Origin of the sequence: Microbacterium sp. 77mftsu3.1 (assembly GCF_900100525.1) — a bacterium.
Lineage (GTDB): Bacteria > Actinomycetota > Actinomycetes > Actinomycetales > Microbacteriaceae > Microbacterium > Microbacterium aquilitoris.
Genome location: NZ_FNCR01000005.1, coordinates 337870 through 391767, shown reverse-complemented (window position 1 = coordinate 391767; position 53898 = coordinate 337870). Strand labels below are relative to the sequence as shown.

Here is a 53898-nt window from a genome sequence, read left to right as displayed (position 1 = left end):
CACGGCGCGGCGGAACGGCCCGGTCGGCATCTCCTCCGCGAGTGCGAGCACTTCGGACACCAGCTCGTCGCGCACGACGTCGACTTCATCGAGCCCGTCGACGATGATCGTCGCGTGGGTGTCGGTGATATCCGCGTGGCTCATCGACTCCCACACCGCCGGGTACCGCTTCACCAACGCCCGCCCGACCCCCATGAGACGTCCCGCGGCGTGCTCACTGATCCGCAACGCCGACGCGACTTCGAGGCGCACCGACCGTTCCACCAGCACCGACGCACCCTCATCCCGGGTCGCCGCGCGGATCGCGTCATCCCACAACTCGACGATGCACGCATACCGCTGCGCCGCATGGATGGTCGCCATGTCCGCGCTCAACACAACCCAGTCCAGGGTCGTCGGAATCCCCTCGGGGACCTCATCGACATACGGGGAAGGACTGGACATAGTCCCAGACTAGAAGGGGGTTCCGACATAGGTTCTGGCGCGTGGCGCCCCCGGCATCCGTTACCGTGACGTCGTGCGCCGCAGGTTACAGCTGGACAAGAGGGGATTCTGACATGACGAAACTCGTATCCGTCCGGCCGTATCGCGAGTCGGATGCCGAAGGCTGGGTCGTCTGCCGAGCTGTGAGCTTCCTGCGCACCGCGTACTACGACGACGTGAAGCAGACGCGACCAGAACTCTCCAACGGTGCGATCGGGCTCGTCGCCGCGGCAGGTGACGGCGAGATCGTCGGCATCCTCGACATCGTGGTCGACGACGTCGAGGCCACGATCGACACCGTCGCAGTGCTCCCCGGCTGGCAGCATGACGGCGTCGCCACGCAGCTCCTTGACCAGGGGATTCGCGGGCTTGAAGCCAGAGGGGTCCGAACCCTGGATGCCTGGACTCGAGAGGACGTCGCGGCGAACGCCTGGTACCGCCGGAATGGATTCTCCGAGACCACCCGATACCTCCACGTCTACCTCGGCGACGGCGACGATCCGTCAGGGTTCCGAACGCCCGACGGCCTGAGCAGCCCGGTGACGGCCTTCGTGCACGGTCGCATCGAGGATGAAGCCGACCTCCGTGCCCGCTACTCGCGCGTCCACGTCTGCCGTCGGTACGTCCGCGAGCTCACGCCCCGCTGATCGCCGCTGCGCCTCGCCCCGGATCCGGGCCCCGCCCGCGTCTCGTCCCTTGGCGGCGAGACTGCACGTATGCGACGAGACTGCGCCCACGCGCCGCATCCTCGTCGCTCGGGTGCAGTCTCGCGAAACGTTCGCCCCTCCTCCCCATCCTCGCAAGAGCGCCGGGGCTCTCCACATCCGCAGACCGTGTCGGATGCCGCGGCTAGGGTTGACCGGGTGAATGACGGCGGATGGCAGAACGACCCCTACGCCGATCTCGTGTGGGATCCCGACGACGTTCCGCCGCCGGACGACTTCGACTCGCCGCCGCCGCCCGACCCGCGGTACGACGACTACGCCGCGTCCGTCGCCCGCGCCACGCGCGCCGAACCCACCCGCACCCAGCCCACCCGCCCCGCGGCCCCGCCGCAGCGCACCTCCGCACCGCCGGCATCCGTCCTCCGTCTCGAACGGCGCGACCACGTCGGCGACGACCCGGTCAAGGTGCTCACCGAGGTCTTCGGCTACACGGCGTTCCGCGGCGATCAGGGTGACATCGTCTCGCACGTCATCGCGGGCGGCGACGCGGTCGTCCTCATGCCCACCGGTGGCGGCAAGTCGATCACGTACCAGGTGCCTGCGCTCGTCCGTCCCGGCACGGGCCTCGTCGTCAGCCCTCTCATCGCGCTCATGCACGACCAGGTCGACGCGCTCATCGCCAACGGCGTCCGCGCCGCCTTCCTGAACTCCACGCAGACCCCGGCCGAGCGCGCCGGTGTCGAGCAGGCGCTCCTCGACGGTGAACTCGACCTCATCTACGTCGCCCCCGAGCGGCTGTCCGTCCCCGCGACGACCGCGCTCCTGCAGCGCGCCCAGCTCAGCGTCATCGCGATCGACGAGGCGCACTGCGTGTCGCAGTGGGGTCACGACTTCCGCCCCGACTACCTCGCGCTCGGCGACCTCGCCGAACGGTTCCCCGGCGTTCCGCGCATGGCGCTCACCGCGACCGCGACGCGCGCCACGCACACCGAGCTCACCGAGCGTCTGCACCTGCCCGATGCGCGCCACTTCGTCGCGAGCTTCGACCGGCCGAACATCCAGTACCGCATCGAGCCCAAGGTCGACATGCGTCGCCAGCTCGTGCAGTTCGTCCGCTCGCAGCCCGAAGGCTCCGCCGGCATCGTGTACGCGCTGAGCCGCAAGTCCGTCGAGCAGACGGCGGAGTATCTGCGGACGCAGGGTCTCGACGCCCTGGCCTATCACGCCGGGTTGGATGCCTCGATCCGCGCCCGGCATCAGTCGCGCTTCCTCCGCGAAGACGGCGTCGTCATGGTCGCCACGATCGCGTTCGGCATGGGTATCGACAAGCCCGACGTCCGGTTCGTCGCCCACATCGACCTGCCCAAGTCCGTCGAGGGCTACTACCAGGAGACCGGTCGCGCCGGCCGCGACGGCGAGCCCGCGGTCGCCTGGATGGCCTACGGCCTCGGCGACGTCGTGCAGCAGCGCCGCCTCATCGACCAGTCGCCCGGTGACCGCACCTACAAGATGCGCATGGGGCAGCACCTCGACGCGATGCTCGGCCTCTGCGAGACGGTCTTGTGCCGACGCCAGAACCTCCTGAACTACTTCGGACAGCCGTCGGATGCCTGTGGCAACTGCGACACCTGCCTCACCAAACCCGACACCTGGGACGGCCTCATCGCCGCTCAGAAGCTCCTCTCGACGATCGTGCGACTTCAGCGGGAGCGGAATCAGGCGTTCGGCGCCGGGCACCTCATCGACATCGTCCGCGGCGCCTCGACCGAGCGCATCCGCCAGCAGGGGCACGACAAGCTCTCGACCTATGGGATCGGGAACGACCTGTCCGAACAGGACTGGCGCTCGGTCGTGAGGCAGCTCCTGGCCCGCGGCATCCTGGTCGCACAGGGTGAGTACGGTGTCCTGACGGTCGGCGAGGCCGGCGCGGCGGTGCTCCGCGGCGCGGAGCCGGTGCCGCTGCGCCGCGACGTCCTCGGCCGCACCGGCGGCGGATCGACTCGCGCGAAGAAGCAGTCGGCCGCCGACGCGCTGCCCGAGGGTGACCGCGACCTCTTCGAGGCGCTCCGCGCGTGGCGTGCCGAGCAGGCGAAAGAGCAGGGCGTTCCCGCGTACATCGTCTTCGGCGATGCGACCCTGCGCGCCCTCGCCGAGCACCGTCCGACGTCGGTCGCCGACCTCGACGGCATCACCGGCATCGGTGCGAAAAAGCGCGAGGCGTACGGCGAGGCCGTCGTCGCCGTCATCGCCAAAGCCTGAGCGAGTCTGAGCCGAGCCGGATCAGCCCTCCCGAAGCGCCCGCGTCATGCGGGTGAGCACGTCGAACGCCTGAGCCCGTTCCGGCGCCGACAACTCCGCCAGCATCCGATCCTCCACGCCCTTGACCACGGCGCTCGCCTGCTCCCGACGCCGCAGCCCGGCGTCGGTCAGAGTGACCGGCAGCACACGACCCTCCACGGCCGTCGCCGGCCTCGTCACGAGACCCTCCCGCTCCAGCGTCTGCAGGAGGACGTTCATACTCTGCCGTGTCACGAAAGCACCCCGAGCGAGATCCGAGTTCGACGACCCGGGACGCTGCGCGAGGATCTCGAGGCACGAGTACGCGGTCACGGTCAGCTCGAGCGGGCGGAGGGCGTCCTCCATAGCGACCCGCAGGGCGGTGGCCGCTTCCTTCAGGAGATAGCCGAGCGACGTCGGCAGATCGATCTCGTCGGACTGGACCATGTCAGTATTCTGACATATACTCATCCATGTCAGATAACTGACACACGAAAGGATGCCTCATGCCCGCCATCGGACCCGACTTCATCTCCCTGCAGGTCAGCGACCTCGACGCCTCGCAGCGGTTCTACGAGCACTATCTCGGCCTCGTCCGCTCGCCCGCCGGACCTCCTCACGCCGTCGTGTTCGACACCGCGCCGATCGCCTTCGCGCTCCGCGACATCGTGCCCGGCACCGACCTCGCCTCGGCGGCCCACCCCGGAATGGGAGCCGCGATCTGGCTGCGCGCGACCGACGTTCAGGACGTCCACGACGCGCTCGCCGCAGACGGCCACGAGATCGTCGCAGCGCCCATCGATGGTCCGTTCGGCCGGACGTTCACGTTCGCCGACCCGGACGGCTACCGGATCACCCTGCACGACAAGGCCTGAACCCCATCAGCTCCACACGTCAGGGGCGACCCGCACATCGGCGCCCGTCCGCGCCGACTCGCCGATCGCGAGCCCCAGCAGGTGATCCTGGCAGGCGTCGGCCAGCGGATAGGGCTCCGCGCCGTCGCCGCAGGCCCATTGCCCGGTGAGCTCGAGCAACGACGCGACCGCGATGTCGTCCTCCGACAGGCGTGTTCCGACCCACGGGTTGCGGTAGACGATCCGCCCCTCGAAGGCGGCGGACACGACGTCGTTGCCTTCGAGGTTCAGGTCGACACCCGTCCGGCGGTAGGTGATCGGCGAGGTGATCACCTCGGTGCCCTCGAACCGGCGCACGGTGTCGTCGGTGAGTTCGCCGTGCGAGCCGCGGAGGACGATGCGCCGCGACAGGATCGGGTTCCACCACTGGTTGTCGACGAAGTCGTACAGGCCCATCCGACCATCGCCGAAGTCGAGTGTCGCAATCGTCGTCGTCCGATCCTTCGGCGAGACGTCGTCCGACCATCCGGCCGGCGTCAGTGGATCGACGAGTGGTGCGGTGAACGTCCGGGCCGACACCGTCGCCTCGGCCATGCCGGCATCCAGGAACGTCCGGATCATCGAGGTCGCGTGGTACAGGTGCGTCGAAGAGACCTGCACCCCGCCGACGGTGCCGAGTGCGCCCGACCGCACCACCTCGAGGCGGGCGGCGTGCCCCGGCATGAGCATGTACTGCTCGGCGACCTGCACGAGCCGGCTCGCGCCGACGTCGTGCCACAGCTTCCGCAGGCCGTCGGCATCGGGCGCCGGCGGCGTCTCGGCGAGCACGCGCACTCCACGCTCCACGAGTTCGGTGACGACCCCCGGCATCGCCGGCCAGCTCACGGACGCGATCACGAAGTCCGGTCGGGCGGCGAGCAGGTCGTCGAGCGAGCGGTGGATCGGCACGTTCCAGCCGGCTACCCGTGCCGCCGACGCGTCGGAGCGGGCGAGCACGCCCACCGCCTGCAGCCGTTCGGGCGCCGCCGCGGCGATGCGCAGGAAGAACTCCGAGCGCCACCCCGTGCCGATGATCGCGAATCGTGTCGGCGCTGCCATGGGATCCCTTCGTCGTGACGCTCCGAAGCGGGGCGCCCCCGGCATCCTTCAGGTATGCCGCACAGGGGTCAACCCCGGTGCCTCACTCGCCGGCGCCGAGCTTGCGGGTCAGCCGGCCGTGGAAGGCGGATGCCGTGTCGTTCAACCCGACGATCGTCACCGTCATCCCCATCCGCTCGTACTTGTTCACGATCGCGTCGAGTGCGGCGACGGTCGAGGCGTCCCACACGTGCGAGCGCGACATGTCGATCACGACGTTCGCCGGGTCGTCCGGGTACGAGAACTGCGTCGTCAGGTCGTTGCTCGAGGCGAAGAACAGCTCCCCGTCGACCGCGTAGTGGGCGGTGGATGCCTCGGCATCCACCGTTCGCGTGACGGTCACGAAGTGCGCGACCCGACGGGCGAACATGATCATCGCTGCGATCACGCCGAGGACGACGCCGATCGCGAGGTTGTGGGTCCAGACGGTCGCGACGACCGTGATGAGCATGACGGCGGTCTCGCTCTTGGGCATCCGGCGGAGCGTCGCGGGGCGGATGCTGTGCCAGTCGAACGTGCCGATGCAGACCATGATCATGACCGCGACGAGGGCGGCCATCGGGATGATCGCCACGACGTCGCCGAGCGTGAGCACGAGGATGAGCAGGAACAGGCCGGCGAGGAACGTCGAGATGCGCGTGCGAGCCCCTGAGGCCTTCACGTTGATCATCGTCTGACCGATCATCGCGCAGCCGCCCATGCCGCCGAAGGCGCCCGACAGGATGTTCGCGGCGCCCTGACCCAGCGATTCGCGGGTCTTCGAGGAGTGCGTGTCGGTGATGTCGTCGACGAGCTTGGCGGTCATGAGCGACTCGAGCAGTCCGACGACGGCCATCGCGAGCGCGAACGGGCCGATGATCTGCAGCGTCCCGAGCGTGAGCGGCACGTTCGGGATGAACAGGGACGGCAGGCTCTCGGGGAGCTCGCCCTGGTCGCCGACGGTCGGGACGTTCCACGCGAAGACGACGACGGCCGCGGTCAGCAGCACGATCGCGACCAGGGGAGCGGGCACGGCTTTGGTGAGCCGCGGCATCGCGTAGAGGATGGCCAGGCCGACGGCGAGCAGCGGCCAGACGAGCCAGGGGATGCCGTCGCCGAACAGCTGCGGCAGCTGGGCGAGGAAGATCAGGATCGCGAGCGCGTTGACGAAGCCGACCATGACGCTGCGGGGGATGAAGCGCATGAGCTTCGCGACGCCCACGAGCCCGAGGACGATCTGGATGACGCCGCCGAGGAGGACGGTCGCGATGAAGTAGTCCATCCCGTACTCGCGGACGACGGGCGCGATGACGAGCGCGACGGCGCCGGTCGCCGCGGTGATCATCGCGGGGCGACCGCCGAGGAACGCGATCGCGACGGCCATGATGAACGACGAGAAGAGCCCGACCCGGGGATCGACGCCCGCGATGATCGAGAACGCGATCGCCTCGGGGATGAGCGCGAGCGCGACGACGAGTCCGGCGAGGACTTCGCGGGTCAGCAGGCGCGGACTGCGGAGGGCCTGCAGCACCGTCGGTTCGATGCGGGGGCGCGCGGGAGCGGTGGTGGTCATGATGACTCCGTCGGGGAGGGGTGTGCGCAGGCCCGAGGGCGGCGCGGAAGAATGGGGGGCGCGAAGATCGCGCACGACCAAACCTAACGTAACGTGAGGTTTGCTGTCCACTCGGAGGGAACCGGATGACCGACGACACGATGCGCATCGGCGAGGTCGCCGAGCGGACCGAGCTCTCGTTCCGCACCCTCCGCCACTACGACGAGATCGGCCTGGTCACTCCGTCCGCGCGGACGGACGGCGGCTTCCGTCTCTACACGGAGGGCGACGTCGCCCGCATCCTGCTCATCCGTCGCATGAAGCCGCTCGGCTTCACCCTCGACGAGATGCGGGAACTCCTCGAGGTCGTCGACGCGATGGCGGGCGATGCCGACGACCCGCAGATCCGTGCCCGTCTCGACGGCGTCCGCGCCGAGGCCGCATCCCGGCGCGAGAAACTGCGCCGTCAGGTCGAGATGGCCGACGAGTTCCTCGACCAGCTCGAACGGATCTGACGGGTCTCAGACCGCGGTGACCTCGACGACGACCGACTGCTGAGGATTCTGCACGGGCGGACGCAGGCCGACGACGGCGAGCTGACGGCCGGTCAGCACGGTGTCGCCGTGCGCCCACTCGAGCGGCGACTGCGCGGGGGTCTCGACGATCCCGCCGGGGGTGACGAGCTGCACCCGGTAGACGCGATCCGCGTCGAGTCCCGGCAGTCGCACGCGGCCCGCCGGCGACGAGATGAGCGTCTGCGTCTGCGTAATCGTGAAGAAGGCGGATGCCGCGTCCTCCGCGACGACCCCGCGGACGTCGAGTCCGGGGTCGGCGACGTCCGCGTTCACCAGGCGGCCCGTGGCGACGAGGGGGCGCACCCGCTTGGCCAGGGCGACCCACGCGCCGACGGTCGCGGCATCCGTCTCGGACAGGGTCGTGACGTCCCATTCGATGCCGAAGTGGCCGAGCAGAGCCACAGCGCCGCTGAGGCTGAGCGATACGGTGCGGCCGGTGGAGTGCACGTGCGGGGTGGTGAGGTGCATGCCCATCATCTCGGGCGGGACGACGAGCGCGGTGTAGCGCTGGTTCTCGAGGCGCTCGACGGGGTCGAGGCAGTCGCTCGTCCAGATGCGGTCGGTGCGGTCGAGGATGCCGAGGTCGACGCGTGCGCCGCCCGAGGCGCAGCTCTCGATCTCGAGGCCGGGGTGGGCGGCCTTGAGTTCGTCGATCAGGCGGTAGACGGCGAGGGTCTGCGCATGGACGCGGGCCGCACCGCCGGGGCCGGCGGCGGCGTCGACGAGGTCGCGGTTGTGGTCCCACTTGACGTACGAGATCGGGTACGCGGCGAGGATGTCGGAGATGACCTGGCGGATGTACGCGTACGCCTCGGGGTGCGCGAGATTCAGCACCTGCTGCTGGCGCGCGGACGGCGGTAGGTCGGTGCGCCCGCGAAGGATCCAGTCGGGGTGCGAACGGGCGAGGTCGCTGTCGGGGTTGACCATCTCGGGCTCGAACCAGAGGCCGAACTCCATCCCCTTCGCGACGACGTGGTCGGCGATGGGATGCAGGCCGTCGGGCCAGACGGTGTCGTCGACGTACCAGTCGCCGAGGCCCGCGGTGTCGTCGCGGCGGTGACGGAACCAGCCGTCGTCGAGGACGTAGCGCTCCACGCCGATCTCGGCCGCCGCATCGGCGAGGGCGATGAGCTTGGGCAGGCGGTGGTCGAAGTAGACCGCCTCCCACGTGTTGAGGGTGATCGGCCGGGGGCGGCTCGGGTGCTGAGGGCGTGCTCGCCACTCCTCGTGGAATCGCACCGCGAGCTCATCCAGCCCGTCTCCCCAGGAGCCGAGCAGTTCGGGCGAGGAGATCTCCTCGCCCTGCGCGAGACGGATCTCGCCGGGCAGGTAGAGCTCGCCCGCCCCGAGGAAGGACTCGCCCGTCGGCATCCGCTCCGCGAAGATCCGGGAGTTGCCGCTCCAGGCGAGGTGCGCGCCGTGCACGGTGCCGCGCTCGAACCCGAACCCGGGCGTCCCGGCGGCCAACAGCAGGGTGAAGTCCGCCCCCGGACGGCCGCGACGCGACTCCCGGACGTGCGTGCCGAACGTGAGCTCATGGCGTTGCGCCGAGCGCTCCCGCAGGTGGCGCCCCGTCGTGTCGAGGATCTCGGTCGCGTCCCACGGCAGCGGCAGCGTCGTGTGCAGGGCCTGCACCGTGTAGACACCCGCACCGTCGTTGCGGACCGTCGTCCGGGCCCGCACGAGACCGGATGCCGTGACCCGCAGCTCGTACCGGGCCGACAGCTGCATCTCGCTGTCCGTGAAGTGCAGCTCGAGGGTGTCCTCGGTCGCCCGCAGGTCGGTCAGCGCGAAGAGGGCGCCGACGTCCTCGCCGTCGCGGTGACCCTCCAGGGTCGGCGTTCCCGCCCAGCCGGATGCCGCGGTTCCGACCACGCCGAGGCGCACCGTGCGGTCGAGCCCGCCCGAGACCCGCTGCAGACGCGAGGCGGTCGCGAGCGAGACGAGCGTCTCGTGCGGAGCATCGCCGAGATCCGCGCCCCAGTGGGCGATGGCCGGGGCGGCGTCGGGCTGCAGGTCGACGACGACGCTGGTGCCGCCGGAGCGGAGGTGGATGACGGTCTCGTCAGAGGGGAGAACGGGCATTCCTCAAGTCTGGCAGTCGCCGTCCGTGAACGTGCACACACTGCGCGTCTTCCGCCCGTCTGAACGCCCCGGAACACCCCGGGTGTAGGCGCCGCACAAGTCGCACGGACCACGTCGGAGGCCACGCTTGTCTCCCCTCCACAATGCAGTTGGTGAGCAGTTGGAGGACTCCTACCGTGAATGTCGAACTTCCCTGTCCCGTCGCCCCGACCGGGCGTCCTCAGAAAGGCCAGTGATGACCGACACCGTCGTCCGCTCCTCCACTCCCGCCGCCGACAAGCGCACCCCCGCCGGAGGCGCTCCGACCGCGCCGCACAGCGCCGACGAGGCGCACGAGCCCCGCATCGACATCGACGCCGTGGGCGCGATGCTCCGTGGCACCTGGGGCGAGACCCGCCTAACCGTCCGCGAGCTCCTCAAGGACCCCGCCTACTGGCGTGCCGACGGCCAGAGCGTCGCCGAGCATCGCGAGCGCGTCATGGGTCAGGTCAGGTTGCTGGCGAAGAACAGCGGCTCCACGCGCGCACTCCCGAAGGAGTACGGCGGCGACGAGGACAACGGTGCCAACCTCGCCGGCTTCGAGGAGCTCGTCGTCGCCGACCCGAGCATGCAGATCAAGGCGGGCGTGCAGTGGGGCCTATTCGGCTCGGCCGTCCTGCAGCTGGGCACCAAGGAGCACCACGACAGGTGGATCCCCGACATCCGCGACGCCAAGCTCCCCGGCGCCTTCGCCATGACCGAGATCGGCCACGGGTCGGATGTCGCGGCGATCGGCACGACGGCCACGTACGACCCCGAGACCGAAGAGTTCGTCATCCACACGCCGTTCCGCGCGGCGTGGAAGGACTACCTCGGCAACGCCGCCGTCTACGGCCAGGCCGCGACCGTGTTCGCGCAGCTCATCACGAAGGGCGTGAACCACGGCGTGCACTGCTTCTTCGTCCCCATCCGCACGACCGACGGCGAGCTGCTCCCCGGCGTGCAGAGCGAGGACGACGGCGTCAAGGGCGGGCTGAACGGCATCGACAACGGCCGCCTCGCCTTCGATCACGTGCGTGTTCCCCGGACGAACCTGCTCAACCGCTACGGCGACGTCGCTCCCGATGGCACCTACTCGAGCCCGATCGAGAGCACCGGACGCCGCTTCTTCACGATGCTCGGCGCCCTCGTGCAGGGCCGTGTCTCGCTCGACGGCTCGGCCACGATCGCGTCCTCGCTCGCCCTGCACATCGCGCTGACGTACGCCAACCAGCGCCGCCAGTTCGACTCGGGCGCGGGCACCGACGAGGTCGTGCTGCTCGACTACGGCAAGCACCAGCGGCGCCTCCTGCCCCTGCTCGCCCAGAACTACGCGCAGTACTTCGCGCACGACGAGCTGCTCCGCACCTTCGACGGCGTCTTCAGCGGCAGAGTCGACACCCCGGCCGAACGGGAGAACCTCGAGACGCTCGCCGCAGCTCTCAAGCCCCTCAGCACCTGGAACGCGCTGAACACGATCCAGGAGGCCCGCGAGGCCTGCGGCGGATCGGGGTTCATGGCCGAGAACCGCCTCGTCGGACTCCGCTCGGACCTCGACGTCTACGTGACCTTCGAGGGCGACAACAACGTCCTCCTGCAGCTCGTCGGCAAGCGTCTGCTCGCCGACTTCGCGAAGCAGTTCAAGGGGGCGGATGCCGCCACCCTCGCCAAATTCGCGGTCGGCCAGACGGCGGGCAACATCTTCCACGGTGCGGGCCTGCGGAGGCTCGGTCAGACTGTCGCCGACTTCGGGTCGACCGCCCGCTCGGTCGAGCTCGGTCTGCGCGCGGAACAGCAGCACGAGCTGCTCGCCGGACGCGTCGAGCAGATGGTCGCCGACATCGCGGGTGCGCTGCGCCCGGCATCCAAACTGCCCTCCGACAAAGCTGCCGCGCTGTTCAACCAGCACCAGGCCGAGCTCATCGAAGCGGCGCGGGCGCACGGCGAGCTGCTGCAGTGGGAGGCCTTCTCGGATGCCGTGAAGGGCACCGAGAACGAGAGCACGCGTCAGGTCCTCACCTGGCTGCGCGACCTCTTCGGTCTGCACCTCATCGAGAAGCACCTCGCGTGGCACCTCATCAACGGGCGCCTGTCGACCCAGCGCGGTGCGGCGGTGTCGAAGTACATCGACCGGCTGTGCGCGCGGCTCCGGCCCCACGCGCAGGACCTCGTCGATGCGTTCGGCTTCGCCCCCGAGCACGTGCGGGCGCCCATCGCGTCGGGCGTCGAGCGTCAGCGTCAGGACGAGGCCCGCGCGCACTACGCGGACCTCGCGGCGCGCGGCGAGGCGCCGATCGCGGAGAAGTCGCTCAAGAAGAAGAAGTGAGCGTCGGAGGCCGTCGGTAGCCTGAGCGCGTGGACATGCGACTCGGGCCCGACGGCCTCCTTCGTTGCGGCTGGGTCGGGGACGACGCCGAGTATCGGCGGTATCACGACGAGGAGTGGGGCCGCCCGCTGCACGGCGATCGGGCCCTCTTCGAGAAGATGAGCCTCGAAGGGTTCCAGGCGGGGCTCTCGTGGATCACGATCCTCCGCAAGCGTCCGCGCTTCCGCGAGGTGTTCGCCGGCTTCGAGCCCGCGACCGTGGCCGCCTTCGACGAGTCCGACGTCGAGCGGCTCATGGGCGACGCGGGCATCATCCGCAATCGGGCGAAGATCCTCGCCACCATCGGCAACGCACGGCTCGTCACCGAGATGGCCCCCGGCGAGCTCGACGCGTTCATGTGGTCGTTCGCCCCGGCATCCCATCGCCGGCCGTCCTCGTTCGCCGAGGTCCCCGCAACGACGACCGAGTCCGACGCGATGTCCCAGGCCCTCCGCAAGAGGGGGTTCCGATTCGTCGGCTCCACGACGATGTACGCGCTCATGCAGTCCTCGGGCATGGTCGACGACCACGTCGCCGGATGCCACCGCGCCGCAGACTGACGACGCTGCAGAAGTGGGGAGGAGTCCCCATGGGCGACTCCGCGCCGAATCGGTAGCGTCGATGCCGATCGGGGGTGACGATGAGCGACGTGCAGTTGGACCTGGCGGAGTTGGCCGCAGCCAGGGACCGCGCGATCGCCGCATACGACACCTTCTCGTCGGCGGATGCGGTGAGCGGGGACCTCGCCGACCTCACCGGCGAGGCACGGCTGGCGGGCAAGGTCCGAGACTTCGCGGCGAACTGGGACTACAACCGCGGAAAGCTCGAAGACCAGCTCGTCACCGTCCGCGATCTGCTCACGGCGATCGTCGACTCCTTCACGGAGCTCGACGCAGAGGGGGGACGCCAGCCGTGAGCGCGTTGTCGGTGGAGTTCGAGGATCTCTTCGACGGCCGTCCCGACGACCTCGAGGGTCGGGCTCGGGACCTGGGCCGGACGGCCGAGGCGATCGCTTCGGCGGCCCTCGTGCTCCGGAACCTCGTGCAGCAGCAGCACAGCCTGTCGACGGATGCCGCGGGCACCGCCTCGAGCGAGGCTGCCGCCGGACTGCAACGCGCGCAGGATCGATATCAGGGGACGTCGACTGCGCTCGTGACCTACGCGGTGGAGTTGGGGGACATCCAGCGCGAGGCGCGCGCGGCCATCGAAGAGGGTGACGCGCACCTCAGTCAGATCCCGCTGCAGGAGGCGGAGGTCCACGACCTCGAGAACGCGCTCACGCTCGCCATCGCGAAGGGCGAGTCGACGAGCACCATCGAGGACCGCCTGGGGGAGGCACGGTCGGCTCTCAGCACCGCGATGGGGGGCGCCGAGGATGCACGACAGGCCCTCAACTCGGCGCGGCGGCGGCTGTGGGACGCCGCCGACCGCGCCGGCGAACAGATAGCCACGGCGATCGAGGAGGGCGCCGACTCCTTCGGCGACAACTGGAACCAGTTCTGGGATGGCGTCGGCGAGGTGTTCGCCATCGTCCGGGACTGGGCCGAAGGGGTGCTCGCGGCGATCGTCTTCGAGCTGGCGGAGCTGGTCAGCGCCCTCGTCTCGGCCGCGGTCGTCGCGGTGATGATCCTCGTCGGTGTGCTGGTGCTCGGCTTCGTCTACCTGACGCTGGGCGGCGCGGGCCTGCTCCTGCTCATCGCTCTCGTCTCGGCATCCCTCATATCGATGGCGATCCGCGAGCTCATGGCGCCACCGGTCGTGCAGCGCACGGACCGCTTCGAGGTGTCCGACGACCTCGAACCCCGCGACTACCGCGACCTGTTCGGCGAACTGGCCGCGCAGGACGGTGCCGGCGGCGAGGAGTACACCGAGATCCGGGTCGTGGCGGTGCGGGACGGGTCCGGCGAGACCGTTGCCTGGCGTGTCCAGCTGCCGAGCACACAGCAGTGGTCGCCCTCCAACACCGACGGGGCGCTCAACGACCTCCGCACCGACGTGATGCTGTCGATGTTCCCCGAGCTGCAGACGCAGTACGAGCAGGCCGCCTGGCAGGCGATGACGGATGCCGGTGTCTTCCAGAGCGACGCCCCGATCATGTTCACCGGGTGGTCGCTCGGCGGGATGATGGCGGGCGAGATGGCGACGGATCCGCGGGTGTCGGACCGTGTCGAGTCCGTCGTGACGGCAGGCTCGGCGATCGACAAGCACTACAGCGACATGCCTCCCGACGTCCGTGTGACGCAGTTCAACAACGGCATCGATCCGGTGCACACGCTCGAGTTCTTCGGGCTCGGCATCGAGGACTACGTCCGGCTGGACCAGGACTGGCAGACGTACCGGCCCCTCAGCTGGCCGATGCACGATGCCACGATGTACGGCGATGCCGCCGAGCGGTATCTGCCCGAACCTCGGCCCGGGGACGACATCTTCTTCGCGGGTGCGGGAGACTCGGGCAGCGAAGAGGTCTACGTCGCCGAGTACACCCGAGGATCGTGAGGTTCGCATGCCCCGTCAGCGCCGCCCCCTGACCGTGTTCGCCGTCGCGGCGATCACGCTCTGCGCCGGAGCGCTCGGCCTCTCCGGATGCGCCGCATCCGCGGACCCCGACACCGCGGGACTCGAAAGCGAGCTCGCGTCGGTCGGGGGAGTCAACGGCGCGTTCGTGTGGACGACGCATCCGAACGCACCGTGGGTGACCCACGTGCAGGTGATGCTGTTCCTCGACGACCCTTCGGATGCCGGAGTCGTCGACGCCGTGCGCGCCGCCGCCCCCGTGCTGTCGGCCGATGATGCCGTCGCCGACGCGGATGCGGTGGCGCTGACGTTCATCGACGGTCAGCGCGGCGACTACACGGCCCGCGGTGAGGCGAACCGCGACGTCATCGGCCTCGCGTCCGAGATCGCGTCCACCCTCGGTGTGACCGATGCCGGCAAGCGTCAGCTGCTCGTCTCGCCCGACGAACTGCGGGCGCTCGCCGGCACGGAGTGAGCGTGATGGCACGGCTCGCCTTCCCCCTGCCGGGCACCTGGCTCGCGATAGATCCGCGAGACGAAGAAGCATCCTTCGACCGGGTGGATGCCGCGGTCCGCGACGTCGCGGGCGTCGCCGACGATGCCGCCGCGGCCCGCCGGCGGCTGCGCGATCAGCTCCGGACCGTCGTCGGGTCGGCCCGGGCGTCGGGGGCGCAGGGCGTCTTCCTCTGCCTCGAGGTCGCGCCCGGGGTGCGGTTGCCCGCGACGCTCACGGTTCACGCGCCCTCGGCGATGTCCATGACCCCCGCGATCGGCACCGCGTCGGCCGCCGTGCTCGACACCCTTCATCGCGGCCTCCAGACGCTGGAGGTGGCGGGGATCGACACCGCCGTTCGCGTACCGGCGCCCGACGGGGGAGCGCTGCGGATCCACCGGCGGGTCGACGAGACGGTCGAGGGCGCGCCCGTCGAGGCGCCAGTGCAGCGGCTCGAGGTCGATTACTGGTTCGCCGTCCCCGGCTCCAAGCGCGTCGTGCTCGCGAGCTTCGCGGCGCCGCTCGGCCACCTGCACGACGCGACGCTGAACCTTTTCGACTCGATCGCCGCGGCCGCGAGGTTCGAGTCCGCCGCGGCGAGTCTTGCCCCGTGAGGTCTGCTCCCGGGATCATGTGGAGACGGCGACCGGGAGGCAGACATGACGGGGTACGAGATCACCGAGATCGGCGGGCTCGACCAGTGGCGCGACCACTTCGGCGGCTTCGCGCCGGCGCGCTCGCGTGACGGTCGACGCGTCGTCGATCACGAGCTGGCGATGCAGTACATCGGGTTGACCGCCAACGCCCTCGAACCGGGGGAGGAGGCCGGTTACTGGCACACCCACTCCGAGGTCGAGGAGCTCTACGTCTTCCTCGAGGGTCGGGGTCAGATGGGCCTCGACGACGACCTCGTCGAGGTCGGTCCAGGCTCCGTCGTCCGGGTCGGCCAGGGCGTGTGGCGCACGTGGCGCGCCCACCCCGAGAGCCCCGGTCAGCTCCGCTGGCTGTGCATCCGCGCCGGCGGAGAGGAGCTCCCCGAGGTGCCGTCGGATTCGACGCGGGCCGAGCGGCCGATGCCGTGGTCCGCGCCGGAGGCGTGAGTCGTGGCATCCGATCGTCACGTCGCCGACGCGCACGACGTCATCCGCGTCGTCGGGGCGCGTGAGAACAACCTCAAGGACGTCGACGTCGAGATCCCCAAGCGACGCCTGACGGTGTTCACCGGGGTGAGCGGCTCGGGCAAGTCCTCGCTCGTGTTCGGCACGATCGCCGTCGAGTCCCAGCGCCTCATCAACGAGACGTACCCGACCTTCGTGCAGCAGTTCATGGCGCAGCTAAGCCGCCCCGACGTCGACGGACTCGAGAACATCAGTCCCGCGATCATCGTCGACCAGGAGCGCATGGGGACCAACGCGCGGTCGACGGTCGGCACCGTGACCGACGCCTACGCCATGCTCCGCCTGCTCTTCAGCCGCCTCGGCGAGCCGCACATCGGATCGCCGCAGGCTTTCTCGTTCAACATCCCCTCCGCGCCGGGATCCGACACCGTCACCGGTGGCATGTGCCCACGCTGCGAGGGGCTCGGCGAGGTGAGCGACGTCGACCTCGACGAACTCTTCGACCGCTCGAAGTCCCTGTCGGAAGGCGCGATCACCGTGCCCGGCTACAACGTCGACGGCTGGATGGTGCGCATTTTCACCGAGTCCGGGTTCCTGGATGCCGCCAAACCGATCGCGACGTATTCGCCACAGGAGCGCGCGGACTTCCTCTACAAGGAGCCCACCAAGGTGAAGCTCCAGAACATGAACATGACCTACGAGGGTCTCGTTCCGAAGATCACGAAGTCGTTCCTGCAGAAGGATCGCGAGGCTCTGCAGCCGCACATCCGTGCGTTCGTCGATCGGGCGGTCAAGTTCCTGCCGTGCCCGGAGTGCGGCGGCAGCCGTCTCAACGCCGGCGCCCGCTCGTCGAAGATCGGTGGGGTCCACATCGCCGAGGTCTCCGCGATGCAGATCACCGATCTGTCGGCCTGGCTCGACAGCGTCGACCCGACGTCGATCGGTCCGCTGCTGTCGTCGCTCAAACGGGTCATCGCCTCGTTCATCGACATCGGCCTCGGCTACCTGTCGCTCGACCGCTCGTCGGGGACGCTGTCGGGCGGCGAGGCGCAGCGCACGAAGATGATCCGTCATCTCGGTTCCGCGCTGACCGACGTGACCTATGTCTTCGACGAGCCCACCGCGGGCCTTCACCCGCACGACATCCAGCGGATGAACGACCTGCTCCTGCTGCTGCGCGACAAGGGCAACACCGTGCTCGTCGTCGAGCACAAGCCCGAGGTCATCGCGATCGCCGACCACGTCGTCGACCTGGGACCGCAGGCGGGCTCGCGCGGCGGGCAGATCATGTACGAGGGGGATGTCGCGGGTCTCCGCGCCTCCGGCACGCTCACGGGCCGGCACCTCGACCACCGCGCGGCGCTCAAGACGAGCACGCGCACCGCGACCGGCTCGCTGCCGATCCGCGGTGCGACCCAGCACAACCTCACGGGCGTCGACGTCGACATCCCGCTCGGCGTGCTGACCGTCGTCACGGGTGTCGCCGGCTCGGGCAAGTCGTCCCTCATCCACGGGAACGTCCCCGGGTTCGATGACGTCGTCGTCGTCGACCAATCGCCCATCAAGGGTTCGCGCCGGTCGAGCCCCGCGACGTACACCGGCGTGCTCGACGCGATCCGGACCGCGTTCGCCAAGGCCAACGGCGTGAAGGCCTCGCTGTTCAGCGCGAACTCCGAGGGCGCCTGCCCCGCGTGCAAGGGGCTCGGCGTGATCATCACGAACCTCGGCTACACCCAGAGTGTCGAGACGCGCTGCGAGGTGTGCGACGGGTCCGGGTTCAGCGACGCCGTCCTGGAGTACACCCTCGACGGCAAGAACATCGCCGAGGTCCTCGCGATGTCGGCCGAGGAGGCCCACGGCTTCACGACGGGGTCGGCCAAGACGACGCTCGCCCGGATGATCGACGTCGGCCTCGGCTACATCACGCTCGGTCAGGCGCTCAACACCCTGTCCGGAGGTGAGCGCCAGCGGCTGAAGCTCGCGATCGCCATGGCGAAGAAGGGGGCGGTGTACGTCCTCGACGAGCCGACCACGGGTCTGCACCTCGCCGACGTCGACAACCTGCTGTCGCTTCTCGACCGATTGGTGGATGCCGGCAACTCCGTCATCGTCATCGAGCACCATCAGGCGGTCATGGCGCACGCCGACCACCTCATCGACCTCGGTCCGGGCGCGGGACGGGACGGCGGACGGGTCGTGTTCGAAGGGACGCCGGCGGCACTGGTGAAGGAGCGGTCGACGCTGACGGGAGAGCACCTCGCACGGTACGTCGGCGCGGTCTGAACCGCCTCGGCACGGCCGAACCCACGAGCATAGATGGGGAGAACTCCCCACGTCACGCGCTCGCCCGATATTCGTCTCTCGCTTAGTCTTTATGGCGTCCACACGCCGTGGCAGTCGGTCTTCTCACCGGCCGCCACGGTTCTGCATGCATGACTGCCTCGGGGGAAGTCAGAACACTCATGAAGTCGTTCACCTGGCTGCGTTCTCGGCCCAAGACGTTCGCCTCGATCGGTGCGGTGACGGCCGCGGTTGTCGCTGTCAGCGTCCTCGCCCTGACCTACGACGGTGAGCCGACGACCGAGGTCGAGCTCAACGACGGCGGTGTCTGGCTCACCAAGCAGACGAGCTTGCTCGTCGGACACTTCAACAACGAGTCGCGCGTGCTCGACGGGGGTCTTCGCACGCTGTCGGCGGACTACGACATCCAGCAGGCCGGCAACCGGGTCCTCGTCACGGACGAAGCAGAGAACACCGCCACGGCGATCGACCCGTCACGGGTCGTTCTCTCGGACAGCGCCGACATCCCCTCGGGCGCGAACGTGGTGCTCGGCGGCCCCACCGTCGCGACGATCGACGAGGACGGCGCCCTGCGCGCCGCCCCCTTCACCTCGATCGCCGCGGTCGGCAAGGAAGCCGGCGATCCGATCGCGAAGCTCGGTCGCGGCGCCGCGGTGACCGTCAGCACCGCCGGCGTCGTCTACGCCGTCTCGGCGAAGTCCGGCAAGATCTTCGCCTACGGCCCCAACGCCGAGGGCACCTACGTGCAGACCGCCGAGCGCGAGCTGGAGGGCATCGACAAGGACGACGAGCTCTCGATCACCTCCGTCGGCGGAGTCAGCGTGGTCCTCGATCAGACCACCTCGATGCTCTACTCGACCGACGGGCTGCAGGCCGAGGTGCCGGGCGACGCGGTTCTCCAGCAGCCCTCCAACGCGACCGACACCGTCACGCTCGCGACGCCGTCGCAGCTCGTCCGGGTGCCCCTGGGCGGCGGGGACCTCGTGACGAAGGATGCCGGCAGCGGCGGCGGTGCTCCGGCCCAGCCGGTGTACGTCGCGGGCTGCGCGTACGGTGCCTGGTCGGGCACCGGCGCCTTCGTGCGCGACTGCACGGGCGACGGCGACGACGTGCAGAAGACCATCAAGGGCGTCAAGAAGTCCAGCCAGCTCCGGTTCCGCGTGAACCGGGACGTCGTCGTCCTGAACGACATCTTCGGCGGATCGGCGTGGATGGCGAGCGACGCACTGCAGCAGGTCGACAACTGGGAGGACATCACTCCTCCCGAGGGCGAGGGTGAGGAAGAGGAGGAGACGACGGAGGAGACCATCCAGTCGACCCTCCCCGAGCGCACCGAGCAGAACACGGCTCCCGTCGCCGAGAACGACCGCTACGGCGTCCGTCCGGGTCGCACAACGGTCCTCCCGGTCCTCGAGAACGACCTCGACGCCGACGGCGACGTCCTCGTTGCGAAGGTGGTCACGCCGCCGTCGGTCGGGAAGGTGACGCCGATCTACGACGGCACCGCCCTGCAGATCGCCATGCCCGAGGATGCGAGCGGGACGACCTCGTTCACGTACGAGGTGTCGGACGGTCGCGGCGGAAAGGACAGCGCCCGCGTCGCGCTGACGGTTCGGCCGCTCAGCGAGAACTCCCCGCCGGTCCAGAAGCGCAAGACCGCGATCACCGTGGAGACGGGCGGCGTGGTCTCCTACAACGTGCTGACTGATTGGGTAGACCCCGACGGGGACGACATCTTCCTGCAATCTGTCACTCCCGACGGTGGCGACGAAGCCGAGTTCACCTCCGACGGCCAGATCACCTATCGCGCGATCGGCGGCACGCAGGGTCGGAAGGACGTTCCGGTCTCGGTGTCGGACGGAAGCGACTCCGCCGTAGGCGTCGCGCGGTACGACATCCGTCCGCTCGGAACCACCCTCCCTGTCACGAACGCGGATCACGTCGTGACCCGCCCCGACCGTCCGGTCACCGTTCGCCCGCTGACGAACGATACGAGCACCGGCAACGAGCAGCTCCGCCTCACCCGTGTCGACGACGTCGAAGGCGGCACTGTGACGCGCGACTATCCCGACAAGTCGTTCACGTTCCAGTCCGCCAAGATCGGCACGTACTACGCCACCTACCTCGCCTCGGCCGGACCGAACTCGGCTCCCGGCATCGTGCGCATCGATGTGCTCCCCGAAGAGGATGCCGACGTCGCGCCGATCGCCGTCCGTGACGTCGCCCTCCTGCCGGCCGGTGGCGACGTGCTCGTCAATGTGCTGGGCAACGACACCGACCCGGCGGGCGGCGTTCTGGTCGTTCAGTCCGTGACCGTCGATGAGGACGCGGGTGTGGCCGCGGCCGTGCTCGGGCATGAGACCATCCGCGTCAGCGACCAGGCGTCGCTCGACAAGCAGGTCCGCTTGACGTACACGATCTCGAACGGATCGCAGTCGGCCGACGGCGAGATCATCGTCATCCCAGTGCCGGCTCCGGAGAAGCTCCGCCCCCCCATCGCCGTCGACGACGAGGTCGTCGTGCGTACCGGCGACGTCGTGACCATTCCGGTGATGGACAACGACTACAGCCCGAACAACGACGAGATCCACATCTCGCCCGAACTCGTGCCGCCGCTCGTCGACGATGCGGACGGCGACCTGTTCGTCTCCGAGGACACGCTGCGCTTCCGCGCCGGGTCGGAGCCGAAGACGGTCAACGCGACATATGAGGTCGAGGACTCCAGCGGCCAACGCGACGCCGGTTACGTCACGATCCGGATCCTGCCCCGCGACGACACGTCGAACGCCGCGCCGCGACCGCGCGACGTGACGGTCCGCACGCTCAGCGGGTCGGCTGTCACGGTTCCCGTCGACCTGAACGGGATCGACGCGGACGGCGATTCCGTCGAGCTCGTGGGTCTCGCATCCTCGCCGAAGAAGGGCCGGGTGTCTGCCATCGAGGCCGACTCCTTCACTTACACCGCTTTCGAAGATGCGGTGGGTGTCGATCGGTTCCAGTACCGGGTACGCGACGCTCTCGGTAAGGAGGCGACAGCATCCGTCCAGATCGGCATCGCCCCGGCCCCGACGACCAACCAGGCTCCTTACGCGGTGCGCGACACGATCACGATGCGGCCTGGGCGCACGGTCGCCGTCGACGTGCTGAAGAACGACTCCGACCCCGACGGCGACAAGTTCACGTTCGCCAAGAACGCGGTGGAGGTCCCCGACGTCGCGGGGCTCAGCGCGAAGGTCTCGGGACAGCAGTTGCTCATCACGGCGCCTGAGAAGCCGATGCAGACGAGTGTCATCTACACGATCGCCGACGAGCGCGGGCTCCGCGCGACGACGTCCGTGCAGATCACGGTCGACCCCGATGTCCCTCTCGCCCGTCCGATCGCTCGAGACGATCGCGTCCTCCCCGACCAGGTGAAGGAAGACGGCACCGTGACGGTCGATGTCCTCGCCAACGACGATGACCCCGACGGCACAAGATCTGCCCTTGAGGTATCGCTTGGCAAGGGCGGCGACAATGCGCGTGTCGGATCGGGCGGTCGTGTCAGCCTGACCGTCACCGACCAGCGTCAGCTCATCACGTATCTCGTCAAGGATGAGGACGACCAGGTCTCTGCAGCATTCATCCACGTTCCGGCGCTCGTTGATCTTCCCCCCACCCTTCTCTCGACCGAGGGCGTGACTGTCAAGAGCGGGGAGTCGATCGACCTGCCCCTGTCGAAGTACGTACGTGCTTCGGGCGGCGGCAACGTCGTGATCACCGAGACCGAGAAGGTCTCGGCGGCGCACAGCAACGGCGCGAGCCTCGTGAAGGACGAGTCGACGCTCACCTACACCTCCGCGGAGCGTTACTTCGGATCGGACGCGCTCACGTTCGAAGTCACCGACGGCTCCGGGCCCGATGATGACACCGGCCGCAAGGCGACGTTGACCATCCCGATCACGGTGCTGCCGCCGGACAACGAGCCGCCCACGATGACGGGCGCGTCGATCTCCGTCGCGCCCGGCGAGGAGGCGACGACTCTCGGCCTGCGGGAGCTGGCTTCGGATCCCGACCCGGGCGATATGGAGAAACTGACGTTCTCCCTCGCCTCCGACGCGCCATCCGGTGTCAACGCGTCGATCGACGGACAGACTTTGCAGGTGTCCGCGCAACCTGACGTGGATAAGGGCACGCGGTTCTCGCTGACCGTCCGTGTCACCGATGGGGAGACGGACCCCGTCGAAGCAAACATCCAGGTTACGGTCACCGCGTCGACCCGCGAGCTGCCGTCGGTCAACGACGATGTCGTCAAACAGGCGGACCAGGGCGAGACCGTGTCGGTGAACGCATTGAACAACGACGTCAACCCGTTCCCTGAGAAGGCCCTCCAGATCGTGAACACACAGATCGAGACGGGCGATGTCACGAGCGTGAGGGTGTCCGGCCCGAACGTGAATGTGACGACGTCGAAAGAGTTCGTCGGGAACGTGGTCGTCCGCTACACGGTCCAGGACGCGACAGGAGACGCCGACCGGCGTGTCGACGGACGCATCCGCATCACCGTTCAGGGGCGGCCTGAGGCGCCCGGTAAGCCGACCGTGACCACGGTACGGAGCCGGACCGTGGTTCTCAGCTGGACCCCGCCCGCGGACAACGGTCGTCGGATATCGGGCTACACGGTCACCTCGACCGCGGGTGGCTACACCCGGGAATGTCCCTCCACGACGTGCACCCTCGACGGGCTGACGAACAACGTCGAGTACAACTTCGTCGTCACAGCGACCAACAGCGTCGGCGAGTCCGATCCGTCGGTGCCGTCGGAGACCGCGCGTCCGGATGTGCGTCCCGACCAGCCGGCGCCCCCGGCGCTGGCGTTCGGTGATCGTAGTCTCGACGTCACGTGGAAGACACCACGTACTGAGGGGTCGCCGGTCGAGAGCTTCACTCTCGAGATCTCACCCGCACCGCCCTCCGGCGTCGCGCAGAAAACAGGCGTGACCGGGAACAAGCTGAAGTGGGACGGGCTGCAGAACGGTACGGAGTACCAAGTACGGGTCCGCGCCCACAACCGCGCACCCGAGCCTTCCGACTTCTCGCAGTGGTCCGCGGGAGAGATCCCTGCCGCACCGCCGGCGGCGGCGGGCGCTCCGACGGTGGCCCGTCTCGAGCCGGTCGGGGGCCGTGCTCAGATGCGCGTGTCCTGGAACCAGCCTGCGGAGAACGGCGACGCGATCGCCGCCTACGAGTTGCGAGTCATCCGCGGCGGCAGCGTCGTCCAGAAGATCTCGGTACCGGCAGGTCAGACGAGCCAGGCCGTCGTCGTCGACACCTCCCAGACCAACTACACCTACACCGTGCGGGCGCGCAACAAAGCAGGGTGGGGCAAGCTGAGTCCTGAATCCGCTCCGCGCCGTGCCTTCACGCCGCCGGGTGCTCCGTCTGGTGTCACCGCGGGCGAGGGCGACAACCAGGTCACGGTCCAGTGGCAGCCGGCCGCGTCGAACGGTGCCACCGCGAACGAGATCCAGTACCAGTACAACGTGAACGGCAGCGGATGGCGTGCCGATTGGGTCGCGGGCGGCGGTTCAGGGACGTCCGGCACGATCGGCAACGGCGTCGTCAACAACAACGGCTCGTACACGGTCCAGATCCGGGCCGTGGCCACCGCGGACGGCACGACCTACGAGGGACCCGCGTCGGCGGCCTCCAACCAGGTCGCCCCGTACGGGCAGATCGGTAATCCGTCGGCCAGCGCATCGCGGGCGGGCGACGGGCGGACGATCTCGATGAGCTGGTCGTCGCCCGCCCCCAACGGGCGGCCCGTCACGACCGAGATCCGCACCGGTGACGGCCGAGGATGGCGTGTCGTCGCGGCCTCGGGCACCGAGAACTACGACGTCGGGTACAGCACGACGCGGACGATCGAAGTGCGAACGAGCGCTGCGGGCAGCCAGACCACCACCGCGCAAGCGAGTGCGACGACCGTCGACGCGCCGCCGCCACCGCAACCGCAGGTCTGGGTGACGAAGGGAGACGGTGGGCCGCAGGCATGCGTCAACGGCTGCTACTACTTCGTGGTCAACACCAAGAACTTCCCAGGGGGGAGCTATCGGATCGACTGCAACGCGACGGGCGACCCCAGGTTCAACGACTACAACGGTCCGTTCAACGTCCCTTCCGACGGCTCGGTCCAGATCACGTGCTGGCACGGATCGGACAACGTGGATGTCTGGGTGGACATCCTCGGCTGGGGAGGCGACGTGGACACCGAGAAACGCTTCTGGGCCAAGTAGGACCAACGAACACTGAAGATGACGAAGAAGGACTGAACGAATGAGCATGACCCCCGAACAGGCGGCCTGGTTCCGCGACACGTTCACGCGACTCGTCGACAACGTCGACCAGGCGCTGATGGGCAAGCGCGAGGTCGTCGGCCTCGTGCTGGCGGCGATGCTCGCCGAAGGTCACGTCCTCCTCGAGGATGCGCCGGGCACGGGCAAGACGAGCCTCGCGAAGGCACTCGCGGCGAGCGTGCAGGGGTCGTCGACCCGCATCCAGTTCACGCCCGACCTGCTGCCCTCGGACGTGACGGGCGTCACGATCTACGACCAGCAGAACCACAAGTTCGAGTTCCACAAGGGTCCCGTGTTCGCCTCGATCGTCCTCGCCGACGAGATCAACCGCGCCTCGCCGAAGACGCAGTCGGCGCTCCTCGAGGTCATGGAGGAGTCCCGCGTGACGGTCGACGGCGTGCCGCACGAGGTGGGTCGACCGTTCCTCGTCATCGCGACGCAGAACCCCATCGAGCAAGCGGGAACGTACAAGCTCCCCGAGGCGCAGCTCGACCGCTTCATGATCAAGACCTCGATCGGCTACCCGTCTCTCGCCGTCGCCGAGCGGATCCTCGCCGGCGACGTCGACCGCAACCCGTCGGGCAAGCTGAGCCCCGTCATCACGACGAAGGCCGTCGCCGACATGGCCGACCTGGCCGCCACCGTCCACGTCGACCCGGCCGTCGCGCGCTACGCCGCGCAGCTCGTCGAGTCGACCCGCGAATCGGATGCCACGAAGCTCGGCGTCTCGGTCCGTGGCGCGATCTCGATGATGCGGATCGCGCGTGTGGTCGCGGCATCCCAGGGTCGTCACTACGTCATCCCCGATGACGTGAAGGCGCTGGCGGCACCTGTCTGGACCCACCGTCTCGTCCTCGACCCCGAGGCCGAGTTCTCGGGGACGACGTCCGAGTCGGTCATCGAGCGCGCCCTCGGCCAGGTCGAGGCGCCTCTCGCGAGGGCGTCCGCCGAATGACGATGACGCCGGAGACGGTCGCCGAGGCGCCGGACGCGCCCGGCCCCTCCGGCGCGCCCGCGGGCACCGCACCGGACGCCGCCGAGGACGCGGCGCTGCTCGCGCCCCGCGAAGCGACGCGGTGGGAGAAGGTGCGAGAGGACGCCGGGGTGTGGGCGCGCCGCGCGGGTTCCCGCGCGCGGATCATCGCCGAGGTGATCCAGCTCACCGGCTGGGTCGTCATCGCCGCCGCGATCATCCTCTGGATCACGGCGTTCTCGCTCGGCTGGCAGGAGGCGTTCGTTGCGGCGATCGTGGCGACGGTGCTGGCGCTCCTATGCATCGTCTTCCTCTTCGGGCGGACCGCGTACGAGGTCGATCTCGACCTCACCCGCACGCGCGTCGTGGTGGGCGAGCGGGCCGTCGGTGCGCTGAAGCTCGCGAACCTCACGTCCCGCTCGCTGCTGCCCTCCGAGATCGTCCTGCCGGTCGGTTCCGGTCGCGGCGTCTTCCAGGTGCCGCGGCTTCAGGCGGGGGAGGAGCACGAGGAGCTCTTCGCCATCCCGACGACCCACCGCGGCGTGCTCGCCGTCGGTCCGGTGAGCGTCCTCCGCGGCGACCCGCTGGGCCTGTTCGAACGCACGCACGACCGCCGTCAGGCCGTCGACCTTTTCGTACACCCGCGGACGCTGCCGCTCGAGGGGCTCTCGCTCGGGCAGATGCGCGACCTCGAGGGCCTGCCCGATCAGCACCTCGCCCGTGACGACGTCTCGTTCCACGCGCTGCGCGAGTACCAGCCCGGCGACGATCTGCGCCACGTGCACTGGAAGTCCACGGCGCGCACCGGCACGCTCATGGTGCGCGAGTACGAGCAGACCCGTCGCTCGCACTTCGTCGTGGCGCTGTCGACGCACCCCGGCGAGTACCGCGACCCCGAGGAGTTCGAGACCGCGATCTCCGTCGCCGGCTCCGTGGGCCTGCGCGCCCTCCGCGACTCGCGCACCCTGGACGTGCGCACGTCGGCCGGCAAGATCCGCGCCGAGACCGGACGCCGGTACCTCGACTCGCTCTCCGCGCTCGAGAGCACGAAGCCGCGCGACGGCGGGATCGTCGCGCTCGCCGGCATCCTGGCCGCGCACTCCCCGGATGCCGCCGTCGCCGTCCTGCTCTGCGGGTCGACGGTCGACGCCGGACAGCTGCGCCTCGCCTGCTCGCGCGTGCCCTTCGGCGTGCGGACCCTCGCGATCATCGCCGACAGTCGCCTCGAATCGCCGGTCCTCCGCCGCGTGGGCGACGCTGATGTCGTCGCGCTCGGCCACCTCGATCAGCTTCCCAACGCCCTCCGCAAGGTCCTCTCGTGAACCGGCTCGCCTTCTTTCTGCTGCCGGGTGCGACCTGGCGGCGTCTCGTCGCCGACATCGCCGCCGTCGTGCTCCTGCTCGGCGTCGGGATCGTCGGGTTCGCCGCGACCTTCGACGGCCCGGCCTACCTCCTCGCGGCGATCGGCGCGCTCGTGTTCGGCCTGGCTCTCGCGTGGGTGGGTGCCCGGTGGCGCTGGGGCATCCTGTCCCTCGCCGGGGCGACGATCGCGCTCTACTTCCTGCTCGGCGGTGCGCTGGCACTGCCGAACACGACCTTCCTCGGCGTCGTGCCGACCCTCGAGACGTGGCGCCAGCTGGCGCTCGGCGCCGTCACCTCGTGGAAGGACCTCCTCACGACGGTGCCGCCGGTCGACCCGGGCGATGGCCACCTGATCGTCCCGTTCCTGATGACCCTCGTCGCGACGGTGCTCACGGCGTCCCTCGCGCTGCGCCTGCGTCGCGCGGCGTGGGCGCTGATCCCGGCATCCGTCTACATCGCCGGTGAGATCCTCCTCGGCACGGCGCAGACCGTGGCGCCGATCGTGCAGGGCGCCCTCTTCGTCGTCGTCGCCGTCGTGTGGCTCGCGCTGCGCACCATGTGGAGCCCGGAGCGCACGGCCGTCGAGGCCGCGACCCCCGGAGCCGACGCCTCGCGCGCCGCTCGGCTGCGCCGTCTGGTGTCGGGCGGGATCGTCCTGGCCCTCGCGACGGGTGCAGGGGCTGCGGTCGCGGCGACCGCCAGCCCGCCGACCCAGCGGTACATCCTGCGCGACTTCGTCGTCCCGCCCTTCGACATCCACGACTACGCGAGCCCGCTGCAGTCCTGGCGCAAGTACGTCCGCGACTTCAAGACCGACCAGCTGTTCACCGTCAGCGGGCTGCCGAAGGACGGGCGCGTGCGCCTCGCGACGATGGACGCCTACGACGGCGTCGTCTACAACGTCGCCGAGGACGGCGCCGGATCGTCGAGCGCCTTCACCTCGATCCGGTCGAACATGTCGCCCGAGGCGTCCGGCACCGAGACCAAGGTGCGCGTCGACATCGAGGACCTGTCCGGCGTGTGGCTCCCTTCCGTCGGATCCGCGCGCGGCATCGAGTTCCAGGGAGACCGGGCGACCGACCTCCGTCGCGGCGCCCACTTCAACGATGCGACCGGCACCGCGGTGGTCACCTCGGGCGTCCAGTCCGGTGATGCATACACGATCGACACGATCATCCCGCCCGTGATCAAGGACGAGCAGCTCGCCGAGACGCCCTTCGCTCCGCTGAAAATGCCCAAGCAGACCGGCATCCCGCAGGCGCTCAGCGAGATCGCCTCGGATGCGACGGAGGACGCCGAGACGCCCATCGACCAGGCGCGCGCGCTCGAGAGCTACCTGAAGACCGACGGGTACTTCAGCCATGGTCTCGCCGACGACGTGTACTCGCCGTCCGGTCACGGCTCGGCACGCATCTCGATGCTCGTGAACAACGACCAGATGGTGGGCGACGACGAGCAGTACGCCGTCACGATGGCGCTCATGGCCACCCAGCTCGGCATGCCTGCCCGTGTCGTCATGGGCTGGCATCCCGATGAGGGTGAGAAGGATGCCGGGGGTGTCTTCACCGCGACGGGCGAGAACATGCACGCCTGGGTCGAGATCGCTTTCGAGGGCAAGGGGTGGATCCCCTTCGACCCGACTCCCGACGAGGACAACGAGCCGAGCCAGCAGAACACGAAGCCGCGCGCCAACCCGAAGCCGCAGGTGCTGCAGCCGCCGCCGCCCGCGCAGGAACCGGCCGATCAGCCGCCGGCACTCGCCGAGGAGCGCGATCAGGATGAGGACGAGGAGCCCGGCCCGGACTGGCTCGGACCCGTGCTCCTCTGGACGGGCGTGGGGCTCGGCGGCATACTGCTGCTGATGTCGCCGTTCCTGGTGATCGGTGGGCTCAAGGCGGCTCGTCGCACCCGGCGACTGCGCGCGGAGCGCACCGCCGACCGCGTGTCGGGCGGCTGGGACGAGCTGGTCGACCGCGCTGTCGACTACCGCGTGGCCGTGCCTCCCGGATCGACCCGCGCCGAGAGCGCAACGGTCGTCGGCGACGCGTTCGACGGTTCTCGCGTTGCGACACTCGCGCAGCAGGCCGACGCCGAGGTGTACGGCCCCGGTGACCCGACCCCTGAGGACGTCGACGCCTTCTGGCGCGAGGTCGACGAGATCGTCGCGGGCATGGCCGGCGGTGCCACGTTCTGGCAGCGTCTTCGGGCCCGGCTGAGCCTGCGATCGCTCCGACGCAGTCGGGCGGGTCGATCGGTGCGCCGGCGATGACCGGGGGTGCCCCCGCGACGATGCCTCACCGCGTCGGCGCCGTCGTCATCGACTCCGTCGTCGGGGCGGCGGTCGTCGCCGCGGTCGCGGGGGGCGTCCTGGCCGTGTCCGTCCTGTCGGCTGGCGTCGTGGGGATCCTGGTCCTGCTTCCCGCCGTGGCGGGCACCTCGCTCGCCTGGTTCCTCGTCCACACCGCCCTGCAGGGCGGCCGGGGCTCGATCGGCATGCGCGTCGTGGGGCTGCGGCTCGAGCGGGCCGACGAGGGCGACGGGCGGCTCGGCTTCGGCCGCGCACTCGGGCGCAACCTCGTGTGGACGCTCACCTGCAGTGTCGTCGTCGGTCTCTTCTCACCTCTGTTCGACTCGTCGCGGTGGCGGCGTGGATGGCACGACCTGGCTGTGGGGGCCGTCATCGTCCACCCGGCCGACGTCCTGGCGGTGACGCCCGCCGCGCCGGTCGAGCCTGCGCCCGCTGCACGGATCGAACCCGCGCCCGTCCTCATCCCGCAGACCGCGGCGGCCGCGGCGGCGCCAGATCCCCGGCCCGTCGTCTCGGCGGCGGCCACCGGCCACGGCGACCCCCTCCCTGCGCCGTCGTGGGCTCCGGCATCCGTTCCGGCGAACCGGCCGATCCCGCGGACGCTGCCGGTCGACGTGATCTCGACCGTCCCCGGAGTGCCGCACCGCGACGGCCGGCCCGCATCGGCCGAACGGGTCTCGCCGCCCGTGATCGCGATCCTGCGCTGGGATGACGGGACGCGGCACACGATCTACGAGCCGACGCTGTTCGGTCGGGGGCCCGGCCAGCAGGAGGGGCGGCGCAGCACACCCGTCCGCGACGAGACCCTGTCGCTGTCGAAGACGCACTTCGAGGTCGGCGCCGACGAGCGGGGCTCGTGGGTCGTCGACCGTCACTCGCTCAACGGCGTCGTGATCGTCCGTGCCGGTCAGCCGCAGCGGCTCGTCCCGGGTGAACCGGCGCGCATCTGGTCGGGCGACGTCCTCGAACTCGGCGATCGACGACTGACGGTGGAGTCCGCGCGATGATCGCGATGGACGTGCAAGTCGGGGCGGCGACGCACCCGGGCCTCCGTCGACGCGTGAACGAGGACTCCCACCTGGCGGAGTATCCGCTCTTCCTCGTCGCCGACGGCATGGGCGGCCACGATGCGGGCGCCGCGGCGAGCTCCGCCGTCGTGGCCGAGTTCCGCGCCCTCGTCGGTCAGGACTCCGTCGGGATCGACGGGATGCGGGCGGTCCTCGCGCGTGCCCGCGCCGCCGTGCACCGCATCGGTCACGAGGGGCGGGCCGCCGGCACCACCCTCACCGGTGTCGCGGTCACCGAAGTCGGCGGCCACGGATACTGGCTCACCGTCAACGTGGGCGACTCTCGCACCTACCGCTTCGCGGACGGTGAGCTCGAGCAGATCAGCGTCGACCACTCCGTCGTGCAGGAGCTCATCGACGCGGGCGAGCTGACCGGCGAAGCCGCCGGACGGGATTCGCGCCGCAACGAGATCACCCGGGCGATCGGCGCGGGCAGCGGCGGCGAGGCGGACTTCTGGCTCATCGCGGCCGAGCCGGGCGATCGCATGCTGATCTGCTCTGACGGCCTGTCGGGCGAGGTTCCCGAGGACCGCATCAGCGACATCCTCCGAGAGGTCGTCGACCCGCAGGATGCCGCGACCCGCCTCGTGCACGAAGCGATGCTCCACGGCGGTCGCGACAACATCACGGCCGTGGTGGTCGATGCCGTCCGCGTGGCGGGGCAGGATGATGATGCGTACGACACGGCTCCCGCGGGGGGCGCGTCGTACGCCGAAGAGGACACACGGCCGCGAGCAGCGGCAGGAGGAGACGCCTGATGCGCGCAGTGCGATATCGGCCCGACGGCGCCCCGGAAGCCTGGCGTGCCGCCGTGACCGGCTCGGCGCTCGCCGTGCTGCCCCCGGCTGTGACCCCGCACGCCGTCGAGGGTGTGTGGCGCCGGCTCGAGAACGGCGGGATCGGCGCCGTCCTCGAATCCCTCACAGGGGCGTTCGGCACGTCGCTCGCGGCGATCCCGCCGTTCGGTCTCGCCGTCGCGGAGGGCGACGGGGTGCGCGTCGCAGTCCGCGGTCCGGTGACCCTCGTCGTCGAGACCGCCGACGGCGTCGATGCGGTCTCGGGTGCCGGCGTCGCGACGTGGACCGAGAGGTTCCTGCCGGGCGTCATCCGCGTGAGCGTCGACCTCGGGACAGCCGCGGATGCCGACCTGTTGCCGATCGAGTCGGGCGTCGTCCCCGTCGCCGAGATCATCTTCGACGTCGCAGAGCACGAGACCGCCGCGCCGGTCGCAGCGCCCGTGACGGCGGGGGAGCCCCTCGCCGAGCCGGAGCCGGAACCAGTCGCCGAGCCCGAGCCGGAGCCTGTCGCCGAGCCGGAGCCCGAGCTCGAGCCCGAGCCCGCACCGGAGCCCGAGCCCGAGCCGGAGCCGGAGCCGGAGCCGGAGGCATCCGCTGTGGCACCCGACGATCTGGGCGAGACCGTCGCCTCGCCGCGCACGCTGGCGAAGGAACCTGAACCGGAATCGGAGCCGGAGACCGAGACGCCGGGGCTGGTCACGGGGGTTCCACCGATCCACACGCTCGGTGGCTCGCCCGTCTCGGTCCCCGTGCCGCACGATGCGCCGCGGCCGCCGGACCCCGGCGAGACGATCTCCGGGCCGGATGAGGACGCCGTCCTCGGGGCGACGATCGTGAGTTCCCGGGTGGCGCCGCAGGGCACCGCGCCCGTCCCCGCCCTGCCCCCGTTCGTGCCGCCGCACCCCGCGCCGCCCCTCCCACCGGTTGCGGATGCGTCGGCGCTGGGCGACCACGACGGTGCGACCGTATCCGTCGCCGAAGCGCGCGCGATGCGGTCGGCATCCTTCGATTCGATCGAGGACGTGCCGCCGCGGAGCCCGTCGCGGGGCCGCATCCGCCTCGCCGACGGCCGCGTCGTCGAACTCGAGCGCACAGTCATCATCGGCCGCCGACCGCGCTCGACGCGACCGGCCGAGAACGAGCTGCCGACCCTCGTCGCCGTGGACGGCCCACAGCACGACATCTCGCGCAACCATGTCGAGATCCGCGCGGAGGGTGAGCACGTGCTCGCCGTCGACCTCGCGAGCACGAACGGCACCGTCCTGCTCCGGGGCGGCCACGACCCGGTGCGGCTGCACCCGAACGAGCCCACCATGGTGATCGACGGCGACGTGCTCGACCTCGGCGACGGCGTCACCCTGACCTTCGAGGACCTTCCGTGAGCTCGAAGCGAGCCCCCGCCGCGCCACCGGAGCTTCCCGGCTTCTCCTACGTCCAGGTGCTCGGCTCCGGCGGATTCGCCGACGTCTACCTGTACGAGCAGGCGTTGCCCAGGCGTCGCGTCGCCGTCAAGGTGCTCCTCGCCGACAAGATGACGAGCGGCGCGGCCGAGCAGTTCCAGGCCGAGGCGAACGTCATGGCGATGCTCTCGACGCATCCCGCGATCGTCACGATCTACCAGGCCGGTGTCGCCGGCGACGGCAGGTCGTATCTCGTCATGGAGTACTGCTCCAAGCCGAACCTGCAGGTCCGCGCCCGCTCGGCCCCCATCTCGGTGGCCGAGGCGCTGCGCGTCGGCATCCAGGTCGCGGCGGCGGTCGAGACCGCCCATCGTGCGGGCATCCTGCACCGCGACATCAAGCCGGCGAACATCCTCGTCACCGAGTACAACAGGCCCGCCCTCACCGACTTCGGCATCGCGACGACGGCGGACGGCATGGATCCGTCTGCGGGGATGTCGATCCCGTGGTCGCCGCCCGAGTCCTTCGCGGACGCGCCGGACTTCACCGTGCGCTCGGACGTGTGGGCGCTGGGGGCGTCGGTCTACAACCTGCTCGCGGGACGGTCGCCGTTCGAGGTGCCCGGTGGACGCAACGGCGGCGCGGACCTGATCCGCCGGATCGAATCCGAGCCACTCGCCCGCCTCGAGCGGGCCGACGTCCCCGCGTCGCTCTTCCAGGTGCTCGAACGGGCGATGTCCAAGCGCCCGACCGACCGTTTCGAGTCGGCCGTCGCGTTCGCCCGTGCGCTGCAGAAGGTGCAGATCGAGCTGGCCCACTCGGTCACCCCGATCGACATCCTCGACGACGCCCCGCCCGTCGAGGAGCAGGAGGAGGAGGGCGAGCTCACCCGCGTCCGCGGCATCGTCAGCATCGACCCGCACACCTCGCCGGCGGCAGGGCCCACGTGGGAGCGGACCGCCCTCGCGGCGGGTCTCGCGACCGGGACGGATGCCACGCAGCACCGCGACACCTCGGGGTGGGCCCCCGGTGCCACGGCCTCCGCGACCGGCGTCGACTCGACCGTCCTGCGACCGCCGACCGCGATCCCGCCGTCGGCCCCCGCCGCTGCGGTGTCCGAGCCGGATGACGGCACGATCGTCCGGGGGTCGCAGCTGATCGCTGCCGGCGAGACCCCGCCGGCGACATCACCGACCGCGCCGCCGGCGCCGGCCGGTGAGACCGTCCGTCAGACGGCCGCGCCGGCTCGGTCGCGTCGGGGGCTGTGGATCGGGCTCATCGCCGCTGCCGTGGTCGTCGTCGTGGTGGTCGGCGCGGTGGTCCTCGCATCGCTGCTCGCGCCGCCCGCGACGGAGGCGAAGCCCGCGCAGTCCTCGGCCCCGACTCCGAAACCCCAGGAACCAGACGCGGAGTTCATCGCGGCGCCGACCGACGGGTCGAGCCGCATCCAGAACGGCAAGGCGGTCTTCCGGTGGGTCAACCCCGACCCGCAGGACGGCGACACCTACCTGTGGCAGCAGGTGCGCCTCGACGGCGCTGAAGCCACCCCCGCGAACGCCCCCAAGGCGCGCGTGTCCGTTCCTCTCGGGGACGAGACCCAGATCTGCATCGACGTCAGCGTGCGCCGCGAGAACGGCGCGACGAGCGACCCGCTGCGCATCTGCGCGACATCCTGACGGCGGGGATCAGCCCCGGTCGAGCACCTTCACGATGACCGACCGGCGGCGGAGCTCCGCGACCGTGCGGGTCTCCTCGTGCGCGTCGCGGCCGAGGGCCTTCACGTCGGTGACGACGAGCACGTCGCCGGCGCCGAGGCGCCCGAACAGGCGTGTGAGACGTTCCTCCCAGGTCTCGCCGATGTCGGGGGCGGGATGCCGGAACCCCTCGATCGGCACGCCGAACTGCGCGAGCGCGTCACGCTGGGCGACGACGCTCGGCATGTCGGGCCGCGAGACGACGAGCCCCACGAGTCGTGAGCCGGCGGGGAGCGCCAGCCACCACTCCGGGCTGGGGTGCAGGGCGGCGAATCCGGGGGCATCCGTCGTCGGATCGTCGGGGATCGCGATGAGGCGCGATTCCGCGTAGTCCCCGGGTGCCGGTTCGTCCGCGTGTGCGTCCACTGTGATCTCCTCCGCGAGCGACGATGCGGTCAGCCCCGTCGCAGTCCATTGTGACCGATCGCCCCATTCTGGCCGACGCGCGACCGTCCCGAACACGGTTCGCGGCACGAATGCAACCCGTGTGCCGTGACGTCCGGGGCGGAGTACGGTCCCGGGCATGACCTTCAACCCGAATGCCGACGTGCGGGGCAAGAGCGCGACTCGCCGCGGGGGCCGCGGCGCCGTCGTCGCCGGCGGGGCCGGAGTCGGCGTCATCGGCATCGCCGTCCTGCTGATCAGCCTCTTCACCGGTCAGGACTTCAGCGGGCTCCTGGGCGGGTCGCCCGGCGGGGGCACCGGCTCCGAGGGCGAAGCGCTGCAGAACTGCACGACAGGCGCCGACGCGAACAACGACGACGCGTGCCGGCTCGACGCCGGCGAGGAGGTCATCAACTCGTACTGGCAGAACGAAGTCGAGGGGTACCGCGCACCCGATCTCGTGCTCGTGGAGCAGCAGACGTCATCGCCCTGCGGCACGGCATCCAATCAGACCGGTCCGTTCTACTGCCCCACCGACGAGACCGTCTACATCGATCCGACGTTCTGGTCGATCCTCCGGAACCAGCTCGGCGCCGAGGGAGGCGAGTTCGCACAGCTGTACGTGCTCGCGCACGAGTACGGCCACCACGTGCAGCACCTCACCGGGATCTTCGAGGACCACCCGCGCGACGGGACCGGCGAGGACAGCAACGCGGTCCGCACCGAGCTGCAAGCCGACTGCTTCGCCGGGGCGTGGGCGGCTGAGGCGCCGAATCAGAAGGATGCCTCCGGTCAGTCCTTCCTGCAGAAGCCGACGCAGGCCCAGATCGACGATGCCCTGTCCGCGGCATCCGCCGTCGGCGACGATCACATCCAGCAGCAGTCCGGACGTGTGAACCCCGAGAGCTGGACGCACGGGTCGAGCGAGCAGCGCCAGCGCTGGTTCATGGCCGGATACACGGGCGGATCCGGCGCCTGCGACACCTTCTCCGTCTCGGGCCAGCAGCTCTGAGAGGCCGGTCCGGGAGCCACCTGATAGGCTGAAGGGGTTGCGGCGCCTTTCCTGGTGCCCCTCGCGTCGTAGAACGCATCATCCGCTGCCGATCCATCGATCGTCGCTGGCGACTCCTTCTCACGGCGAACCCGTCTGCGCACTCGCACTCGGGACACCGATCCGGGCGATCACGCCCGAGTTAGTTCTCTCATGACTGAACCCACGTTCGGCACGCTCGGCGTGCCCGCTCCCCTCGTCGCCGCGCTGGCTGCCAACGGCAAGACCACCGCGTTCCCGATCCAGATCGACACGCTCCCCGACACGCTCGCCGGTCGCGACGTGCTCGGCCGCGGTCGCACCGGCTCGGGCAAGACCCTCGCCTTCTCGATCCCCATGGTCGCCCGCCTCGGGCAGGAGCTCGCCGGCGGCACCCGCCGCCGCGGCCGCATCCTCGGCCTCGTGCTCGCTCCGACCCGCGAGCTCGCGACGCAGATCGACCGCGTGCTCGCTCCGCTGGCAGCCGCCTACGGGATGAAGACCGCCACCGTCTTCGGCGGTGTGAACCAGAACCGTCAGGTCGAGGCCATCCGCGCCGGCGCCGACATCGTCGTGGCCTGCCCGGGCCGCCTCGAGGACCTCATGCAGCAGAAGCTCGTGAGCCTCGACGCCGTCGAGATCACCGTCATCGACGAGGCCGACCACATGGCCGACCTTGGCTTCCTGCCCGGCGTCACGCGCATCCTGAACGCGACCCCGCAGGGTTCGCAGCGCCTGCTGTTCAGCGCCACGCTCGACAACGGCGTGGACAAGCTGGTCAGCCGCTTCCTGCAGAACGAGGTGCTCCACTCGGTCGACGAGGCGCACTCGCCCGTCACCGCCATGACCCACCACGTGTTCCACGTGCCCGGCTCCGACGAGAAGAAGGAGCTCGTGCGCTTCCTCGCGTCGGGCACCGGCCGTCGCATCCTGTTCCTTCGCACCAAGCACGCCGCGAAGAAGCTCGCCAAGCAGCTGACCTCGCAGGGCATCCCGTCGGTCGACCTGCACGGCAACCTGTCGCAGCCGCAGCGCGACCGCAACCTCGCAGCCTTCTCGGCCGGCACCGCCCGTGTGCTCGTCGCGACCGACGTCGCCGCCCGCGGTGTGCACGTCGACAACGTCGAGCTCGTCGTCCACGTCGACCCGCCCATGGAGCACAAGGCGTACCTGCACCGTTCGGGCCGCACCGCTCGCGCCGGCGCCGAGGGCGCCGTCGTCACGATCGTCCTGCCCGAGCAGCGTCGCGACGTCGACTCGCTCCTGCGCAAGGCCGCGATCTCCGTCACGCCCGAGACCGTGACCGCGGCATCCGCCTCGGTCGTCGAGCTCGTCGGCGAGGTCGCCGCGCACGTCACCCCGGCACCCGAGCAGCCGCAGACCCGCGGCGGCGGTCAGAGCCAGGGCGCGAACGCGCAGCGCAAGCGCGCCGCCCGCGAGGGCCAGGGCGACCGCGGTCGCTCCGGCCAGGGCGGCGGACGCGGCGAGGGTGGCCGTGGCCGTGGCCAGGGTCGTGCCGCCGATTCGACGCGCCGCTCCGCCGACGCGCCGCGCCGTGACGGCCAGCCCGCTCGCACCGCCGGCTCCGGCCAGACCGCGTCGCACGGCGCGCCCAAGGCCGCCCCGGCCGGCGGCGCTCGTCGCACCGGTCGTCGCGCCAGCGGTGGTGGTGCGCTCACCGTCGGGTCGGTCGTCCGGCAGAACGGTGCCGGCCGCCGCAGCGGTCGCTGACCCGCAGCATCCAGGTCGAGAGCCGCACCCCGTCCACAGGGGTGCGGCTCTCGCCGTCTGTCCCGCACGACGGTGGGCGGGACAGGTCTCGAAAAGTCCGGCGCTCAGCCGGCGGCATCCATCAGCGGATCGATGACGGCGCCGGTGATGGTGACCATGCGGCCGGTGATCGAGGCGACGCGGAAGACGGTCGCCTGCGGCGGGGTCGAGGCGTCGAGGGGGAGGATGACAACCTCCACCCGGTAGTCGCCGACGGTCAGGATGCCGTGGCCGGGCGCATCGGCGAGGACCACATAGGTCCGCGCTCGAGCCCGCGCCCAGTCCTGCTCGGCGCGGGAGGAGGCTCTCGGGTCACGGGAGCGGGGGAAGATGCGGCGCAGCGGCGGAGGGTCGAGTCCGCTGGTCGGTCCGCCCAACACCCGCAGGGGGTAGAGGGCGAGGACCTGGCCGACGAACAGTTCGATGACTTCGTCGGGACCCTCGGATCGCGCGCTGTCGTCGCGCGCCGTGGTCACGCCGACTCGGAACGCAGCTCGCGGTCGTACAGCGTCTCGGCTGAGGCGACCTCGAGCGCACGACGCAGCTGGGTGCTCGAGGTGTGCGCCGTGTACGGGAAGTAGACGACCTCGACCCCGACCTCGGCGAACTCCCGTTCGAGACGGTTGCCCTTCTCGGTGCCGCGCCAGTCGTCGCCTTTGAAGAAGTGCGTGAAACCGACCTCGCGCCACACGGCCAGCTTGTCGGGCACGCGCTCGATGTGGACGTGATCCACGAAGCGGATGCCGCGCACGATGTCGGCTCGCTCAGCCGTCGGGATGAACGGGTCGACGCCCTTCACCTCGTGCAGCATCTCGTCGCTGACCACACCGGCGACGAGCATGTCGCAGTTGTCCCTCGCGTGGCGAAGGATGTTCAGATGTCCCACGTGGAACAGATCGAACGCCCCCGCGGCGTAACCGATACGCACAGTCATAGCAAGCTCCCCAGCCAGCTAAATCGAGCCCCAACTCGAACCGAGCCCCCAAAGCCCGATGCGGAGGACACTACACCACGACGCCCCCGGGCGTCACGATCCGGTGCGGGGGCGGTACTCGAGCACGGCGCGCTCGAAGGCGTCGCGATGGTGGGCACCCGCCGCCGCCCACTCGCGACGGGACAGATCCGGTCTCGCGCCGCGCATTCGAGAGTCGTTCCAGGCCCGCTCGATGTCATCCGCGGAGATCTCACCCTCGAACGTGTGGACCCAGCCGGGACCGCACTCCTCGGTGAGCGCACGGTTGACGGCGTTCTCGGGGACGAGCACCGGCCGGTCGAGCGACAGGGCCGCCAGAGCGGTTCCACTGTTGTGCATGTGCCGGTAGGGCAGCACGATGAGCTCCGACGCGCGGATCGCCGTCACGAAATCGGGCTCGTCGAGGAAGCGCGCATCGATCGATATCCGGTCGTCGGATGCCGCTGCCGCACGGAGACCGTCGAGGATTTCGGACGACGACGGCTTGCCGGCGACGTGCAGGCTCACTCCTGCCCGGTCCCACTCCTTGAACGCCTCGACGAGGTCTTCGACCCCCTTGTACCGGCGGATCAAGCCGACGTAGCCGACCCGTCCGGCCACGCTGGGCGAGGGCTCCCGTACAGCGAACCAGTCGCGGTAATGCCCGTGCGGGATGGTGACCTGTGGCACGCCGGCGCGAGCAGGGGTGAGGTCGTTGAGAGCGATGTCGAGCGTGGTCGCCCGATCGATCCCGCTCAGGACGACGTGGTCGAACCATGAGATGCCCTGAGGTCTTTCCACGTTGTGCAGGGTCCTGACGACGGGTGTTCGCGTCACGAGCCACCGCAGAACCGTGAGCGCCGCGAGCGTTCGCCGCGCCGCGCGGCCGAGCGCTTTGTGACCGTCGACCATCAGCTCCGGCCAGTGGGCGTGAACGACGTCGTACTTCCCCAGCAGTGCGGTGCGGTAGTCGAACGTCAGGGTCGTGAGGCCCGGGGTCGCCCTCAGGCTGGCGTGGAGCTGCGCGATGTACGGGTTCGTGGTGACCTTCGGTGTACCGAAGGTCTCGAGCACGCGGATCGAGGGTGGATCCGTCGCGCGCAATGCGGTTCGGTACCAGCCGTCGACGAGGGCGGGGAGGCGATGGGCGGACCAGCGATCGTGGGGGCGACCGCCCGCGGTGGCTGCCGCGACGAGCTGGTGCGCGACGGCGCCGGGGAGGTCGCCCCGTAGATCGGCGATGTAGGCGTTGTCTCCCGCGAGCAGAGGCGGCCCACCCAGCGGCAAACACACGACCGGGCATCCCATGGTGCTCGCCTCTGCCGCGACCCATCCGGCCTGGTCATGCATCGACGGGAAGACGAACGCCTCGGCGCGCGCGATCGCATCGAGGACCTCCGGACGCGGTCGGTGACCGGCGAAGGCGACGCGGTCGTCGAGTCCCAGCCGGCTCCTCAGCCGTTCGAGTCGACGGCGTTCGTACCCGTCGCCGAAGATCGTGAGCGTCCAGTCCGCCGCCTGCGGGCGGGCGAGCGCCTCGATGGCGATCGCGGCTCCCTTCCAGGCGAGCAGCCGACCGGCGAAGACAGCGTGCCGTGGCTGCACGGCCGAGGTCACCCGGGCGGGCAGGTCATCCAGGCAGGCATTGGGTTCGACGACGACAGCGTCGTTGAAAGGCTGGAACATGCGGCCGACGTCCGGATTCTGAGCGACGATGAGCGACGCGCGTTTCGCGACCGGCGCCGCCCACAGACGGCGGAAGATGGTGGTCGTCAGGCTCCGGACGAGTTCGGTGAGCGTTCCCCTGACACCGAGCCACCGGCTCAGATGCCGGATCGGGAGGGTGCTCGACCCTCCTACGGGCCCCCAGACGAGGGGTACGTCGCGCAGAGCGGTCAGGCCGCACGGCATCCAGTCGTTCGCGAAGGTCACGTGGTGTGCGACATCGAAGCGCGTGACGTCGTGCAACGATCGCGCCCGCCGTCCGAGAGCGCGCTGCCAGAGGGGGTAGTACCAATACAGGTCCCAGCCTCGGCGCTTGCGGCGCACGACCTTCGACGGCAGATCGAGGTAGGCGACATGGAGGCGTCGGCGCAGAGCGGCATCCGTCGCGAGGGCCGCGTCGATGGCCTCTCGGAATCGGGGCCGCGTGATGACCCAGACGTCGTGGGTGCGCGCCGCCGCGGTGGCGACCTGCCAGCCTGCGCTCGCTTCCGGTTCCGATACCGGACCGCACGCGTAGGCGCTGATCAGCACGCGAAGCCGTCCCTCGCGCGCACGATCGTCGATGTGTTCCACACGTCCCCCATCACCGTGGATAGACCGCGCCCGTCATCTCCCCAGACAGGCGTGGTGAAGGAATACTAACGACACCACGCGATTTGCACGTCATACTGTCCGTGGGGAGGGCGCTTTCAGTGCCCGCGAACGTCCGGCTACTTGGGGGTGGCGCGAATGACTTCGCTCGTGGGGGAAACGAGTACGGTGCGACCGGGGACACGCGGTGTCCGCGTCGTGATGCCGGTGCACAACGCTGCGGATTACGTGGTCGCCGCGCTGGAGAGCGTGCTGGCGGACCTGCCCAAGGATGGGGAGGTCGTCGTCGTCGACGACGGCTCCCGAGACGGCAGTGGGCAGCTCGTGGACGAGATCGTGCGGCGCGACGATCGGGTCGTCCTGCTGCGCAACGATGAACCGACCGGGGTGTCGCGCGCCCTGAACCGCGGGATGACGTTCGAGAACTGTCCGGAATTCGTCGCCGTCGCGGAGCACGACGATCTCGTGCTCCCCGGGCGCTTCGCCGCCCAGCTCGCGGCATTGCGGTCGGATGCCTCACTCGGAGCCGTCTCCGGTGAGGGCCGGTACCTCGGGCCGACGGGCCGGATCGCAGGACGTGTATCGGTCGGGCCGCGGACGGATGCCGAGTTCCACCGCATGCGCGACGAGGGTCGGGAGATCCTCATCCCTCACCCCGCGATCATGTATCGGCGAGACGCCGTGGTCGCTGCAGGACTGTACGACGCCGAGTTCGACGCGGCGCAGGACCTCGAGATCGTCAACCGGCTCGTCTACTCCGCCGGGTGGCAGGTGCGCACTCTTGCGGAGCCGCACGTGCTCTACCGGATCCACGACACATCGATGTCGTTCTCCCACATCGCTGCGCAGCGGATGATGACGCGCTACATCGTCTACCGCAACCACGCCCAGCTCGAGGGGGGAGCTTTCGTCTCCTTCGCCGAGTGGCGGGAGGCGAACCGCCCCGACCGGCGAACCCGGTGGCGGTGGTACCGGAAGGACACCGGTGCGCTGCGATATCGCCAGGCAGGGCTCGCGTGGCTCAACCGGCGACCCGTCGCCTTCGCGGCCAACATGGTCGCGGCCAGCGTGCTGCACCCGCGCTGGGTGCTGATGAAGCTCCGTGTGGCACGCGGCCGATGACCCCCTCCGCATCGATCGATAGAACACCGCCGGCGGTGATGGTCGCCGTGCCGACCTACCGCCGACCGGACGACCTGCGACGACTTGTCCGCTCTCTCGATCCCGTCGTCGTGTACGCCACGACTGTGGGCGCGGCATCCCGGGTGGACATCCTCGTCATCGACAACGACCCGGATGCGTCGGGGCTCGCCGTTCTCCCCGATGACGCCCCCGTGATCCGGGTGCACGAGAGGTCGCCCGGCGTCGCCGCTGCCCGCAATCGAGCCCTCGACGAGAGCATCGGTCACGACGTGCTGGTCTTCATCGACGATGACGAAACGCCCGCGGCGAGCGATTGGCTGGCACGTCTTCTGGAGACAGCGCGGGACCATCGTGCCGACGCGGTCGCCGGCCCCGTGCTGACGGTGGTCGACGGCGGGATCGACCCGTGGATCGAGGTGGGCGGCTTCTTCGCGCGTCGTCACACCCGCGGCATCCTCACCGGCGAGGTCATTCAGCGTGCGGCGACGAACAACCTGTTGCTGGACCTCGCCATCGTGAGAGCGAGCGGAGTCCGGTTCGACGACAGATTCGGCCGCACGGGTGGTGAGGATTCGCTGTTCACCAGCCAGTTGCACCGGGCAGGAGCGCGCATGGTGTGGTGTGCCGAGGCGCTCGTCCTCGACCACCTGCCCGAGACACGGCGGACCCGGGCGCATGCGCTGGGGCGCGTTCGGGGCATGTCCGCGGCCGGTGTGCGGGTCGGACTCATCCTGGCTCCCACCCGCAGAGGGCGCGCCGTGGTCCGCGCGAAGGCGACCCTCGCGGGGGTCGCCCGCATCGCCGCGGGCGTCGCCCGGACCGCGACCGGCGCGCTCGTTCGCTCGGAGCGGCTGGATGCCACGGGTCGCCGGGACACCATGCGGGGTGTCGGGGCGTTGGAAGGCGCCGCCGGACACATCCGCATCCACTACGGAGAACCTGTGCGAGGAGCAAGCCGATGACGACGACGGGTTCGACTCCGCCCACTCTCCCCGAGACCCTCGCTCGCCTGCGCGGCGCTCAGAAGGGGCATGCTCGGGGCGCCCCCGCCTACTCGGTGTACGTCAACCGACGGATCGGGCGGTTGTTCGCCGCCGTCGCCTATCGATGGGGGCTCACTCCCAATCAGGTGACGATGGTGAGCGCCCTGCACACGTTCGCCGGCATCGCGGTGATCGCGACCGTGCCTCCCTCGTGGTGGGCAGGAGTCGTCGTCGCAGCACTGCTCGTGGCCGGGTACGCCTGGGACTCGGCCGACGGTCAGGTCGCTCGCCTGCGCGGCGGTGGCTCGATAGCCGGTGAGTGGCTCGACCACTTCGTGGACGCGGTCAAGATCGCCAGCCTGCATCTGGCCGTGCTCGTCGGGCTCTATCGGTTCGGTGACGTCGACGAGGTGGTCCTGCTCGTCCCGATCGGCTTTTCGGTCGTCGCCACGGCGACCTTCTTCGGGATGATCCTCAACGACCTCCTCAAGGCGGCTCGAGGTGTCGCGTCCACCCACGCTCGCGCCGGCGGTACCTTCGCTCGTTCGATGCTCCTGCTGCCGACGGATTTCGGTGTGTTGTGCCTCGCCTTCGTGCTGTGGGGCGCGTCGCCGCTTTTCCTCCTGGTCTACGGTGCACTGTTCGCGGTCAACGCTCTGTTCCTGTGCGCTGCTGCCGTCAAGTGGTTCAGAGAGATGCGCCGTGTCGACTGAAGGCGATGTGTGGGCCGTCGTGGTCGTCAATTACGGATCGAGTGCGCTGCTGGCCAGGAATCTCGTCGCGACCGCCGCGGAGGCGGACCCCGACCTCGTCGTGGTGGTCGACAATCCGACGACCGCCGCAGAGCGGGAATGCATGCGCGAACTCGCGGAGCGGGAGCGGTGGGTCCTCGTGGAGCCCACCGCGAACACGGGATTCGGCGGCGGAGTCAATCTCGGGGTGGCAGCGGCGATCGAGCGCGGAGCGACGGGCTTTCTGCTGCTGAACCCCGACGCGCGCATGGACGGGAACGCCGTGAGCGCGCTTCGCGAGGGGACCGTCGGTGCGCCGATGACCCTGTGCGCCCCTCGCATCATCACGCCCGCAGGGGCGGTCTGGTTCGCGGGTGCCGACGTGTCGCTCGTCGACGGCCGCACCCGCGGGCACTCCTCGCGCGCGAAGCACAGTGGCGAGGAGTCGTGGGAGTGGCTCACGGGGGCATGCCTGTGGCTCACCGTGACCTTGTGGGCCGCGGCCGGGGGGTTCGATGAGGAGTACTTCCTCTACTGGGAGGATGTCGATTTCTCGCGTCGAGTGGTGCTCGCGGGGGGAGGCCTTCGACTGATCGACGACGCTGTGGCGGTCCACGACGAGGGCGCGACCCATCGGTCGCGTCGCCAGAGCGACCGCAGCAAGTCCGAGACGTACTACTACTTCAACATCCGGAATCGGATGCTGTTCGCCACCCGATTCCTCGACGAAGAGGGAGTACGGCGCTGGCGTGCCGAGGTGACGGCGTCGGCCCGCGAGGTCATCCTCCGGGGCGGACGCGCACAGCTGCTTCGATCGCTTGCGCCGTGGCGGGCCTACGTGCGCGGCTCTCGGGATGCGCGCCGGATCGCCGATGGGACGGTGACGGCGAAGGCGATGTGAATGTCGGGCCGAACGGTTAGTATCTGGCTGAATCGTGCGACACGTCCACTGGGGAGGACGGCACGTTCTTTGGGGAGGACGTCATCACAATGAAAGACGACGAAGCGTTCGCGCGCGACCGCGACGAGTTCGAGAGGGTGCTGGGGGAGGAGCCGCGACGTCGACGTCGGTCGATCGTCGTAGCCGCGACGATCGCAGGCGTGGCGGTGATCGGCATCGCAGTCGCCATCGCGGTCGGAGGGCTCGGGAGCAGCCACGTCTCGGCACCGGGCGGAGCGAAGGAGTCCACGGCGTCGACACCGGCGGACGATCCGGACCCGGCGGAGACGCCGAGCGGTTCCGCGGTTCCTCCGGCATCGAACGTGACGCCGACACCGGATCCCGAGGTCGACGAGGGCTCGACGGAGTCGGAACCGGATGCCCGCGAGACGCTGCCACCCGCAGAACTGACGGAGCCCGTGGCGGTGGACGGTGGCCCGCTCGTGTCGGTCAGTTCCATCCAGAGCGTGACCGGTGAAGCCGTTCTGCCCGGTGAGGTGAGCGGCCCCGCCGTGCGGATCGCGGTCGATGTCAAGAACACGACGGAGAAGCCGATCGAACTCACCGCGGCCATCGTGACTCTCTACACCGGCAACGACGATCTGCAGGCCAGCCCGGTGTCGAAGCCGGCAGGGAAGGCATTCCCGGCAGAGGTCGCGCCGGGAGAAGTCGCCCGGGGCGCCTTCGTTTTCGAGCTGCCGAAGAACCAGCGCGACGGTGTACGAGTCGAAGTCGATCTCTCGCTTTCCGAACCCCTGATCGCCTTCGAAGGCGACATCGGGTGAACGCGTAGGGGTCGAATCTGAAAAACAGTTCGCGCGCGGCACCGCTTATGGCGTATGTTGTGCGAGAAATCCTTTGGGGGGATTTCTGGGGACCCGGCGGCACGACGCATTCTGCGTGTGTGCTGGCGCGTATATAGGGGATGCAAATCGTGGGGACGATTTCTGCGGGCCGTGCGGCTCTGTCGATGATGATTGCGACTGTCGTCGCGGCTGGGCTCACGCTGGGGGTGGTGCCGGCAGCGGCTGTCGCTGCTGATCCACCCGTGGCGGCTGCGTCCGATGCCCTGCCTGAGACGGTGTCGGCGGACTCGTTGCCGACGGTCCAGATCGACGGAGGCGTGGTGTGGTCCCAGGTCATCGTGGGGAACACGGTCTACGCGGCCGGACAGTTCTCGAATGCGCGACCGGCGGGAGCTGCACCCGGGACCAGCCTCACTGCGCGTGGCAACATCCTCGCGTACAACCTGACGACGGGCGCGTTGATCACCTCCTTCGCGCCGACGTTCAACAACCGGATCAATGATCTCGCCGCCTCGCCGGACGGGACGAAGCTGTACGTCACCGGCTCGTTCACGCAGGTCAACGGTCAGACCCGACAGCGCTTCGCCGTGCTCGACATCCCGAGCGGCAACCTCGTGTCGGGAACAGTCGGCCTCAACAACATCGGCAAGGCGGTCTACGCCACCTCGAACGGTGTCTTCGTCGGTGGCTACTTCACCTCGGTGTCGAGCCAGCCGCGACAGCGAATCGTGAAGCTGAACGCTGCGGCGACGGCTGTCCAGCCCTTCGCGGTTCCGGTCGACAACGGTCAGGTGCAGAGCATCGTCGTGAACGGCGCCGGTGACCGCGTCGCTCTCTCGGGCAACTTCACCTCGGTCGGCGGTGGAGACACCCCCGGGTTCGGTCTGTATCTGGCCGATGCCACCTCCGGTGCCGGGTTGCCTCTCCCCGCGAACACCCAGGTGCGCAACGCCGGCGACGCCGCCGGATTCATGAGTTTGGCAACCGACGGGACGAAGTTCTACGGGTCCGGCTGGCACTACGGCGGCACGGGCAATGTCGAGGGCACGTTCGCCGTGAACTGGACGGATGGTTCGATCGCCTGGATCGAGGACTGCCACGGGGACACCTACGACATCGCCATCGTGGGCAAGATCGCCTACTCCGCCAGCCACAAGCACTACTGCGGCAACAGCGGCGGATTCCCGCAGACCGACCCGTGGTCCTTCTACCACTCCACCGCATGGACCACCGATGCTCGCGGAACCAACACCGGCGACATCTACGGGTACCCGGACCACCCGGGTACGCCGCGTCCCGAGCTGCTCAACTGGTTCCCGCAGACCACGCCCGGCACATTCACCGGCACGAGCCAGGCGGTGTGGACGGTCACCGGCAACTCCGATTACGTCATCTACGGCGGCGAGTTCCCGAGCGTCAACGGCACCCGCCAGCAGGGCCTCGTTCGATACGCCGTCCGCTCGATCGCGCCGAACAAGCAAGGGCCCCGCTTGTCCGCTGACGCGTGGAACTTCTCGGCGAAGTCCTTCGCCGCGGGTGAAGTCCGCGTCAAGTACCCCACCAACTGGGACCGGGACGACACCACGCTGACCTATCGCGTCTACCGCGATTCCGAGTCTTCGGCGCCCATCTCCGAGAAGACCGTCTCGACGGTGTTCTGGAAGCCTCAGTCGCAGACGTTCACCGACTCCGGGCTCACGGCGGGAAGCTCCCACCGGTATCGGGTCGTCGCCTCCGACCCCTACGGCAACGTCGCGAAGTCGAGCTGGATCACCGTGACGGTGTCGGACGCGGTCCTCAGCGACTACGCGGACGACGTCCTGAAGGATGACGCCGCGCACTACTGGCGGCTCTCCGACCCCGACAACGCGACCGCCAGCGACTGGGCTGGCACGTCGGACCTCACGGTCAACGGCGCTGTGGAGTCTTCCGCAGGAGCGATCTCGTCGGACGCTGACACGGCGAAGACGTTCTCGAACGGTGCGTTCGCATCGATGACCGACTCCATCGAGGGGCCCACCACGTTTGCGGTGGAAGCCTGGGTCAAGACGACCTCGACCTCCGGCGGAAAGATCATCGGCTTCGGCAACAGTGCGACGGCGAACTCGGGAAGCTACGACCGTCACGTGTACATGGACAACGATGGACGGGTCTGGTTCGGCGTCTACCCCGGTGGCGTGAGGACCGTGAACTCCAACGCGGGATACAACGACGGCCAGTGGCATCACATCGTCGCGAGCATGGGCTCGGACGGGATGAAGCTCTACCTCGACGGCAAACGTGTCGCGCAACGCAGCGACACCACCACCGCGCAGGCGTACAACGGGCACTGGCGAGTCGGTGGGGACAACATCGGCGGGTGGCCGAACCAGCCGTCGTCGTCACACCTGAGCGGCACCATCGACGATGTCGCCGTGTACGGAACGCCGCTCACGCTCGCTGAGGTGCAGTCGCACTACCGCGCGTCCGGCCGCACGCTCGACGTGCCTGCTGCGCCGACCGACGCCTACGGTGCGATCGTCTACGAGGCCCAACCGGACATCTACTGGCGCTACAGCGAAACTTCGGGGACGAACGTCGCGGACAGCAGCACCTCGGGGTACGCCGGGGCGATCGCCGGCACGGTGACCCGCAACGCGCCGGGCGCGATCTCGGGGACGACGGACCCGGGCATCACCCTGTCCGGTGCATCGAACGTGTACTCCGTGGCTCAGTTCGGGACTCCCAGCGCCTACACGCTCGAGACCTGGTTCAAGACGACATCGACGCAGGGCGGCAAGATCATCGGCTTCGGCAACGCGCAGTCTGGCACGTCGTCCAGCTATGACCGGCATGTGTACATGCAGGACAACGGTCAACTCGTCTTCGGCACGTGGACCGGGCAGACGAACACGATCACGTCACCCAACGCCTACAACAACGGACAATGGCATCACCTTGTCGCGTCTCAGGGATCCGGCGGCATGGCCATGTACGTCGACGGAGTCCCCGTGGGGACCCATCCGCAGACGTCGGCGCAGGATTACGGCGGATACTGGCGCGTCGGCGGCGACACCACGTGGGGTTCATCGTCCGCGTTCCTCTCCGGGAATTACGACGAGACCGCGATCTACAGCCGTGTACTCAGCGCCGCCGAGGCAGCTCAGCACTTCACCGCGGGCACGACGGGTGAGGCGCCGAACATCGCGCCCACGGCTCAGTTCACCTACTCCCTCGATCACCTCAACGCGTCCTTCCAGGGCTCGGCGTCGTCGGACCCCGACGGCACGATCGCGGCGTATGCGTGGCAGTTCGGCGACGGCGAGACATCGACGGCGATCAGCCCGACGCACCGCTACGCCTCCGGCGGCGAGTACACGGTCAAGCTGACCGTGACCGACGACGACGGCGCCTCGCACACGTCGCAGGTGCCGATCACAGTCGTGGCCAACGCGGCGCCGACGGCTCAAGCCGCGTGGAGCGCGGTCGGTCTCGACGCGACCTTCTCGTCGTCCGGCTCGACCGACGCCGACGGCTCCATCGCCGCCTTCGAGTGGAACTTCGGCGACGGCAACACGGATGCCTCGCCGTCACCGAGCCACACCTACGCGCAAGCCGGGTCGTACACGGTCACCCTCAAGGTCACCGACGACGACGGTGCGACCGCGACGACATCGCTGGACGTCGTCGTCGCCGCACCGGTGAACTCCCCGCCGACCGCCGCCTTCACCCCCACCGTGACGGGCATGTCCGTGTCCGTCACCGGTGCGGCCTCATCCGATACGGACGGGACGATCTCCTCCTACGCGTGGGCGTTCGGCGATGGAGGCACCGCCAGCGGCGCTACGGCTTCCCACACCTACGAGCGTTCCGGCGAGTACACGGTCACGCTCACCGTGACGGACGATGACGGTGCGACGGACGTGAAGACCGCGACCGTGACGATCGAAGCCCCATCCGCGTCGACCCCGCTGTTCTCGGATGACTTCTCGCGAACCGCTGCAACAGGGTGGGGAACCGCAGACGTCGGTGGCGCGTGGTCGCTTCGATCGGTCGCCAGCCGCTACTCGGTCTCGAACGGCAGCGGGAACCTCATTCTTCCGAAGGGTGCGACGGTGTACGCCGATGCGGCCTCGGTGACTGCGGATCGCGTGCGAGTGGACGCGACGTTCTCCGTCGACAAGCTCGCCGAGGGCACCTACGTCGCTGTCACCGGACGCCAGGTCGGTGCGGACTTCTACGTGCTCCGTGTCAGGGTCAGTGCCGACGGCACCGCTCGTCTGTTCATCCTGCGCAACAACTCGGTCGCGATCGGATCGTCGCTCGTGCTGCCGTTCGCGATTCAGCCCGGGCAGAAGTACCACGCCATGTTCGAGGTGGCGGGCACGTCACCCACGTCGCTGAAGGCGAAGGTCTGGGCCGCGACCGGCTCCGAGCCGGCTTGGCAGCGCGAGGCCACCGACGCGACGGCTGCGCTGCAGGCGCCGGGCCGGATCGGGGTCTTCGGGTTCCTCCCGTCCGCCGTGACGAACGACCCCGTGACGGTGTCCTTCGATCGCATCGTCGCGATGAACCCGGATGCTGTGGTTCCCCCGGCGGGCAACTCCGCACCCACTGCGGCATTCACCCACACGAAGACGGGCTTGAAGGTCGACGTGAACGGTAGCGGTTCGACGGATGCCGACGGCAGTATCGCGTCGTATGCCTGGCAGTTCGGTGACCCCGCCGGGAGCACGGCCGTCGGAGCCACGGCTTCGCACACGTACACAGCGGCGGGGACCTACACCGTCCGGCTCACTGTCACGGACGACGACGGAGCGACCGCGACGGTGACCCACGATGTGACGGTGGATGCCCCGGCGGCCAACGTCGCGCCGACGGCCGCGTTCACGCGCACGGCTGCGGGACTGACGGTCGCTGTAGACGGCAGGACCTCGTCGGACTCCGACGGAACCATCGCCTCGTACGCCTGGACATTCGGTGACCCGGGTGCTGGCACGGCGACCGGATCGACGGCCTCCTACACATATGCAACGGGGGGTACGTATTCGATCACCCTCACGGTCACCGATGATGACGGGGCGACGGACGCCGAGACTCAGGAGGTCACGGTCGCTTCCCCGCCCGCGGGGGTGCTCTTCGCAGACACCTTCACCCGCACGACGACCGGTGGGTGGGGGACGTCCGACAGCGGCGCGGCGTGGACGACGCGAGGCGCGGCCACCCGTTTCGCGACGGCGGGAGGTGTGGGGACCCTGACGGTGGGCGCGGGCACCTCGTTGTTCGCGGACACCCCCGTCATCGACAGCACCTCTACCAGAATCAGCGGCACGTTCACCGTCGACAAGGTCAACGAAGGCATGTATGTCGGCGTGATCGCCCGTCGGGTCGGGTCGACGCAATGGCTCATTCGTGCACGGATCGCGGCGGATGGAACCGTCAAGCTCAATGTCCTTCGCGGTGACAGCACGTCGGTCGGCGCTGCGGTCACCGTGACCGGACTGACGATCGCTGCTGGGCAGACGTACCGTTTCGAGGTCGACACGAAGACGACCACAACGACATCGATCTCGGCGAGGATCTGGAACGCGTCCGACACCGCTCCGACCACATGGCAGATCGAGCGGAGCGATGCGACCGCTGCACTCCAGGGTGCGGGTTCGGCGGGCGTGTATGGATACCTCCCGAGCGCCACGGCGAACGTCCCGGTCGCGCTGTCGTTCGACGACCTCCAGATCGTGGCGGCTCCGTGATCGTCGGATGCGTACGGGGAGGATGAGACCGGTCGCTGCCGAGAGAAGTGTCGTGCAGCTGTACGAGGTGGTGAGAAGCGCTCATCTGGAGCGGGCTGCGGACATGAGTCCGCGGCCCGTCATCCTCTACCGTCGCACTCGCTACGACTTCGATCCGGTGCTGGCGGAGGCGACGAATCCGCAGCGAAAGAGCTTCTGGGGGGCCGTCGCCTTCGCACTTTCGACCGACATCGACGTGATCGAGGTGAACGAGCCGCTCTCGGGTGACTCATCCCTCCCGAGCGTCGCCTTCGTGGCCGCGGCGCGACTGCGGGCCGCAGCCCGGCGCCGGGAACGGCCCTCCGTGGCCACCTACGCGATTGAGAACCTCCACCCGGCCGTGACCGTGCGCCACCTCCCCGTCAAGGCGAGGTGGCGGTATCGGCTCCGCCACCTCGTCACACCCCTGCTCTGGCGGTGGATCGATCGGATCGCGTATGGCACCTCGGCTGCCGAGGCGCTCTACACGAGCGTGTTCGGCGCCGCGGCCCGACAACCGGTCCGCGCGCTGATCCCGGCTTTGCCGACCCCGGCGCGCGCCGCAGAAGGGGTGCGCGATCCGGTCATCCTCTTCCTCGGCGACCTCTCCGAGCGCAAGGGCTTCCCTGATGTGATGTCCGCCTGGCCCGATGTCAGGGCTGCGGTCCCCGACGCGCGGCTCGTCATCGTCGGCCGGGGAGCAGGGGCCGACGACGCCCTCACCCTCGCCGAGACCGACGAGCGGGTGACGGTCCTGATCGACCCACCTCGCGCCGACATCGCGCACGTCTTGGGCGAGGCGAAAGTCCTGGCGCTCCCGTCACGACGCCGCCCCCTGTGGCGTGAGCAGGTGGGCCTCCCCATCGTCGAAGGTTTGGCGAACGGATGCCTCATCGTGACGACAGGGGAGACGGGGATCGCGGAGTGGCTGTCCGCCCACGGGCACTGGGTCCTCTCCGAGCCGAGTGTGGGCGAGGACCTGTCGGCGGCGCTCGTCGCCGCAGTCACGAGCATCCGCTCTGTCGTCGAGGTTCACGCAGCCCTGCCTTCCGTGGACGGTAGACGCGCGGCGCAAGAGTGGATGCACGGGGCGCGAGCGACTACCTCCGAGTGATGACCTCGGCGACGCGCGCCGCAAGATGCGCAGTCGTGAAGCCACCCGTGACGTGGGCACTCGCTGCCTCGCCCGCAGCGGCGCCTGCGACAGGGTCCTCCAGCAACCTGAGTGCCTCGCTGGCCAAGGCGTCTGCGTCACCGACCTGGACCATTCGAGCGGCCGTGGTGCCGCCGAAGTAGTCGTCCATGCCGGGGGTGCGGGTGATCACGAGGGGCCGACCAGTGGCCATCGCCTCGAGTCCGACGGTCATACCCGATACGTGCAGGTTGGGCCGCGTCGCGATCACGACGACAGAGGCCCGAGCGTAGAGATCTCGCAATTCCGTGTGCGTGAGGTACGGGACGACGTTCACGCCCGCGGGCGGGTCGATGCTCGTCTTGCTCTGCACCACTATCTCGACGTCGGGTCGGACCTTCCGCAGCGTCGCCATCGCGCGGAGCAGGGTCTCGGGATCGCGATCTCGGTCACCACCGACACTCACGACGAGCGGGCGTATCGGGTAGGGGGCGTGCCGAAAGAAATCCTGGTCGACACCGAAGCGAACGTAATGCACCGGAGGAGCGCCCTCGCCGAGGAAGGCGGCGAGGGGTGCGACCTGCGCGTCGGAGAGTACCCAGAGCCCATCCATTCGCCGGAGTGCGCGGCGCAGGCTCGCGAATCGCCCTCCGCCCTGCCGTGCGACACCGTCCGTCAACCAGACCACGCCGGAGTATCGCGCGCTCAGGCGGGTGGTGGTCGCCAGGAGCGCACCAGCGTTCTCATCCCATGTCACACCCACGGGGTTCGATGCCCGCCGGCCCGGCGGCAGCACGGCGATGACGCGTCGCGCCACCCGCGTGATCGGTGTCGCAGCCGGCAGGTTCTTCGAGGTGACACCGGCGATGTGCGACTCGAGCCGATCGAGTCCATATGGCCATCGGTCGGGCGCTGATCCCGCCGCGTGACGTGCGGCCCACGTCTCCAGGTCTCGCTCTGCCGGATAGAAGACGACAGCGTCCGCACCGCTCCCCAAAGCCACGCTCACATCGTATGGCTCACGTACGGCGCACGGGTACGAACCTCGATCACCGGCCTAGGGCGGGTGAGAACGCGCCCGGCCGCTTCGTTCCCGCTGCGACGCCGATGGAGGCTGCGACGTCCGACGGCAACCCGGACAGCGAGGCGCGCGGTGAAGCGAGCACATCGCTGCGGACGGTCAACGAGGACGAGAGGATCGGCGTGCCTGTCCACAGTGCCGAATTCCCATCGTTGCCCGTGAACGCCGTCAGCTCGGAAAGGGTCTTCACGCTTTTCGTGCCGTTGGCGCCGTTCGCCCAGCACGCGAGGTTGGCGGGGGTCGAGGAGTCTCGCCGGAAGTAGACGTTGCTGTCCATCGCCACTCCCACTCCAGCGCCGACGAGTCGGCGTTCGGAATCCTGGGCGAGGATGGGGCAGGTGCTCGAGTCGGTGCCGTAGGAGATGACGTTGTTGCGGACGGTCACGTCGTCGAGGAGCCACGGGATGATCGACTTCAGACCCGACACCGGCTGGCGCCGCTCGTCCTGAGCGAAGCTGAGCGCGCGGGTGG

Annotated in this window: 40 protein-coding genes (1 of these 40 only partly in view); 29 read left to right on the top strand and 11 right to left on the bottom strand. The window is 69.5% G+C overall.

Translation table 11 applies throughout. The features are described 5' to 3' along the window. A partial coding sequence (locus BLR68_RS14695) for a DUF222 domain-containing protein (RefSeq protein WP_256335407.1) occupies positions 1-444 on the bottom strand: 444 nt, incomplete at its 3' end. A gap of 113 nt (positions 445-557) precedes the next feature. Here BLR68_RS14695 and BLR68_RS14690 point away from each other — a divergent pair. Together BLR68_RS14690 and recQ are read left to right on the top strand one after the other, a co-directional pair. Next, positions 558-1130, top strand: a complete 573-nt coding sequence (locus BLR68_RS14690) for a GNAT family N-acetyltransferase (RefSeq protein ID WP_018185830.1) — start codon at positions 558-560, stop codon at positions 1128-1130. Between the two features lie 216 nt (positions 1131-1346). Then, positions 1347-3407 (top strand): DNA helicase RecQ, encoded by a 2061-nt coding sequence (gene recQ / locus BLR68_RS14685; RefSeq protein ID WP_018185829.1) that lies wholly within the window; start codon positions 1347-1349, stop codon positions 3405-3407. A 21-nt stretch (positions 3408-3428) separates the two neighbouring features. Here recQ and BLR68_RS14680 read toward each other — a convergent pair whose 3' ends face one another. Next, on the bottom strand, positions 3429-3872 hold the full coding sequence (locus BLR68_RS14680) for a MarR family winged helix-turn-helix transcriptional regulator (RefSeq protein WP_018185828.1): 444 nt from the start codon (positions 3870-3872) through the stop codon (positions 3429-3431). 59 nt (positions 3873-3931) lie between these two features. On the opposite strand from BLR68_RS14680, the gene BLR68_RS14675 reads away from it, so the two are divergent. Beyond that, a complete protein-coding gene (locus BLR68_RS14675) occupies positions 3932-4300 on the top strand; it encodes a VOC family protein (protein ID WP_018185827.1) in 369 nt (122 codons plus the stop codon). Between the two features lie 6 nt (positions 4301-4306). Here the strand turns inward: BLR68_RS14675 and BLR68_RS14670 are convergent, their stop codons facing one another. Next, a complete protein-coding gene (locus tag BLR68_RS14670; RefSeq protein WP_018185826.1) occupies positions 4307-5377 on the bottom strand; it encodes a Gfo/Idh/MocA family protein in 1071 nt (356 codons plus the stop codon). Between the two features lie 82 nt (positions 5378-5459). Continuing rightward, a complete protein-coding gene (locus BLR68_RS14665; protein WP_018185825.1) occupies positions 5460-6968 on the bottom strand; it encodes a SulP family inorganic anion transporter in 1509 nt (502 codons plus the stop codon). A gap of 125 nt (positions 6969-7093) precedes the next feature. On the opposite strand from BLR68_RS14665, the gene BLR68_RS14660 reads away from it, so the two are divergent. After that, positions 7094-7462 (top strand): MerR family transcriptional regulator, encoded by a 369-nt coding sequence (locus BLR68_RS14660; RefSeq protein WP_018185824.1) that lies wholly within the window; start codon positions 7094-7096, stop codon positions 7460-7462. Between the two features lie 6 nt (positions 7463-7468). On the opposite strand, the gene BLR68_RS14655 is transcribed toward BLR68_RS14660, so the two are convergent. Next, the gene (locus BLR68_RS14655) at positions 7469-9607 is read right to left on the bottom strand and encodes an alpha-galactosidase (RefSeq protein WP_018185823.1); all 2139 of its coding nucleotides are present in this window, start codon (positions 9605-9607) and stop codon (positions 7469-7471) included. A 235-nt stretch (positions 9608-9842) separates the two neighbouring features. Here BLR68_RS14655 and BLR68_RS14650 point away from each other — a divergent pair, with 235 nt between their 5' ends. The 16 genes from BLR68_RS14650 (at position 9843) to BLR68_RS14575 (ending at position 34331) form a co-directional block, all read left to right on the top strand. Next, the gene (locus BLR68_RS14650) at positions 9843-11951 is read left to right on the top strand and encodes an acyl-CoA dehydrogenase family protein (protein WP_018185822.1); all 2109 of its coding nucleotides are present in this window, start codon (positions 9843-9845) and stop codon (positions 11949-11951) included. A gap of 35 nt (positions 11952-11986) precedes the next feature. Then, entirely contained in the window at positions 11987-12550 is a 564-nt protein-coding gene (locus BLR68_RS14645) for a DNA-3-methyladenine glycosylase I (protein ID WP_040570472.1), read from the top strand. Between the two features lie 80 nt (positions 12551-12630). Then, positions 12631-12906, top strand: a complete 276-nt coding sequence (locus tag BLR68_RS14640) for a hypothetical protein (protein ID WP_231370917.1) — start codon at positions 12631-12633, stop codon at positions 12904-12906. Continuing rightward, the gene (locus tag BLR68_RS14635) at positions 12903-14486 is read left to right on the top strand and encodes a hypothetical protein (protein ID WP_026302772.1); all 1584 of its coding nucleotides are present in this window, start codon (positions 12903-12905) and stop codon (positions 14484-14486) included. The genes BLR68_RS14640 and BLR68_RS14635 overlap by 4 nt, the downstream gene beginning before the upstream one ends. Positions 14487-14493: 7 nt before the next feature. Continuing rightward, on the top strand, positions 14494-14979 hold the full coding sequence (locus tag BLR68_RS14630; RefSeq protein WP_018185818.1) for a hypothetical protein: 486 nt from the start codon (positions 14494-14496) through the stop codon (positions 14977-14979). A gap of 5 nt (positions 14980-14984) precedes the next feature. Beyond that, complete coding sequence (locus BLR68_RS14625; RefSeq protein WP_018185817.1) at positions 14985-15611, top strand: hypothetical protein; 627 nt, start codon at positions 14985-14987, stop codon at positions 15609-15611. A 45-nt stretch (positions 15612-15656) separates the two neighbouring features. Next, positions 15657-16097, top strand: coding sequence for a cupin domain-containing protein (locus tag BLR68_RS14620; RefSeq protein ID WP_018185816.1), 441 nt, complete (start codon positions 15657-15659; stop codon positions 16095-16097). A gap of 3 nt (positions 16098-16100) precedes the next feature. Beyond that, a complete protein-coding gene (locus BLR68_RS14615) occupies positions 16101-18398 on the top strand; it encodes an ATP-binding cassette domain-containing protein (RefSeq protein ID WP_018185815.1) in 2298 nt (765 codons plus the stop codon). Between the two features lie 179 nt (positions 18399-18577). Beyond that, on the top strand, positions 18578-24688 hold the full coding sequence (locus BLR68_RS14610) for an Ig-like domain-containing protein (RefSeq protein WP_018185814.1): 6111 nt from the start codon (positions 18578-18580) through the stop codon (positions 24686-24688). Between the two features lie 40 nt (positions 24689-24728). Continuing rightward, positions 24729-25703, top strand: coding sequence for an AAA family ATPase (locus tag BLR68_RS14605; RefSeq protein ID WP_018185813.1), 975 nt, complete (start codon positions 24729-24731; stop codon positions 25701-25703). Continuing rightward, positions 25700-27043: a DUF58 domain-containing protein gene (locus BLR68_RS14600; protein WP_018185812.1), complete on the top strand. Its 1344-nt coding sequence runs from the start codon at positions 25700-25702 to the stop codon at positions 27041-27043. Before BLR68_RS14605 ends, BLR68_RS14600 begins: the two co-directional genes overlap by 4 nt. Further along, a complete protein-coding gene (locus BLR68_RS14595) occupies positions 27040-29352 on the top strand; it encodes a transglutaminase domain-containing protein (RefSeq protein ID WP_018185811.1) in 2313 nt (770 codons plus the stop codon). Before BLR68_RS14600 ends, BLR68_RS14595 begins: the two co-directional genes overlap by 4 nt. Beyond that, on the top strand, positions 29349-30398 hold the full coding sequence (locus BLR68_RS14590) for an RDD family protein (RefSeq protein ID WP_018185810.1): 1050 nt from the start codon (positions 29349-29351) through the stop codon (positions 30396-30398). The genes BLR68_RS14595 and BLR68_RS14590 overlap by 4 nt, the downstream gene beginning before the upstream one ends. Next, positions 30395-31216: a PP2C family protein-serine/threonine phosphatase gene (locus BLR68_RS14585; RefSeq protein ID WP_018185809.1), complete on the top strand. Its 822-nt coding sequence runs from the start codon at positions 30395-30397 to the stop codon at positions 31214-31216. Before BLR68_RS14590 ends, BLR68_RS14585 begins: the two co-directional genes overlap by 4 nt. Then, entirely contained in the window at positions 31216-32637 is a 1422-nt protein-coding gene (locus BLR68_RS14580) for an FHA domain-containing protein (RefSeq protein ID WP_018185808.1), read from the top strand. The genes BLR68_RS14585 and BLR68_RS14580 overlap by 1 nt, the downstream gene beginning before the upstream one ends. Then, entirely contained in the window at positions 32634-34331 is a 1698-nt protein-coding gene (locus BLR68_RS14575) for a serine/threonine-protein kinase (protein WP_018185807.1), read from the top strand. The genes BLR68_RS14580 and BLR68_RS14575 overlap by 4 nt, the downstream gene beginning before the upstream one ends. 9 nt (positions 34332-34340) lie before the next feature. Here the strand turns inward: BLR68_RS14575 and BLR68_RS14570 are convergent, their stop codons facing one another. Next, complete coding sequence (locus BLR68_RS14570) at positions 34341-34775, bottom strand: recombinase family protein (RefSeq protein WP_018185806.1); 435 nt, start codon at positions 34773-34775, stop codon at positions 34341-34343. A 157-nt stretch (positions 34776-34932) separates the two neighbouring features. Here BLR68_RS14570 and BLR68_RS14565 point away from each other — a divergent pair, with 157 nt between their 5' ends. Next, positions 34933-35805 carry a KPN_02809 family neutral zinc metallopeptidase gene (locus BLR68_RS14565; RefSeq protein WP_018185805.1) on the top strand — a complete coding sequence of 291 codons (873 nt, stop codon included), beginning with the start codon at positions 34933-34935 and terminating at the stop codon, positions 35803-35805. A gap of 192 nt (positions 35806-35997) precedes the next feature. Continuing rightward, positions 35998-37554, top strand: coding sequence for a DEAD/DEAH box helicase (locus BLR68_RS14560; RefSeq protein WP_018185804.1), 1557 nt, complete (start codon positions 35998-36000; stop codon positions 37552-37554). 104 nt (positions 37555-37658) lie between these two features. On the opposite strand, the gene BLR68_RS14555 is transcribed toward BLR68_RS14560, so the two are convergent. The 3 genes from BLR68_RS14555 to BLR68_RS14545 form a co-directional block, all read right to left on the bottom strand. Beyond that, entirely contained in the window at positions 37659-38069 is a 411-nt protein-coding gene (locus BLR68_RS14555; protein ID WP_018185803.1) for a hypothetical protein, read from the bottom strand. Further along, the gene (locus tag BLR68_RS14550) at positions 38066-38527 is read right to left on the bottom strand and encodes an FAD synthase family protein (RefSeq protein WP_018185802.1); all 462 of its coding nucleotides are present in this window, start codon (positions 38525-38527) and stop codon (positions 38066-38068) included. The genes BLR68_RS14555 and BLR68_RS14550 overlap by 4 nt, the downstream gene beginning before the upstream one ends. Before the next feature lie 93 nt (positions 38528-38620). Then, positions 38621-40843, bottom strand: a complete 2223-nt coding sequence (locus tag BLR68_RS14545) for a glycosyltransferase (protein WP_018185801.1) — start codon at positions 40841-40843, stop codon at positions 38621-38623. Positions 40844-41011: 168 nt separating this feature from the next. On the opposite strand from BLR68_RS14545, the gene BLR68_RS14540 reads away from it, so the two are divergent. The 7 genes from BLR68_RS14540 (at position 41012) to BLR68_RS14510 (ending at position 52328) form a co-directional block, all read left to right on the top strand. Then, entirely contained in the window at positions 41012-41983 is a 972-nt protein-coding gene (locus BLR68_RS14540) for a glycosyltransferase family 2 protein (protein WP_176770692.1), read from the top strand. Beyond that, positions 41980-42966, top strand: coding sequence for a glycosyltransferase family 2 protein (locus BLR68_RS14535; protein WP_040570454.1), 987 nt, complete (start codon positions 41980-41982; stop codon positions 42964-42966). The genes BLR68_RS14540 and BLR68_RS14535 overlap by 4 nt, the downstream gene beginning before the upstream one ends. Then, positions 42963-43700: a CDP-alcohol phosphatidyltransferase family protein gene (locus BLR68_RS14530; RefSeq protein WP_018185798.1), complete on the top strand. Its 738-nt coding sequence runs from the start codon at positions 42963-42965 to the stop codon at positions 43698-43700. Before BLR68_RS14535 ends, BLR68_RS14530 begins: the two co-directional genes overlap by 4 nt. Next, a complete protein-coding gene (locus BLR68_RS14525; protein WP_040570453.1) occupies positions 43690-44619 on the top strand; it encodes a glycosyltransferase family 2 protein in 930 nt (309 codons plus the stop codon). The genes BLR68_RS14530 and BLR68_RS14525 overlap by 11 nt, the downstream gene beginning before the upstream one ends. An 89-nt stretch (positions 44620-44708) precedes the next feature. Beyond that, positions 44709-45443, top strand: coding sequence for a DUF4352 domain-containing protein (locus tag BLR68_RS14520; RefSeq protein WP_018185796.1), 735 nt, complete (start codon positions 44709-44711; stop codon positions 45441-45443). Between the two features lie 185 nt (positions 45444-45628). After that, positions 45629-51196 (top strand): LamG domain-containing protein, encoded by a 5568-nt coding sequence (locus BLR68_RS14515; RefSeq protein WP_176770691.1) that lies wholly within the window; start codon positions 45629-45631, stop codon positions 51194-51196. Between the two features lie 103 nt (positions 51197-51299). Next, entirely contained in the window at positions 51300-52328 is a 1029-nt protein-coding gene (locus BLR68_RS14510; RefSeq protein WP_176770690.1) for a glycosyltransferase, read from the top strand. On the opposite strand, the gene BLR68_RS14505 is transcribed toward BLR68_RS14510, so the two are convergent. Together BLR68_RS14505 and BLR68_RS14500 are read right to left on the bottom strand one after the other, a co-directional pair. Further along, positions 52315-53349: a glycosyltransferase family 4 protein gene (locus BLR68_RS14505; protein ID WP_256335406.1), complete on the bottom strand. Its 1035-nt coding sequence runs from the start codon at positions 53347-53349 to the stop codon at positions 52315-52317. The genes BLR68_RS14510 and BLR68_RS14505 overlap by 14 nt on opposite strands. A 46-nt stretch (positions 53350-53395) precedes the next feature. Continuing rightward, on the bottom strand, positions 53396-53898 hold the final stretch of the coding sequence (locus tag BLR68_RS14500) for a right-handed parallel beta-helix repeat-containing protein (RefSeq protein WP_018185792.1). The gene runs 1885 nt beyond the window's last position; the window shows 503 of its 2388 coding nt (coding positions 1886-2388); its start codon lies beyond the right edge, outside the window; it ends in the stop codon at positions 53396-53398.

Coding starts and splice junctions, on each gene's coding strand:
- BLR68_RS14665 (WP_018185825.1), bottom strand. CDS start 6,968: ATGACCACCACCGCTCCCGCGCGCCCCCGCATCGAACCGACGGTGCTG.
- BLR68_RS14610 (WP_018185814.1), top strand. CDS start 18,578: ATGAAGTCGTTCACCTGGCTGCGTTCTCGGCCCAAGACGTTCGCCTCG.
- BLR68_RS14600 (WP_018185812.1), top strand. CDS start 25,700: ATGACGATGACGCCGGAGACGGTCGCCGAGGCGCCGGACGCGCCCGGC.
- BLR68_RS14590 (WP_018185810.1), top strand. CDS start 29,349: ATGACCGGGGGTGCCCCCGCGACGATGCCTCACCGCGTCGGCGCCGTC.
- BLR68_RS14690 (WP_018185830.1), top strand. CDS start 558: ATGACGAAACTCGTATCCGTCCGGCCGTATCGCGAGTCGGATGCCGAA.
- BLR68_RS14605 (WP_018185813.1), top strand. CDS start 24,729: ATGAGCATGACCCCCGAACAGGCGGCCTGGTTCCGCGACACGTTCACG.
- BLR68_RS14625 (WP_018185817.1), top strand. CDS start 14,985: ATGGCACGGCTCGCCTTCCCCCTGCCGGGCACCTGGCTCGCGATAGAT.
- BLR68_RS14520 (WP_018185796.1), top strand. CDS start 44,709: ATGAAAGACGACGAAGCGTTCGCGCGCGACCGCGACGAGTTCGAGAGG.
- BLR68_RS14660 (WP_018185824.1), top strand. CDS start 7,094: ATGACCGACGACACGATGCGCATCGGCGAGGTCGCCGAGCGGACCGAG.
- BLR68_RS14645 (WP_040570472.1), top strand. CDS start 11,987: ATGCGACTCGGGCCCGACGGCCTCCTTCGTTGCGGCTGGGTCGGGGAC.
- BLR68_RS14620 (WP_018185816.1), top strand. CDS start 15,657: ATGACGGGGTACGAGATCACCGAGATCGGCGGGCTCGACCAGTGGCGC.
- BLR68_RS14675 (WP_018185827.1), top strand. CDS start 3,932: ATGCCCGCCATCGGACCCGACTTCATCTCCCTGCAGGTCAGCGACCTC.
- BLR68_RS14515 (WP_176770691.1), top strand. CDS start 45,629: ATGATGATTGCGACTGTCGTCGCGGCTGGGCTCACGCTGGGGGTGGTG.
- BLR68_RS14640 (WP_231370917.1), top strand. CDS start 12,631: ATGAGCGACGTGCAGTTGGACCTGGCGGAGTTGGCCGCAGCCAGGGAC.
- BLR68_RS14655 (WP_018185823.1), bottom strand. CDS start 9,607: ATGCCCGTTCTCCCCTCTGACGAGACCGTCATCCACCTCCGCTCCGGC.
- BLR68_RS14680 (WP_018185828.1), bottom strand. CDS start 3,872: ATGGTCCAGTCCGACGAGATCGATCTGCCGACGTCGCTCGGCTATCTC.
- BLR68_RS14580 (WP_018185808.1), top strand. CDS start 31,216: ATGCGCGCAGTGCGATATCGGCCCGACGGCGCCCCGGAAGCCTGGCGT.
- BLR68_RS14650 (WP_018185822.1), top strand. CDS start 9,843: ATGACCGACACCGTCGTCCGCTCCTCCACTCCCGCCGCCGACAAGCGC.
- BLR68_RS14510 (WP_176770690.1), top strand. CDS start 51,300: ATGAGTCCGCGGCCCGTCATCCTCTACCGTCGCACTCGCTACGACTTC.
- BLR68_RS14560 (WP_018185804.1), top strand. CDS start 35,998: ATGACTGAACCCACGTTCGGCACGCTCGGCGTGCCCGCTCCCCTCGTC.
- BLR68_RS14630 (WP_018185818.1), top strand. CDS start 14,494: ATGCCCCGTCAGCGCCGCCCCCTGACCGTGTTCGCCGTCGCGGCGATC.
- BLR68_RS14585 (WP_018185809.1), top strand. CDS start 30,395: ATGATCGCGATGGACGTGCAAGTCGGGGCGGCGACGCACCCGGGCCTC.
- BLR68_RS14535 (WP_040570454.1), top strand. CDS start 41,980: ATGACCCCCTCCGCATCGATCGATAGAACACCGCCGGCGGTGATGGTC.
- BLR68_RS14550 (WP_018185802.1), bottom strand. CDS start 38,527: ATGACTGTGCGTATCGGTTACGCCGCGGGGGCGTTCGATCTGTTCCAC.
- BLR68_RS14670 (WP_018185826.1), bottom strand. CDS start 5,377: ATGGCAGCGCCGACACGATTCGCGATCATCGGCACGGGGTGGCGCTCG.
- BLR68_RS14530 (WP_018185798.1), top strand. CDS start 42,963: ATGACGACGACGGGTTCGACTCCGCCCACTCTCCCCGAGACCCTCGCT.
- BLR68_RS14565 (WP_018185805.1), top strand. CDS start 34,933: ATGACCTTCAACCCGAATGCCGACGTGCGGGGCAAGAGCGCGACTCGC.